This window comes from Flavobacterium sp., from assembly GCF_029945805.1.
Taxonomy (GTDB): domain Bacteria; phylum Bacteroidota; class Bacteroidia; order Flavobacteriales; family Flavobacteriaceae; genus Flavobacterium.
This window is the reverse complement of the sequence record NZ_JAQSDH010000010.1, coordinates 1-57657: the sequence shown is the minus strand read 5'-3', so window position 1 is coordinate 57657 and position 57657 is coordinate 1. Positions and strand designations below refer to the sequence as shown.

Below are 57657 nucleotides of genomic sequence, written 5' to 3'. Positions count from 1 at the left end.
GCGGGGGTGTTGGTTAGTTGTTTTTCAATATTTTAAATTATAAAAACCACACGAAAGGATTCGTGCGGTAGCGGGGGGGGTTGGTTAGTTGTTTTTCAATATTTTAAATTATAAAAACCACACGAAGGGATTCGTGCGGTAGCGGGGCTTGCTCCTTCCTCAAAAGGATATAATCGCACTTTTTAGTAAGTACAGCTAAAGAGATAAAGAATACCGGTTTGGTAAAAAGAGAAACTGCTCTAGTCAAAAGCGCTAGACCACCTGCTAAAAGTATAAAACAAAAATCCCCGCCAAAAAGCAGGGAGTGCTGTTAATTCTTAACTAGAAAACGAAATAAATTACCGTACCACTTTCTTAGTTACCATAACGCCATCTACCGTTTTAATCTGAACCAATAAAACTTGATTGGTCATTCCTTCATTAAACGTAGTTTGGGTAGCATTAATATTTTTTTGTTTCAAAAGTAAACGTCCTCTAACATCAAATACGGTAACCTCATCCATGATAAAAGTCCCCGATTTGATTACAAAATTAGCCTCTTCGTTTTTATAGATAACTACCGTATTCGCATTGAATACAGGATTTGAAGTTCCTAGCGTTTCAGTGGTGTAGCGCAATACAAAGCGGTCGTCAAACGTACCACTGTTGGTAGTGAACGTATAATTTCCAACGCTTAAATCATGAATTATATTTAAATCCTTGTCTTCCAAATAGATTTTTTGATCCGTAAACAAGCCATCGAAATCAAATAAAGAAATAGTATAGTCGCTGTTAATCGTTGATTTATATCCCAACGGAATAGTATCTGAAACATCAAACGGCACAGGTCTTCCTTGTATGCTCAACTTAATCGCATCTACCAATGTGTACAACGTGATCGCATTGCCAACATCTACCATTTCGCCGTCAAACAAACGATCTAAACCTAAAGTTCCTTGTTCTACATAACCAATTAAAGCTTGTTTGAAAGCACCTTGAGTATTTTCAATGTTCAACCAATAGCGGTGTTTTTCAAGTTCAGAAGTGGTGGTGTTAGTAAGTGCGGGAGTGGTCATTCGGAAGAATTGATCGTTATTGCCTCCTATACGCATAGTGTTTTTAAACGTAGCAGTACCATTTGACAAGCCTTTAATAAAGAACCCTTGACCTGAGGCAATTTTACCATTCGGCACAGAATTGTTCAATCCTGGGTTAGAGCTAGCGCCCGTTGGAACACCACCTACTACCCCACCTAAATAATTATAGATCGCATAATCGCTTCCAGTATATTGCAACGCGGCATTAATAGGCGTATTGTGCGTCCATAAGTAAATTGTTCCACCTAAGGTAGCAGCATTAGCAGAATCTAATAAAAACGCATCTGCAGAAAGTGCACTTGGATACGGATTTCCTAATAAATTAAACTGACTTGCGCCACCAATAATAGGTAGAGTTATAGGGCCATTATTAGGAACGCCAATAAAGTTTGCCGTGTGTCCTAAGGGAGTTGCAGGAGCGCCCGTAGGAAAACTAATAGGAGCTCTACAAATATAGCCTCTACCTGAAACCATAGTGGTAGCGGATGGATTAACATACGCCCAGTTGTTGATAGCGGGATTATACCAGAAAAATAATCCGAATGGTGCTGTTGGCGAAATTCCTTGTAAGTTTTGCGGACTGACCGGTGACGACCAATAGGTATAATCAAATCTGAACATTGGAGTCGTGGTTCGTTTATAGGTAATGTTTCCTGTATTTGCAAAGGCAATTCCGTTATTGTCTAAGTGATTCACCTGAACCAAACTCGATTTATCTTCAAATACAAGTGAACCGCCTGTAACCTTTACGTCATTCTGAACGGTCAAAGTATGATTGGTATTAAAAGTCACTAACCCCGATACCACCTGAACCGAACACGCTTGTAAGTCGGCTGTGGATGAATAATTACCGGCAAAAATAGCTCTTGCCGTGGCGTTAGGCGCTCCATTACTCCACGCTGATCCATCCCAAGTCGTAACATAAAAACTAATTAAAACACTATTGGAATAGGCAATGGGACAGCTGCCACTCTGAAGCACCACTCTATAGTAGCGACCACCTGTGAACGTCCCAATTGCTGCCGTTGTTAAAGTAGAAGTTGTATTGACAATTGTAGTAAGTCCCGAAGTAAAAGTAGCATTTGCAGCATACTCCCATCGAACAATGGTGCCTGTAGCTCCGGTTAATACTAAATTATTAGGAGCAAAACCCCCACAAATACTTTGATTACTAGACAAGGTGCCAGGAACAACATTTGGCACTACTGTTATAACGGTAGTACTGCTAGTAGAACACCCGTTAGAACCTAAAGCGGTTCCTGTATACGTTCTTGTTACTGATGGCTTAGTATAGACCGCTGCGGTTGGAGTTCCTGCAATGTAAGGTACAGTCGCAGCTGCATCAAAAAACAGCTCCGTTGCCGGCGACCAAATTACTTCCAAAGCTAGAGTTCCTGTGATTGTGACATTATCAACCGCCCAACCGTAATCGTAAGTGGCATCATAGTAAAATCGCAATTTCACATTTGGATTTCCCAATAGAGGGGCTAAATCGACTGTAGTATTGACAAAGCTACTAGACGTACCTTGAGCAGTAAACTGTGTAAGCATAGTAAACCATGTAGTTCCACCATCAGTTGAAGCTTCGACACGCGCTCGATTACCTCCAATATATCTTAAAAATTGCCAAAAACTAAAAGTGGCACTAGAATATCCCGCCAAATTAATTGTGGGTGAAATTAAATACGTCCTTGTTATATTACTCGACGGACCGCCTTGTGCATAGGAATCTGTAAAGTAAAATTGTGAGTTGTCGTTACTGCTGATTGGAAAAGGCCAAACTGCCCCAGGAGGTGAATACGGACCGTTTCTTAGCGTCCAAGCCGACTCAACAGAAGCGCCACCAGCAGAATTATTTACGGTAGTCCAATTGTTGGTTGGACCGTTAAAATTTTCACTGAAAATAGTTGAGGCTACTGCTGTGGATAAGCTTGCATTTAAAGGAAGTATAGCCCCTTGACAAATAGTGCTGATTGCCGGAACGATGCCAATTGCGGGCGGCTCTGGATTCACCGTTACGGTAAAGGTTAGCAGAGACGCGCATAAACTTCCGGATGTTTGCGAAGCGATTAATGAATACGTGGTAGTTGCTACCGGATTAAAAGTAAAACCCGCCGCTATTGAACCTGAAACTCCTGTGGTGGGCGACCAAACAAAATTAGTGTATGCCGCTGCACCGGATACCGTGACAACCCCTGTAGTCTCCCCAGAACATAGTGTTGCTGCAGTAGAACTAAAAGAGATGGGCGGCGCAGGAGAAATGTTTGCGGTTACCGGAGTTACTAATGATTTACATACATTGGAAAACTTCCAATTGTAGGCATACATATAAAAAGAACCATCATAATCATTACTAGTAATACTGGCAATGGATGATGAATAAGGATAGGTGGCGTTAGTACTATTGACAACCAAACCGGAAGCAGGCATAAATTCAAAATAAATAAAATAATTCCCCGGAGTCAAATTGAATCCTAACGGAATTGTTTGTGGTGTAGTTCCTCCTGAAACACTAGTCACAAAATTATAAAGTGCCACTGCAACATTCGAGGAATTGCGCAACGATAGTGTACCATTTTCTCCCGAAACCAAAGGATAAATATCTAATGATTGGAATGTAGTAGTGTTGGTTACAGTAAAGCTAAGGTATACTGGGATGGTCTGCGATCCCAAAGAACCTCCCTGTGTTAAAGGCGACAAGGCACCCACAGTAACCAAACCTCCGGTAGCGGTTGATTGTGCGTAATAGGTCCTAGTGGCAAAAAGTGTAGGTGTAACAAAACTGCTGCCTGTTCCAACTAAAGTAGTTGCTGCAGCATTTGAAAACCATCGAACAGTAGCACCCGATGTTGCTGTTGCCGTAAGTGTTGTTGAACCTCCACCACACAATGAACCATTGACCGAAGCCAATAATGCTGGAACAGCACAATCTGTACTAAAGGTTTGTGTAAGACTCCACTCACTCTTATCCGATGCACTGCAGTTACCGCGAACCCACACGTAGTATAATGTAGCGGCCGTTAATCCTGAAATAGTAGCGGTGGTTATTCCCGCTCCCACTGCACCGGTTGGAATTACAGCACCACTAGGCTGAACATTTGATGTACTGACATAGTATTGGTATCCGTTTGCTGGTGGTGGTGCACTGGCATTCCAGACCATAGTGGCTGTTGTAACGGAAACCGTAGAAATAACAATATTTGTTGGCTCAAAACAAGTTGGCGATACAATAACACTAATGTCATCAATCAAAATCTTGCTTTGATTCGCAAAACTGGAACCTTGAAAGCCTAAATAATAGGAATCCGTTATCGCAGGGGTGAAATCTACTATGGCAGTTTGATAAACCGTATTGCTTAGGTTTGCCAAATTTAATAAAGTACCGGTCATATTAACGGCAGTGGGACTTGATCCCAACCGTACTCTTAAGTTTTCAGCAAGTGAGCCCGTGACCGTTGTATTGTATTTGAATTTTAATCTATAAGTAACGCCTCCAGTTAGGCTTAATCCCGGAAGGAAAAACCAATCATTAGAAGCAGCAGCACTATTAGTTCGAAGATGATAAGCATTTGGAGCAGAAGCCGCCAACGTATTTTGAACTTGCCAGCTAATAGTGTCCGAGTTATCATCTGCTACCGTAAAACAACTCGGCAAAGTCGCAATTGCTGTGGTATCAAAGTTTTGATAATACGGAATGGGAAACGAGCCGCATAAAGTCGATACCAGTAATGAAGCACTGTTTAAACCACAACCCAAACCTGTGGCACGCACCCTAAAATAGTAATTCGTCAACGGAATTAAACCCGTGATGGATAAACTTGTCGCTCCGCCAGTAGATAAATTGGTATATGCGGGTAAAAGTGTAGCAAAGGTGCTTGAAGTAGAAACATCGATTTGATAATCGGTCGCTCCTGCAACAGTCGTCCACGATGCTATAAATGAATTTCCATCAACATTTGCGGTTGCTAATCCTGTTGGAGCGGCAATACAAGTTGAAATTGTTGCCGTTTCTATGCTATTCATTTTATAAAAAGGGCCACCAGAACAACCCGCATTATAAGGAATTATCCAGTAGTAATATCTTGTGTTTGGTGTTAAACCCGTTTGGGCAAATGACGTTGCATTAGAAATACTTACAACCGTAAAGATCCCCGAAATAATATCATCTACTGCCCAATAAACCCGATTGGGAATTTCAATATTAGTTGGTGTTGTATTTACGGTGCTTCTTAAAATTAAGTAATTTGTAGGAGCAGGAGAAGCTGCTGTAAAACTATTTCCGTTACTACTCGTTGCATCAACACTAAGTGTACCAAGAGAAAAAGCTGTAGGGCTGGCTGTGGGAATCGTACACGGACTTGCAGGGGTATAAGCATAGAGCAATCCGTTGTCTGGATATTCTATTGCACTAGTGCGCACCGTACTTGAATTAGCTGTTCCTAGTGCAGTTCTGCCTGACCAAGCAAAACCAGCATTGCCTCCACTCTGCACTCTATTGTTTACATCTCCCTGTAAAAAAATAGTTGTTACTCCACGAAGACCAACTTGTGCATTGTAGGCAGTGGCTCCGGTTGGAGCACAAATTCCGTATAAAATTTCAATGCCATTTGAAGTTTCATTTAATCTGATTTGAAAGTTAAAATTACCCGTAGCGACCTTTCTTCTAGCATTAGTCCACTGAACAACAAATATTCTGTTAGGCGCCGTCCCAATAGTACTGAAAACGATATCATCTGTAGCAGTTGCTGAAATTAAATCCATCCCCAGCGCACTGATAGTTCCGCCTCCTGTGAACGGAGTGGCTACGCTCAAAGGAAGATATCCCGCAGCGGCAGGCTGAATCCCAAAAGATAAATAGCCATTCGGACTTATATAACATTGTGTCTGATTTATTCCGTCGTAATTAAAAGTGAATCCAAGTGGCGCCGCAAATGCAGCACCGTTAACGTGATCATCCCAAGGTGCTGCGTAAGCAACGGATGGCGCAGTAAGAGGTGTATAAGAGGAAATTGATTCAGCATAAGTGTAGACACTAACTTGAGCGAAGCCCAACTGACCAAAAAAAGAAAAAATTAATAACGCAATAAAAACAAAGAACTGTTTTTTTTGTAAAGAAAATAGTTTCAGGGTAATGTAGTTCTTCATTTTGTTTTTTTTAAATAAAGCTTTATTGGGTTTTGACAGACACTTAAAATAGTGTTTATAAATTGATTACCAATGTTAATCCAATTCACAAATAACGGGAATTTATATTAAATGTTAAAAAAATAATCTTAACAATTTACTATTTTACGATAAAATCGGTAAAACGTGAAACAAATCCGCTGTCTCACAAAATTCTTTTCTGATAATTCTTATAGTTGATGCATACAATGGCTGAATTTTCTTATACTTTATTAATGCTACTTTTTATGTAACAGCGAAAATAATTACTAAAGCCAAAAAGAAATTGAACTGTTTTTTTATCTTTGAAAAAAAACAACATAATGAGCCAGAATCGTATTCTAAATCATCAGGAGATCGAGCATAAAATCAAACGAATTGCTTATCAAATTTATGAGACTTTTGCAGAAGAAGAGCTGATAATTTTGGCGGGGATTTCGAAGAACGGTTATATTTTAGCTCAAAAAATAAGTACTGTATTAGAAACTATATCCGATTTAAAAGTGACGCTTTGCGAAGTCAAAATAGACAAACACCATCCGTTTAAAGAGATCACCACATCCATTCCTAAAGAAAGCTATACCAACAAAGGAATTGTATTAGTAGATGATGTTTTAAACTCAGGAACAACCTTAATTTATGGCGTAAAACACTTTTTGGATGTTCCGGTAAAGAAGTTCAAAACGGCTGTTTTAGTAGACAGAAACCACAAAAAATTTCCAGTGAAAGCCGATTTCAAAGGAATCTCATTATCCACCTCATCAAAAGAACATGTCCACGTTGTTTTTGAAGAGAATAACAATCATGCCTATTTAGTTTAATAACGCAATGAGTTCCTCCACAATTGCTTGAGGTGTTTTAGTATCTACTGCAATTGTATATGTTGCCTGATTGTAAAAATAACTTCTTTCAAAGAGATGTTTTGCAATAAACTCTTTCAATTCCGCTTCCGATTGATTTTCCACAAGAGGTCGGTGTTGTTTTTCGGATTTCAGCCTTTCAAAAACAGTCTCAATAGACGCTTTCAAATAAACAGATATTGTGTTTTCGCCTTTCAGCAACAGATGGTTATTGGCATAACAAGGAGTTCCTCCGCCAGTACTGATGATTGTATCCGTAGTACTCTTAAGACATTCTTTAAAGAGTTCGTGTTCTACTTTTCTAAAATAGACTTCGCCTTTTTGCTTAAAGATTTCACTGACACTTAATCGCAGCTCTTTTTCTATTAATTTATCTAAATCGATCCATTCTATTTCTATTTTTTTGGATAACAATTGTGCAATTGTGGTCTTTCCAACAGCCATATAACCCACCAAAATAATTTTCTTCATAGCAATAAAACCTTATAAATTAAGTCGTTAACACCCCGTATCAAAAAAAGGCAAATTTATACTAAAATTGCTTTGAAATATTAATAATAAGGCCTTATATTTGCACCCGCATTCAAGAAAAGAAAAAGACTCGATAGCTCAGTTGGTAGAGCACATCACTTTTAATGATGGGGTCCTGGGTTCGAGCCCCAGTCGGGTCACATTTTTTTTTCTTTTATGTAGTTTAGACTCGATAGCTCAGTTGGTAGAGCACATCACTTTTAATGATGGGGTCCTGGGTTCGAGCCCCAGTCGGGTCACAAAAAGTCGAACAATTATTGTTTGACTTTTTTTGTTTTAGGCCACGTGGAGAAACGGTAGACTTGCCAGCTTGAGGGGCTGGTGCTCGCAAGGGCGTGTGGGTTCAAATCCCATCGTGGTCACGAATAAATAAAAGGGTAGTAAAAAAACAGCAAGCTCGCTTGAACTGTTTTTTTTACTACCCTTTTATTTTCAAAGCGGCCCTTTGTGGGAAGGGCGAAGCCAATTTTATCCGTTTATTTTAAATCCTAGATTACAAAACATAAGCCCGATGAACTATTTTTAAATAGCAACTCTAGAAAATTCCTAAGTTTTCGAAGCGTTTTTTTTGGATCTGTAAATCTAATCCCAACCTCTTACACTCATTGAATGAGTTACAAATTAATCATAATCAGCCTATTATACAAAAAATGCGCTACTAGATCATAAATCGCACTGAGCTTAATTTTAAAAATTCACATTGAATTATTTAATATTCAAATAATGTCAAATAAATTACTTAATTTTGTTTAACAAATTTAGAGAAAAGATGAACAACATTAAAAGTGTCTTTAGCATAAAAGATTTAGAAAATATTTCTGGTATCAAAGCACATACTATTAGAATATGGGAAAAACGGTATAGTGTTTTAGAGCCAATGCGTACTCAAACCAATATACGAACGTATGATTTGGAAAATCTTCAAAAACTACTAAACATCACTTTGTTGCACAATCATGGTTACAAAATATCACAAATATCTAAATTAACCGAACAACGAATTCCGGAGCTTGTAAACGAAATTATAACGGATAAAAGCTTCAAGCACCATGCGATAAGTTCGTTTAAAATGGCTATGATGAATTTTGATCAAACGCTATTTATCAATACTTATAACGCATTACTTGCTGAAAAATCGTTTCGTGAAATATTCTTTGACATCTTTCTTCCGTTCATTGGTGAAATTGGCTATTTATGGCAAACTAATACAATCTCGATAGCGCACGAACATTTTATAAGTTATTTGATCAAACAAAAAATTCTATTAGAAACGGAAGCGTTGCAAGCTAAGAACCCAACCAACGACGAAAAAGTTTTTGTTTTATATTTGCCAGAGAACGAAATTCACGAACTCGGCTTAATGTACTTAAATTACGAAATACAGCTCAATGGCTACAAGACGATTTTTTTAGGAGAAAGTGTTCCGATTAGTAGCGTCAAGGATATGAAAAAATATTTTGACAACCTCGTTTTTATTTGCTACATGACCGTTGAACCAAATGTGAATGAATTAAATAACTACGTACGAGAAGTAATCAAAGAACTTCTAGATGAAAATTCTGAATTATGGGCTATTGGAAGAATGGTTGAAAACATAGACTCCAAACTTATTAACAATAATATTAAAACCTTTACCTCTATCAATGATCTTGTTGAAAAATTATAATTTACTTAAAAAGGAACCTATTTGTTTAACTTTTTTAACGTTTGTTAAACAGTTATGAAAAAAGAAATAAAAATCATCGGCTCTGGTTTTTCCTCACTTGCAGCTGCTTGCTATCTTGCCAAACAAGGAAATGCCGTTACAGTTTTTGAAAAAAACGCGACTATTGGTGGCAGAGCCCGCCAATTAATAAAAGAAGGCTTTACATTTGATATCGGTCCAACTTGGTATTGGATGCCCGATGTTTTTGAACGGTTCTTTGCTGACTTTGGTAAAAAACCTTCAGATTACTATGAACTGATCAAACTTTCTCCGGCGTATCAAGTCTATTTTGGAGTCAAAGATTTTGTTACTATTGCCGACAATCTTCCAGAAATTATCACAACTTTTGAATCTATAGAAAAAGGAAGTGGTAAAAAGTTGGAAAATTTTATGGCTGAAGCACAAAGCAACTACGAAATCGCTATAAAGGATTTAGTTTATCGTCCGGGAGTTTCTCCATTGGAATTAATTACGTTGGAAACGGCAAAAAAAGTCGATCAGTTTTTTGGAAATATCTCGAAAGACATCCGCAAAAAATTTAAGAATACTAAACTTGTTCAGATACTTGAATTTCCCGTACTTTTCTTAGGAGCAAAACCATCGGACACACCCTCGTTTTATAGCTTTATGAATTTTGCAGATTTTGGCTTAGGAACTTGGCATCCAAAAAACGGAATGTATAGCGTTATTCTCGCAATGGAAAAATTAGCGATAGAGCTTGGCGTTACGATACATACCAATTCGAATATTGAAAAAATTATTGTAGAGAATGACACAGCAACAGCATTAGTTGTTAATGGTGAAACAATAAAAGGCGACATTATTTTAAGCGGTGCAGATTATCATCACAGTGAAACCTTATTAGATAAAAAATACCGCGCCTATTCTGAAAAATATTGGGAAAGTAGAACATTTGCCCCTTCTTCACTCCTATTCTATGTTGGCTTTGACAAGAAAATTGAAAATGTAGAACATCATACTTTATTTTTTGATGTCGATTTTGATGTGCATGCTTCTGCAATATATGACAATCCTAAATGGCCCGAAAATCCATTGTTTTATGCTAGTTTTCCCTCTAAAACCGATGCTAATTCTGCGCCAGAAGGAAAAGAAGCTGGTATCTTTTTAATACCACTTGCGCCTGGCTTAGAAGATACTCCTGAACTTAGGAAAATCTACTTTAACAAAATTATTACTCGTTTTGAAGAACTAACACAGCAACATGTGAAAGGTTTTATTATCTTTAAAGAATCATTTTGTGTAAACGACTTTATAAAAGATTATAATTCGTATAAAGGAAATGCCTATGGCTTAGCAAATACGCTATTACAAACTGCATTTTTAAGACCCAAATTGAAAAGTAAAAAAGTAAAAAATCTCTTTTTTACCGGACAATTAACTGTTCCCGGACCGGGTGTTCCACCGGCATTAATATCCGGAAAACTGGTAGCAGAATTGATTGAAAAAAATCTATAATTAAAAGTACTTTATGAAATCACTTTTTGACAAAATATCCTACGATTGTAGCAAGAACGTAACCAAGTCTTATAGCACATCCTTTTCGGCTGCTGTAAAGATGTTGGCTCCGGCAATTCGTCAAGATATTTATAACATTTATGGCTTTGTGCGCTTCGCGGATGAAATTGTAGATACGTTTCACGATTACGATAAAGAAGCACTTTTTGAAATGTTTCAGAAAGATTTAGAAAGCGCTTTGGATAAAAAAATAAGCTTGAATCCGATACTGAATTCTTTTCAACATACAGTTCATAAATATTCAATTCCGAATACTATGATTGATTCATTTATGAAAAGTATGAAATTGGATTTACAAAAAACAGAATACAAATCGTTTGAGGAATACAATGAATACATTTACGGTTCGGCAGACGTAGTGGGTCTAATGTGCCTAAAAGTTTTTGTTAATGGTGACGTTCAGCAATTTACTGAATTAGAACATTCCGCTATGCGATTAGGATCAGCGTTCCAAAAAGTGAATTTCTTGCGCGATTTGAAAGCGGATTATGAAGATTTGAATCGCACTTATTTCCCGAATACCGATTTATCCCGTTTGGACGAACATTCGAAAGACGCGATTATTAAAGAAATAGAAGCCGATTTTGAAGCAGGCTACCAAGGAATTTTAAAATTGCCTTTAGAAGCAAAATTTGGGGTATATACAGCCTATGTTTATTATAAGAAGCTGCTATCCAAATTAAAAAAAACGCCCTCAATGGAAATCAAGAACACTAGAATTCGGGTTCCCGATTACCAAAAATTTGGTCTCTTAGCCAAATGTTACGTTAATTATCGTTTGAATTTATTATAAAAATTATGTTACTCAATATCTTTGTTTTTATCGTTACTTTTTCCATAATGGAATTCATGGCATGGTTTAGCCACAAGTATATAATGCACGGTTTCCTGTGGAATTTACATGCGGACCATCACAAAAAAGACCACGATTCGTGGTTTGAAAGAAATGATGCTTTCTTTATTTTTTATGCGGTTGTGAGCGTTGGGTTCTTCTTATTATGGCAATATGAATATCTTGCCGTTGGATTGGCTATTGGTTTAGGAATTTTTTCCTATGGATTAGCCTATTTTACAGTGCATGATATTTTTATTCACCAACGTTTTAAAATGTTTAGAAATGCAAACAATCGGTATGCAAAAGCCGTTAGACGCGCGCACAAAATGCATCACAAACACATAGGAAAAGGAGATGGTGAATGTTTCGGAATGTTAGTGGTTCCTTTCAAATACTTCAAAAAATAAAAAAATCCCGTATCGTTTTTATATCGTTACGGGACTTTTCATTTAAAATAACTAACCTCTAAATTATTTCATTATCGCTTGTAAGGGTTTCAATTGCTCCATATCAATATTGGAACTTTTCAAAATAGAAAGGATGTTCATAATATTATTTGGATTCATATCTTTTCCCAAAATTCGAACTACTGCAAATCCGTTATCTTCTTTTTTACCATACAGTATAAATTCACTGATGTTATTTTCATCGCCAACAAAACTGATGGATGCAGCATCTTTTCCTGAACCATATTTCATCAATTCTTGGTATTCTTTTCCTTTCAGAATTTCTTTTACCTTATTGCTTTCTGTTTCAAATTGAGCCTTATTGGTTTTATCCAATTTAAAAGCCAAAACATTCATCTTGTCAAAAGAAGCTAAGGCCGTTTTTTGTTCGGCACTCAGTTTCGTCTTATCGATGTTGATGATACTTGGAGCAACATCTAGTACAATAAAATCTTTCTTATCTGAATTTTCTACAAAATAACTCTGAATCGTAGGTTTACTGTTACAACCCGTAAGAAATAACGAAACCAGTAGTGCTGTATATAATGCGACTTTATTCATAACGTTAAAATTATTTTTTCTGAGTTCGTGACCCGAGCCTAAAAAGCGAACGGTTGCCATAATCTTAGATTTCATGACCGATTATTTAGACTTTGCTTTTGACGCTTTTTTCAATTCAGCACCACCGGGCAAGTTCATCTTATCGGTCAAAATAGAAAGTTCATTCAAATCGAAATCTCCCGTTAACGACATTAGGACCGATTCATCTTTAGGACCGCCTTCTACAAACATCATTAACTCTCTAATTTGCGATTCAGTAGAACCTGATTTTACAAATATCTTCACACTTTTACCTTTTTCAGTTACGCGCATCAACTCTTCTAGTGAAGCCGTTTTAATATATTTTTCAGATACGGCTTTCATCTCGTCTGCTTTTTTGTCGCTGCTGGTTACAAACACTTTTAGATTGTCTAACTTTTTGATCAAATTCACATATTGCTGTGTCTCCTTGTCTTTTACTTCCATTTTGCTTAGCAGCGAAAACATCTTTTTGTTGACGATAACGGTTGCGATATCATCTTGACCGTCAAATTTGTCAAAGACGCTTTGTGCAAAAAAGGTGCTTGTGCTTAAAACCAACACCAAACTTAAAATTACTTTTCTCATGATTTCTGATTGTTTACTTTTTAAAAATTCTATTTTTTGATTGTTCATAATCTTTTAAATAACGCATGCCCCCTATTCCTTTATTCACACTGGTTGATATCATATTCAGTGCTTTCTGGGTTTCTCTAAATGCCACTTCGGGGTCGTCAATGGTTCCTAAATCTTGTGCTTCGGTCTTGTTATAACTTTCGAATGTAAATAAACCTACTCCCAAGAAAACTACTGCAGAAGCAGCAATTGATAACCAAACTATGCGATTGCTTTTCTTGTTTTGAGGTTTTAATAACGGAATCGTTGCAGTAAATTGCTCGTTTTTCGCTTGGACGGCATAACCAAACAACGGTTTATACTGTTCCAAATTTGGAGCCACTGCTGCGGAAGTAAAATAGTCTTTCAACTCTTTTTCCTCTTGGATGGTGGTTTGTGCCTCAAAGTATTTTTCTAGTAAATTTTCTATTCTATCCAATGCCATAATGATGTGTTTTAACCATTTTTTCTCGTATCGTTTTCCGTGCTCGTGACAAGGCGGTGCGGATTGCCTGTTCATTCATTTCTAAAATGGTGCTGATTTCTTCAAACTCCATTTCTTCAATATCTCTCATCTGAACGATTAATTTTTGCTGTTCGGGCAAGTCGTTCATTATTTTTTCAACCCAATTCCACGTGTCTCGGTCTTCTACTTTTTGTTGTACACTAGCTTCTCTATCGGTGAAATTGGTGTGGACAATTTTCATGTTGCTGGCCCTTTTTGATTTCAATTGATCCAAGCAAAAATTCTTGGTCATGGTCATGGCTAGGGCTTCAACGCTGTTGTATTGATCCAAACTTTCATTTCTATTCCACAATTTTACTAAAACTTCCTGAGTTGCATCTTCTGCTTCTTCGGTGCTCACGAGTAACCGTTTCGCTACCCGAAAGAGCTTATCCTTAAACGGATTCACAAGTTGCATAAACTCAATTTGGTTCATTAAAACAGTTTTGGTTTTTGGTTATATAGGCAAGACGACGCACTATTTTATTTGTTACAAACAAAATACATTTTTCAATCTAAACTTAGTAAATTTACGTTTATAAATAAAACGTTCAGGAGGATACCTTTCTGAAATAAATTCAGCATAAATGAAAAAAGCAATTGCCTCCTTACTTCTTCTTCTGGCACTTATCCCGTTTGGTTGTACCGATATGGATGATAATGCGGTTCCTTCTACCTTAAAGATCAATGATTTTATTTGGAAAGGAATGAACTTATATTATTTATGGCAAGCCGATGTGCCCGATTTGGCGGACAATCGCTTTGCGAATCAAACCGAGTTGAACACTTTCACAGCCAGTTATTCCAGTCCCGAAACCTTGTTTAATCACCTTCGCGTTCCGGCACCCATGGATAGATTCAGTGTGATTTATAGCGATTATAGGGTGCTAGAAGGTGTATTGTCTGGTACTACCTTAAACAATGGCGTTGATTATGCGTTACGCTATACCGATGCTTCTCAAACTACCATTTACGGCTGGGTTCGGTACATTATTCCGAATTCCGATGCCTCGAATAAAAACATTCAGCGTGGCGCTATTTTTTATGCTATTGATGGCGAAACATTGAATGCCACTAATTACCGAAGCCTCTTGGCACGCGATTCCTATACGCTAAATTTAGCCGATTATAACGGAGGAAGCATTACGCCCAACGGTCAATCGGTCAATTTAACCAAAACGAATTTGGCCGAAAATCCGATACTGATTAACACCGTGATTACCCAAGGAACGCACCGCATTGGTTACTTACTCTACAACGGATTTTACCCTAGTTATGACAACCAATTGAACACCGTGTTTGGTTCGTTTTTGTCGCAAAATGTTACCGACTTGGTATTGGATTTACGGTATAATTCGGGTGGCTCAGTAAGTACAGCAACCAAATTAGCGAGTATGATTACCGGACAATTCACGGGACAACTCTTTGCAAAAGAACAATGGAATGCCAAAGCCCAAGCCTATTTTTTAAGCACGAATCCGGGGAATTTAGAAAACAAATTCGTCTCTGGCTTGAATGGTTTACAGCTCAACAAGGTGTACATTTTGACTACAAAAGCTTCGGCTTCGGCAAGTGAATTGGTGGTCAATTGTTTGAAACCGTACATTAATGTGGTTCAAATTGGCGATGTTACTACGGGTAAAAATGTGGGTTCGATTACCTTATACGATTCGCCAAATTATTCGAAAACCAATGTGAATACGACTCATAAATATGCCCTGCAACCTATCGTATTGAAAATTGTAGATAAAAACGGATTTGGAGACTACACAGCCGGCATTACCCCTACCACTCTTTTACCTGAAAACATGAATACGTTGGACGTATTAGGATCTGTAAACGAACCTTTATTGAGTGCGGCTATCAACCAAATTGTAGGTGGCGGCAAAATGCTTCCGCCGGTTCCGGCAGTTATAGCACGTGATTTTGTAGATGCCAAATCAATACATCCGCTGGGAAGCGAAATGTATGTAGATAGGAAATAATGCCATGAGTAAGGGTTATATGCTTCATCAGTACTGAGTAATTTATCAAGGCCAAAACCGTACCTTATTCTACACTTGTTCGGTGCTTGTTCGACAAAGGGTGCCTAAAGGGTACTACAACCCCGAACAAGCACCGAACAAGTACCGAACAAGTAACCGCATACGATTAAGTGCACAGAATCAAAAAATAAACACCTAATTATGGCTAAAATCACAGACTATAGCGGAGATATACCTAAGCGTATTGGCAACCTCGTTATTTACAAGCTGCATGATAATCTAATTGTGAGAACGCAGAGTGGATTTACTAGCGAGGCACTACTTAACGACGCTAAATATGCTAAAATACGCAACAATGCCACTGAATTTGGCAATGTTTCCTCTTTGAGTAAGGCAGTCAGAATGGCTTTAGCACTCCTTTTGCCCAAAACCAACACTCTGGCTGTAGTGAATAGTTTTACCAAAAAGATGCGGGAGCTAATGAATTATGATTTGGTTTCTGTTTCAGGCAAAAGGAATCTGGCGGATGCTTTGAAAAATCCTGCCGGAAGAGCCGTACTTAAGGATTATGATTTTAATCCGAATTCCAGGCTGGATTTAGGCTACACCCTGAATCAAAACGCTATAACCTTGGAAACCGGTAGCATTGTATTTGCCAAACAGCGTAGCCGCATTGGTTTTAGAACTCATGTTTTATCTTTTGATTTTACAAGTCGTGAACACCAGCTTGAATCTACAGCATGGCATTCTTACGCTAAATCAGAACTGCCACAGCGTATTGAGCTTCCCTTAGCCGGTATTGCAGAAACCGAAAGAATTAAGTTCACACTTTTAGAAACCTATTTTTATACTGCTGCTGAACAAAATGTAGAGGGTAATGATGGATTGAAAAGCTTGAAAATAATCGACATCACTCCGTAAAACCTCAGGCGTTCGCGTACTGCCTCTTTTTACAGTCATAAATATACAGGCGACGTGCGTGACAAGCTTGATTAGCTGATGGAATAAAAGAGTAAATTTGGGAGGCTATTGGTCGCATAGTAGCACCAATTGGAAGGTTGGCAGTACTGTCAGCAAAAATCCTTAAAATAGAACCTATGAAGAAAATTTTGCTTTTAGTTATTATCAATTTAATAATGACTTCTTGCGCATCTCAAACCGAATTGCCTGGTTACAGTTTTAGTAATTTTAAAAACACAAAAATATGGGACTTAGCAAAAGCTGTAGAAAACAATGATGCCGAAAAAGTCAGAGAAATTTTAACTGCCAAAAAAGTAAATGTAGATTTTAAAGATCCAGAATTTAAAGAAACTCTGCTTTCATTGGCTATCGTAAATCAAAAACAAAATGCTATTATAGAACTTTTAAAAGCAGGTGCAAACCCAAACGAATTATTGGGAGATTTGAAAGATGAAACTCCATTTATAAATGCAATTAATTACAATGAAAATTGTGATTTATTTTATATTAAAACTCTATTAAAATATGGAGCTAATCCGAATTTAGAAATTATAAATCCAGAAGAAGGGCATTATTTTGAAAACAGCTTTCCTTTGTTAGTAGCTATCGGAAAAACGGGCAATAATGGCGATGAGTGTTTAAGTGTTGTTAAATTATTAGTAGAAAATGGAGCAAATATAAATTGTTGCTATCAAAACTCAATGACTCAAATGTGTGAAGGTGTTATAAATCAATGTTTAATAACAAAAAGTATGGAAACTCTAAAATACTTTGTGATAGAAAAAAAAATAAACATTCCTGAAAAAGTATATATTACTGGTGGCATTAATAAATCAACGCAGAAAATTTATAGTCTGTCAGAAATTCTAAACACTAACGATTATAAATTTGAAGACTTTACAATTAATGGCGAAAAATTTGAAAGGTCTAAAATAAGACAAGAGAAAAGTGAAATTTTAGCATATTTGAAAGACCGAAAAAGATAAAAACTACTGCCAACAGCTTTTTCTCGCAATTACTTCGTCCGTTCGTGCTAACGCCCTCGGGTGCGAATTTTATGGTAAATTTACGTTTGCGTTTCGCACGAAATAGTATCTTAGTGGAAAATAATTCGTTCCGAAGTTCGCAACTGACGAGAAACAGCGGAACGTTGGGCAAAATCCCCGAAAGGATTTCTCCCAACAAGCGGGCACTTCGCCCAACTCGACGTTACGCGCTAGCGCAAACGCCAGCGCATAGCGCCCGCTTGTTACCAGTAATTATTTTGGCGCCCGCATAAAAGAGAACTTTTTTTGCCTAAATTTGCTCAATGGGAATAGTTGACAGAAATATAGACGATTTGAAAAAGCTTTGTACATTGTACAATGTGGAAAAGATGTATCTATTTGGTTCAGCTCTGAATTCTAACTTCAACAAAGAAAGTGATATTGATCTTCTTGTGAAATTTAAATCTATCGAGTTGTCCATGTATTTTGACAATTTCATGGATTTCAAAGAAAGACTGGAGAAATTATTTGGACGCGAAGTTGACTTAGTTGAAGAACAAACTCTAAGAAACCCAATCTTAATCAACTCAATCAATAAATCTAAAGAGCTAATTTATGGATGAAAGAATTCTTAAATGGCTTTATGATATTAAACTTTGTATTGAAGAAATTGATAGCTTTTTCCAAGAAGAAGAAAAAGATTTTTTCAAGTACAGAAATAACTTAATGCTTAAAAGAGCTATTGAAAGAAATCTTGAGATTATTGGCGAAGCCATAAACAGAATAATTACTCGTGACAATTCGTTTACTGAGAAAATCAGTAATGCAAAAGCAATTATTGGTTTGAGAAATCAAGTAATTCATGCTTACGACAATATTTCCGACGAGAATATTTGGTCAATACTTACAAACCATCTTCCGAAATTAAAAGGCGAAGTTGATGCGTTAATCAAAGAGAACGAAAAATAACTACTGGTAACAGCTGTTTCTCGCAATTACTTCGTCTGTTCGTGCTAACGCCCTCGGGTGCGAATTTTGTGGTAAATTCACGTTTGCGTTTCGCAAGAAATAGTATCTTAGTGAAAAATAATTCGTTCCGAAGTTCGCAACTGACTAGAAGCAGCGGAACGTTAGCAAAAATATTTGACCCCAATCGGAAAAAATCATATCTTTGAATAAAACAAAACGCAAATGACTTTTACTGACAAAAATATAATAGAAAATTACTTCGGATTATTCGAGAGTTTAAACTCAATGAGCAAACTCGAACTAATTGAAAAGTTGACCAAATCATTAAAAGCAGAAACAAAAAGTAAAGAAAATAACTTTTATAAATCTTTTGGTGCATTCTCAACTGAAAAAACTTCTGACGAAATAAATACAGAGATAAAATCTAGCAGAAAATTTAGAACGAAAGAAATTAAATTCTAATGAAATATTTACTTGATACTAATATCTGTGTACATTTTCTACGCGGAAAATTTGAAGTTGACAAAACACTTAAATTAAAAGGTTTAGAAAACTGTTAAATTTCAGAAATAACTGTTTTAGAATTAAGATTCGGTGCAGAAAATAGTGTTGATAAAGTAAAGTCACACAAAGCTGTTGACATTTTCTTAAAAGGAATTGTAATAATCCCAATTTACGGTTCGATAAAAAAATACGCTGAAGAAAAAGTTCGTCTTAATAAACTTGGTAAGCCTCAAAACGACGAATTCGATTTGTTAATTGGAGTTACTGCAATCGAAAATAAATTAATATTAGTAACTGAAAATACTAAAGATTTCGAAAGATTAAATGGAATTGAAATCGAGAATTGGATTGTGCGTAAATAATACTTCTGCTAACAGCTGTTATCGCAATTACTTCGTCTGTTCGTGCTAACGCCCTCGGGTGCGAATTTTGTTGTAAGTTCACGTTTCGCAATAATTTTTTTCTTTAACAGAAAATAATTCGTTCCGAAGTTCGCAACTGACGAGAAGCAGCGGAACGTTAGCAACACTAATTTTGGACGTTCGCGAAAAAAAACTACCTTTGATAATATCAAATGATAGCATCAATGAAACCACCTTACGAGATTACTCCGAAAATTTTAAAACTGATAAGCTCAATCTCAGAGAAAATTGGAGAAGTAAATGCTAATTATCTAAGCAAACAATCTCCGCAACTCCGCAAACAGAATAGAATCAAAACAATTCATTCTTCGCTACAAATCGAAGGTAATACATTGACTGAAGAACAAATCACTGCTTTGATTGAAAATAAAAGAGTAATTGGTCCTGAAAAAGATGTGTTGGAAGTTTTAAATGCCATTAAGGTTTATGAAAAACTGGAAAAATATAAATTTTCATCTGATAAAAGTTTTTTAAACGCGCATTTTCAGTTAATGAATGGATTAATTGAAAGTGCTGGAAAGTATAGAAAACAAGGTGTTGGAATAGTTAAAGGAACAAATGTCGAACACATTGCTCCGCCATATGAAAATGTTCCGCATTTAATGAAAGATTTGTTTGAATATCTGAAAGATTCTGATGAATTAACGCTAATAAAAAGTTGCGTATTTCATTACGAAATGGAATTCATTCATCCTTTCCTTGATGGTAACGGAAGAATGGGAAGATTATGGCAAACTCTGATTCTAATAGATGAATATCCAGTTTTTGAGTTTTTACCATTCGAAACATTAATCAGCAAAACTCAAGATGAATATTATAAATCATTAGCTTTATGTGATAAATCCGGGAAGTCAACTATCTTCATTGAATATATGCTTGGAATTATTGAAAAATCATTGGGAACTCTACTCAACTACAACAATAGAGTTCTAAAAGATATTGATCGTTTAGAGTATTTTTTAAAACTCGGAATAAAAGAGTTTAACAGAAAGGATTATATGAACATATTTAAAGATTTATCATCTGCCACAGCAAGCAGAGATTTGAAAAAAGGAATGGAAATGCATATGTTTAAAAGTGTTGGCAATCTCAATAAAACGAGATATATAGTGAAATAATTACTGTTGCAAACAGCGGTTTATCGAAATTACTTCGTCTGTTCGTGCTAACGCTCTCGGGTGCGAATTTTGTGGTAAATTCACGTTTGCGTTTCGCAGGAAATAGTATCTTAGTGGAAAATAATTCGTTCCGAACTTCGCAACTGACGAGAAGCAGCGGAACGTTAGCAGACATATTTGAACAAAACCGTGCAAAAAATCATGGAAGAAAACCTAGTCCAAAATTGGATTGATTCAGACAAAGCTCTTTACAATCTAATCACAGAAATTGAAGCAACTAATAAGTCGTTTCCCGAACAAGCAGAACTTGCTTTTGAAAAATTATCAGAGTTATATAATATTCCAAGAATGCCTTCTGATATAAATGACGAAGAATTGGATGAAGATGAAGAATTTGAAGATGATATTTCGAGGTCACTTTTTGAAGAGCATGCTTTATTAAAATATTTAGCTGGAAAATTTGAAGATCCACGAAGCATTGTTTTGTCAGCTGCATTTCATTTATTAAACGATTATCGAGTTGAATTACTTCAGGTAGCAATAAAAGAATTTGGAAAAAATATTCCTGAAAACTGTAAAATTGGAATTAGAGGTGACGGTTTTCATGGAGAAGTCGTTTTTCCACAAAAAGAAACGGAAAGTTGGTATGATTTGGGCTGTATAGTAATGACGCAAATAAACTAAATACGTCTGCTAACAGCCGCTTCTCGCAATTACTTCGTCTGTTCGTGGTAACGCCCTTGGGTGCGAATTTTGTTGTAAGTTCACGTTTGCGTTTCGCAAGAAATAGTATCTTAGTGGAAAATAATCAGTTCCGAAGCTCGGAACAGACGCAAAGCGTGGGAACGTTGTGTGATATTTTGGAAAAAAACCGCAAAAAATGATATAAATAATGAAAAAAACAATAATAGTTTTTATTTTAATACTTCAAAATAGTTTTGCTCAAAATGGCATACTAGATAGCAGTTTTGGAAGTGGAGGATTAAAAACTTTTTCTTTAGGAAACAGGAATGCTAGAGGTAATCATTTAATTACATTTTCAGATAATTCATTTATTGTTGCTGGAAATAGCGACGGAGTAACTTATGCTCCAAATACAGAACGAGGTTTTTTTATTACAAAATATTTATCAAGCGGAGATTTAGACACGAGCTTTGGAACAAATGGCGTAATTTCAATTGAAGGAACATTAACAGGACAAACTTTTCTAACATCTGCAATTAAATGCAACGATGGTAAAGTTTTATTGGTATGTAAAATTAATGGTACATCAAAATTTATTAAAATTAATCCCATTATTGGTTATGATAGTCAGTTTGGCAATAATGGTTTTGTTGATTTACCAGTTAATACTTTACCAGGAATATTGAGTGAGTTTAATAATGGTAAATTCATTTCAATTAATGGAACATATAATGGAAACTCAAATACTTATTTTTTTAATAGATACAATGCGGATGGAAGTATTGATTTATCATTTGGAAATAATGGCGGTTTAATTAGTGATATTACCAGTTTCTCTTATGATTATTGCCAAGCAATAAAAATCCTACCAAATAATAAATTTTTTACCGTTGGTTCTTCATCTAATAGTGTGGGCAACTATTTTACTGGACATATTTGCAAATTTAATGAAGACGGAACTCTTGATACAACTTTTGGAAATAATGGTGTTGTTTTAACTCAAATTGGAGTTTCACCCGGATATGCTCAATATCGGAATCTTGACCTACTAAATAATGGGAAAATTGTAGTTTGTGGTAGTTCTGAATATTCAGGTGGAACTGGAGGTTTTGGTGGGAGTAAACCACTAATTGTAAAATACAACAGCGATGGCACATTAGATAATACTTTCGGAACGAATGGAATTGTAGTTTTGGATGTTATGTTCAATGGCAATGATAATTTCTATTCTGTTAAAGTTCAATCAGATAATAAATTCCTTGGTATCGGGTCTTCAGCTTATCCATACCCATTCATGAAAACTTTTTTAAATATTTCACGACTATTAGAAAATGGCACATTAGATAATACATTTGGAAATAATGGTGTTTTTTTAACAGACAATAATACTTCACAACTAAATAATGGATGGAAAATAGAAATTCAAAATGACACGAAAATTATTGCACTAGGCTCGACTACAACTGGAGAGTCAACAATCAAAAACACTTTAATTTGCAGATTTGATTTTGAAAATAGCTTAAACATTAATCAAAATAGTTCAGAAAACGATTTAATTATTTATCCAAATCCTACCGTAAATAAAGTTTACTTGAAAGGAGTTGCCTCAATAAATAATTTAGAAATTTACAATATTTTAGGACAAAGTTTTAATGTTTTAAAAAAGGAAATTAGTAACAATGAATTAGAGATTGACATAAGTAAACTAAGTCAAGGGACATATATATTCAAAATTGAAACAGATTCAAAAATAGCTATAAAAAAAGTTATAATCGAATAAAAAACATCACACAACAGCGGTTTCTCGCAATTACTTCGTCTGTTCGTGCTAACGCCCTCGGCTGCGAATTTTGTGGTAACTTCTCGTTCACGTTTCGCAAGAATTTTTATCTTTAACAGAAAATAATTTGTTCCGAAGTAGCAACTGATGCGAAGTGGCGGAATGTTGGCAGTAATTTTTTGTCCGTGCAAAAAAAGAACTTTTTTATTGTATTAGTACCAAATTTTGGTAACTTTACTAAAATAATAAAATTATGGGACGTAATACATCAGTTTCTTTAGGAAATTATTTCGAAAGCTTTGTAGACAATACAGTTTCGGAAGGCAGATTTAAAAACGCAAGCGAAGTTATTCGAGCAGGTTTGAGATTGTTAGAAGAAGAAGAGAATAAAATAATTGCTCTCAGAAAAGCAATCAACGAAGGTATTGAAAGTGGTTTTGCCGAAAATTTTAACCCCGAAAAACATCTTGAATCACTAAAAGCCAAGAAGAGAAATGGCTAAATATGTGCTTACCAACAACGCAGTTGATGACTTATCAAAAATTTGGGATTATACATATGAAGTTTGGTCTGAAAAACAAGCTGACAAATATTATTTTGAGTTATTAAATGACTGTCAAGAGTTGGCAGAAAATCAGACTTTTGGTAAAAATTATAATGAAATTCAGAAAGATCTATTTGGCTATCAATCTGGTCGACACCTCATATTTTACAGAATTTTGAATGTAGCCAAAATAGAAATTATTAGAATTTTGCACTCAAGAATGGATTTGAAAAACAGAATTCAAGAATAAAACTACTGCCAACAGCTATTTCTCGCAATTACTGCGTCTGTTCGTGCTAACGCCCTCGGGCGCGAATTTTGTGGTAAGTTCACGTTCGCGTTTCGCAAGAATTTTTTTCTTTAACAGAAATAATTCGTTCCGAAGTTCGCAACTCGCGGGAAGTGGCGGAATGTTGAAGGCAACCCTATCGCGCGACAACAAAAAAGCCGATTAGAAACAAACAAATTACACTATAAATCTAACAATTTATCGCTATTTTTTGTGCATCCATCGCTAAATTAATTTAAACAAGTTAAATTGTTTTATTATTGCAAAAAACAAAATTATGTTCGAAAGAAACAAAATTGTTCTTAACAGTGTAATATTAATAATTTTCATAGTTATACCATTTTTACTTACACCACCACATAAACCCGAATTTGGTGTAAAAATTGGAGACTATCTTCTAGTTAGAAAACTCACTACTAATTTTGTATTATTATTGTTTTTCTACATTAATTATTATTTGATAATCCCAAAATTATACTTTACAAAAAGTTACGTATACTTTTCAATAAGCTTAATCACGATGTTTATTTTGTGTTTAATGCCAGATATTATTTTAAATAATTTCACAACATCAAAGCACAACTTTACCTTTTTTATAAACTCTCAAATAACTTTGTTTTTATTTATATCCGTCTATTTTATAACCTATTCAATGACTGTAAATAATCGATTAAAAGAAAGTCAAATAGAAATAAAAAACGCTCAACTTTCATTTCTTAAAGGACAAATAAATCCGCATTTTTTATTTAATACGCTTAATAGTATCTATGCACTTTCTGTAAAAAAATCTGATGACACGCCAAATGCAATAGTAAAATTATCAGGAATGATGCGGTATAGTTTGACAGAAATTGAAAGAGAATTTGTTTTATTAGATAAAGAAATTCAATTTATTACCAATTATATTGCATTACAAAAAATACGTTTAGGTATCACCTGTTCTATCATTTTTGAATTTAAAAACGACTATCCTGCTGACAAGATAATTCCTTTTGTTTTTATAGCATTTGTAGAAAATGCATTCAAATTTGGTATCGCTTCTGATGAAAATGCTGAAATTACAATTAACATCAATAACAATGATGGCTATTTATATTTTAACATTAATAACAAAAAATTAAATAAAAATCCTCAAGAAAATTCAACCGCAATTGGCATTACAAACACCAAAAAAAGACTTGATTTGTTGTATCCTAACAAACATCAAATAGAAATTAATGAAATGAAAGATGCTTTTTCTGTAATTCTAAAAATAAATTTAAGATGATAAGAGCTATTGCACTTGATGACGAACCACTTTCATTAGACTTGATAGAAAATTTCTGTTTAAAAACAGATGAAGTTGAATTAGTTAAGAAATTTACTAATCCGAATGAAGCTTTAAAATACCTTCGTAAATTTCCTGTAGACTTGATTTTTTTAGATATCAATATGCCAAATGTATCAGGAATAGAAGTTTTAAAACAAATAAAACAAAATACCGAAACTATTTTTATTACAGCGCATAGCGAATATGCTGTTGAAAGCTATAATCTCAATGCGCTTGATTATTTACTAAAACCATTTGAATATGATCGCTTTCTTTTGGCTATAAAAAAAGTTAAATCTAAAATTTCAATAGAAAATTCAGAGGAGAAAGCAATTTTTATTAGATCGGATTATAGACTAATAAAAATTTACTTATCCGAAATTCAGCACATTGAAAGTCAGGCTGATTACTTGACAATAGTTCATAAAAATCAAAATAAAACTATAACTCGAATGACTATGATTGAAATACTTGAACTACTAAAAACAAGTAATTTTATTAGAGTACATCGTTCCTTTATAGTTCCTTTATCAGAAATAAAAGTGATAAGAGACAAAAAAATTATTCTAGATAGTATTGAAATTCCGATTGGAATAAGTTACGAGAAAGAAATAAATCAAATTTTCTTGAAGTAATTAAACTATTCATCGCTGAAAATCATTTATTTATCGCAAAAGTTTTAAATCAATTTATATAGATTGTTTTTTTGCACTTATTAAATAATTTATCGTTTTATGAAAATATCTTTTTACATTCTATTGCCTTTTAGTATTATTGGTTTACTTGTTTTTGGTGTTAAAAACTATCCATCAAACGAATTACAAACAACAGCCTTTAGCGCAAGCAAATCTCAACTTAATACAAACATAACAACACAAGAAATTGTTGATTTAGCAAATGCTTTCAAAGCTACACTATCTGCAAGTCAAATTACTACTTTAGAATCGACTTATACACTTACAAAAGCTAGAACTTGGTCTAATTTACCAGCTTCAATGTCGGCTAGATTAGGAATTAAAATGGGAACACTAACAAGTGGACAACTAACAGCTGCAAGAGCTTTAGTACAAGCAATGACTGGAACTCCTACAGGTGAAGGTTACAATGAAGTACAAGGATTATGGGCTGCCGATGATTATTTATCAGTAAATGGTGGTGGAACTTCTTATGGAAATGGTAATTTTTATATTGCTTTTTTTGGCACACCTGCTATGATTGGAACATTTGAAATTCAAATGACTGGTCATCATAGAACCGTTGCAAACACATACATTAACGGACTTTTAGTAGGCGCAACTCCATCGTTTGTTGCAACTGAACCTTATGCTTCTTTTACAAGTGGAGGAAACACCTATCAACCTATGATAGAAGAAAAAACAGCTTTAGTAAATATGCTTGCTGGTTTAACGGCTACTCAATTAACATCAGCACATTTAACAACTACTTTTACCGATATTATTTTAGGGCCACAAGACGATTGGATTTTCCCAACTACTAAAATAGGATTACAAGCCAACGCATTAACGGCGACACAAAAACAATTAATAGTAAATGCAATTGCAACTTATGTAAATGATGTTGACGATACGAGTGCTGCTTTATTTATGACACAATATACTGCTGAAATTGATAATACTTATATTGCCTATTCTGGAACAGCAACCTTAAACAATCAAAATGATTATGTGCGTATAGATGGTCCAGGAGTTTGGATAGAATATTCTACACAAAACGGAATTATTTTATCTCCAAAACATCCACATTCCATTTGGAGAGATCACGCTAAAGATTACGGTGGAACTGGCGCACCATTGAGTAATCAGGATTTTAGTTTGGCTTCAAAAATTGTTAATTTTCCTAATCCTGTAATAGAAAACACAACATTCAATTTTAATTTAAAGGAAAATGCAGTTGTTAAAATAAATATTTATGATTTACAAGGAAAATTAATTACAAACGCCTATAAAAATATGTTAGATATCGGAAACAATTCTATTACAGTTAATTTAAGTGATTTATCTTCTGGCAACTATATTTACAACATTGAAACGAATGGTGTAAAAAGCATTTCTAACAAATTAATAAAAAAATAATTTAATGATTTATAGTTTTAACCTTGTCTTTTAAACAGAGACAAGGTTTTTTTAATTTATATCAAAATGCAATTCCAAAAGATATTTTTCTATTTAAATTTACTTTTTTCAAGCTTACTTTTTTCACATCCATTACCAAATACGGTTGTGAATTTAAATGTACAATCTAAAAATATTATAATGACTATTCAAATTCCGTTAGAGGATTTTGAAATTGCGTATAAGTCAAAAGTTACTGAAAATCAAAATTTACTCCTTGCAAATTATTTTTCGAAACACATTAAAATTGAAGGTGCAAATCATCAATTCTGGAAAATGAAATTTATTAATTATCAAATAAAAAAAGCTAATGCTGCCTTTGTTGGCGACTATAAAGAAATACAATTTGAGCTACAATTTAGCACAAGCAAAAATGCTAATTACAGAGATTTTACGATTCATTATGATGCCATAATGCACGAAATAACCAACCATCAAGCGCTAGTTTTTGTAAACGCTGACTGGGAAAATGGCATTCACGAACAAGCGCAACAAATAGGAATTATTGAACTTGATGTTCCTACAAACACCATTTATCCATTGCATATTTCATTAGAAAAAGGAAGCACTTGGAAAGGATTTAAAAGTATGATTACTTTAGGAATGAAACACATTTCAGAAGGCACTGATCATTTGCTTTTTTTATTGGTTTTACTTCTATCTGCTCCATTGATTTCGATAAATAAAAAATGGGTTTATAATGGAAAAATTAAATATACAATTGTAAAAATTCTAAAAATTATTACAGCATTTACAATTGGACATTCCATTACTTTGATAATTGGAACTTTGACAACATTTAATCCAAATTCAAAACCAGTAGAAATACTTATTGCATTTTCGATATTAATTACAGCAATACACGCATTAAAACCAATTTTTCCAAATAAAGAAATTTACGTTGCTTGTGGTTTTGGATTAATTCACGGGATGGCATTTGCAACTATTTTAAAAGAATTACATTTAACCACAAGCAAGCTGACTTTGAGTTTATTTGGTTTTAATTTAGGAATAGAAATTATGCAACTCATTACAATTATTTTGGTAATGCCTTGGCTAATAATAGTAAGCAAATTTAAAATTTATAAATGGGTTAGAATTACAGGAGCTTTGTTTGCCATTATAGCATCGATTGCTTGGTTAGTAGAACGATATACCGAAAAACCAAATTTTATTTCCGTTCCTATACAAAATAGTGCAAACTATTCTATTTGGGTAGTTTTGGGATTGGCTTGTTTTATATTTACTTTTTTAATTATAAATAAAATAATAAAGATAGGAGTTGTGATTAAAAAAGAGGAAAAGTAGATCTTGAAACAACAATTTTTAAAATGGCTACCGATATATAATAGGTTTGCTCCGCAAACCTATTTATGTGATTGTGTTTTTATTTTTTTAAAACACCGAATAAATTTATAATAGCCACAGAAAATAAACAGATCGGAAAAAAAAGAAATTTTGTAGTGGAAAAAAGGGCAGCCACCAACAGCGGTTTCAAGAAATGGCAAGAAATGTGGTAAATTCACGTTTCTCTTTCGCAAGAATTTTTATCTTTAACAGAAAATAATTCGTTCCGAAGTTCGCAACTCACGGGAAGTGGCGGAATGTTGGCAGACAGTTTGGGGAGAATTCAAGAATCTAATGCAATTCAAATGAAAAAAATAGTAGTTGTTCTCTGTTTATTTTTTTTGTGCAACAATCTAAATGCACAATCAATTTCAGCCCACGGATTTTTTTCCTTATTTCGTTGTAATAACGGAACAGTTCAAGCGACAGGTATAAATAATTATGGTCAACTCGGAGATGGAACTTTTACCGACAGAACTAGCCCAAATCAGGTCAGCGGATTAACTGGTATTGTTATAGCTGTTGCTGGCGGTACTCATTCACACTTTCTTAAAAATGACGGAAGTGTTTGGGCAGTCGGTGGCAATACTATTGGACAACTTGGAGATGGAACAAATATTGCGAAAAATATTCCTGTGCAACTAAGCGGACTTACTGGAACAATTAATCTGGCAAGTGGAGATTTCAATACTTTTTTTGTGAAGAGTGATGGAAGAGTTTGGGCAACTGGATATAACTATTTTGGGCAACTTGGTGATGGCACTAATATCAATCGAAATACTCCAGTATTGATAAATTCGCTTACAGGGATTACTAGCTGTGGTGCGAGTCAAATGCATTCTCTCTTTCTAAAAAATAACGGAACTGTTTGGTCATCAGGCAACAACCAGCAAGGTCAACTTGGTGATGGAACTAATATCCAAAGATTTACTCCTGTGCAGGTAATTGGACTTTCTGGTATTACTTCAGTTGCTTGTGGTGTGGTACACTCTCTTTTCTTAAAAAACGATGGCACCGTTTGGTCCGTAGGCGCAAATCAGAACGGTCAACTGGGCGACGGAACTATAACGGATAAGAATTCTGCTATTCAAGTTCCCGGACTTACAGGAATAATAGCTATTTCAGCTGGCTACTATCATTCTCTTTTTTTGAAGAATAACGGAACTGTCTGGGTTGTAGGTGGAAATACCTATGGACAGCTTGGAGATGGAACAACATTAGATAAAAATATTCCTATTCAGTTGAGTAGCTTAACAGGAGTTATTGCTATATCAGCAGGTTCTGAACATTCATTATTCTTAAAGAATGACGGAACAGTTTGGTCAGTTGGGATTAATGAATTTGGTCAACTTGGAGATGGGACAAATAGTAACAGAAATATTCCTTTACAAATTCCTCAACTGTGTAGTGTAACTTTAGAAACATCGGAAAATGATATTGAAAAAGCCATTTCTATATATCCAAATCCCTGCAACCAACAATTATTTATAGACTATTCAGAGTACGCCAATACGACTGTAGAAATATTTACTATTCAAGGTCAATTAGTAAAACGTATTTTGTTGACATCGTTTCAAACCCTATTACAAATTAGTGATTTAACAAGTGGAGCTTATTTAGTACATATAAAAAACTCAAATGTGAAAACAGTAAAAAAAATACTTAAAAATTAATATTGTTGTAAGACAAAACCACGCCATAACAGCGGTTTCTCACACCTGAGGGTGAAAGCCGAACAGAGCGAAGCTAATTGCGACTTTTGTTCAAAATTCACGTTTGCGTTTCGCAGGAAATAGTATCTTAGTGGAAAATAATTCGTTCCGAAGTTCGCAACTGCGTGAAGCGGCAACGTTGGGCAAAATCCCCGAAGGGATTTCTCCCAACAAGCGGGCACTACGCCCAGCTCGACGTTACGCGCTAGCGCACAGCACCCGCTTCTTGTGCGCCCTATTAGAAAAACCCGAAATGGACAAAAAACTAAAATTGATATACCTAGTACTCCTATTGACCTTAAACTTATCTTGCGTTGAAAAGAAATCAACAGAAAAAGAAACGCATAAGCCTGAATTGATTGTGAATTCCAAAACTGACACCTTAAAATTCACTTCGGGAATACGTGCTATCTTTCAAGACAGCAAAGGGAATTATTGGGTTGGAAGCCATAATGAAGGCGTATGTTATTACGATGGAAAATCATTTGAATACTTTACAACAAGCGAAGGCTTATCCAACAATCAAATTCGTTCAATTCAAGAAGACCAAAATGGAAAAATTTGGATCGGAACTGCAAAAGGCGTAAGTGTTTATGACAAAGGTATGTTTACTAATTATTCGACAATAACCAACGACCCAAAATATGATTGGAATAAAACCAGTGGTGATTTATGGTTTTATGCAGGCGAAGAAGACGGAATAAATCGTTTTGATGGAATGAATATGAACTATCTAATTTTTCCAAAACCTAAAAATGAACACCCGAATAAATCTTATGGTGTGACTGGTATCTCAAAAGATACAGACGGTACTGTTTGGATTGCAACTTATTCAGCATTGTTCAATTACAATGGCAAAATGACAACTATTTTTGATACAAAAAAGCTGAAGCTTAAAGACAGTGAAGTTTTACACATAAGAAGTGTTTTAGCAGATTCAAAAGGTCGAATTTGGATAGGAAATAATGGAATTGGTGTACTACTTAAAAAAGGAGATTCGATAACTCATTTCTCAAAAGAACAAGGAAAGCTACTTTCAATGAATGAGTTTGAAGCGAACACTAAAACGCAACAATTTGCTAAAAACACAGGATTACAATCCGTTTTTGCTATTGAAGAAGATACAGAAGGAAACATTTGGTTTGGGGATAGAGATTCAGGAGCTTGGAAATATAACGGAACCACTTTGACAAACTATACCATTGATAGCGAATTATCTAAAGTAATGGTTTGGACTATCTATAAAGACAATGGTACTAATTTACTTTTTGGAATGGCGAATGGTAGAGTTTATAAATTTAATGGAAAAACATTTGATAAAACGTTTTGAAAAGAAAGACGAACGCACAACAAGCGTTTCTCATACCCGAGGCTGAAAGCCAAACAGAGCGAAGCTGATTGCTAATTTTGTGGTAAGTTCCCGTTACCGTTTCGCAATAATCTTTATCTTTAACAGAAAATAATTCGTTCTGAAGTAGCAACTGATGCGAAGCGCGGGAACAATAGCATTAAGCTCCGAAAACGCAAACAAATTTAAAGAGACGATATGAAAAAAATAGTTTATTTTATTATTTTTTTGGGATTAACTACTACTGCTTTTGCGCAACAAAGCAAGCAAGTCTTTGTGTCTGCTGACATAGACAATTTTTGGGCTACCTATGACAAAATTATTGTCGTAAAAGATAGTCTTCAACAATACAGACTGTTAAGAGAATTTTACCTTGATAAAGGAACTGAAGGATTGAAATCTTTGATTCAAGTACGTAATTATTCAGAAAAGGAATTTATTGATTGGATAACACAAAACCCGAAATTTTGGAACTCGATAAGACCTAATACATTTAAAGTAAAAGAGCTTTATCCTAAAATCAACAAAAATATTAGAAAACTCCAAAAAGTTTACCCTGATTTAAAACCCGCTACAATTTATTTTACTATTGGCGCTTTTAGAACAGGAGGAACAATACAAGGAAACAAAGTATTAATTGGTAGTGAATTGTCATTGGCAGACAAGACTACTATAGTAGATGAGTTACCAAGCTGGCGACAATCTTTTTATAAAATACAAAATCCATTAAAAGAGTTACCTCTTTTGTGCACACACGAGTACGTACACACACAACAAAAAGAATTAGTAGAGAATTTACTTTCTATGTGTTTGTATGAAGGAGTTGCAGAATTTATTTCTTGTAAAGTTACAAATACAAAATCTGCTGCACCAGCAATTGAATTTGGAAAAGCTAACCTAAAGATAGTAGTTGATAAGTTTGTAACTGACCTTTTTGTAATGACAAATAATTACAATTGGTTGTATGGTGAAAATAGAAATGAGTTAAAAGTCAGAGATTTGGGCTATTATATTGGTTACGAAATTTGTGAACGCTATTACAATCTTTCAAAAGACAAGACAAAAGCAATAAAAGAGCTTATTGAACTTGATTATACCAACGAAAAAGAAGTTGAACGAATTGTCAATTCAACAAAACTATTACCCGAAACATTAGAGGAGCTTTACAACCACTACGAAAAACAACGACCAAAGGTCATTTCAATCGTACCATTTGAAAATGGAGATCAAAAAGTCAAAGCTGGAATTATTCAAATTTCAATTAACTTTTCAGAAGAGATGGACACAAACTACAGAGGATTTGATTACGGCCCACTTGGCGAAAGCTATATTTACAATTTTAAACACCTTATAGGTTGGAGCAATAACAATAAAACTATAACAATAGAAGTTGAGATTGAGCCAAATAAGCACTATCAATCATTGATAACAAACAGATTTATAAGTAAAAAAGGTTTTGCTCTTACACCTTATATAATTGACTTTAAGACTGATAAATAAAAGCACTACTGCTCACACACGCTTGGCGCAATTGCGAATTTTTGCGGTAAATTCACATCCACGTTTTGCAAGAAATAGTATATTATTGGAAATTATGCGGTTACTAAGTTTGCAACAGACGCAAAGTGAGGCAACGGTATGGGCAGCTTGCGAGCGACAGCTACGCTGATAATAAACAGAAAAAAAGATCAAAAAAATGACAAACGAACAAACGGCAATTAAAGCAACCTATTTTAGCATTATAGGCAATACTAGTCTAGCAATCATAAAAGGAATTGCTGGTGTTTTTGGTAATTCTTATGCTCTAGTTGCTGACGCAATTGAATCGACTACTGATATTTTTTCATCGTTTCTAGTATTGTTTGGAATAAAATACTCAAATAAACCCCCAGATAAAAATCATCCATACGGTCACGGAAGAGCGGAACCTTTAATTACATTTCTTGTTGTAGGTTTTTTAATAACGTCAGCGACCATTATTGCCTATGAAAGCATACAAAATATTGGAACAGCACACGCTTTACCAAAATCTTGGACCTTGATTATATTAGGATTAATAATTTTTTGGAAAGAATACTCTTTTAAAACTGTAATGAAAAAAAGCATACTCACAAATAGTTCTTCATTAAAAGCAGATGCTTGGCACCACAGAAGCGATGCAATTACATCAGTTGCTGCTTTCATCGGAATATCTATTGCCTTATTTTTTGGAAAAGGTTATGAATCTGCTGACGATTGGGCTGCGCTTTTTGCTTCATTTTTTATTTTATATAACAGTTATTTAATTTTTAGACCAGCACTTGGAGAAATAATGGATGAACACCGATATGATGATTTAGTTGCAAATATTAGACAAATATCACTAAAAGTAGATGGAATAATTGGAACCGAAAAATGTTTTATTAGAAAAGCCGGAATGCAATATCACGTAGATTTGCACGCGATTGTTGACGCAGAAATTTCTGTAAAAGCGGGACACGATTTAGCACACAAATTAAAAGACACATTAAGAAATGAAATAATAGAATTAGGACACGTTTTAATTCACATAGAACCAAACAAATAACAGGCGGACACACAACAGCCTTTGCTCCCACCCAGGCTGATAGCCGAACAGAGCGAAGCTAATTGCGAATTCTGTTGTAAGTTCCCGTTCCCGTTTCGCAAGAATTTTTATCTTATTGAAAAAATATACGAATATGAAATTCGAAACGCATTCAAAGCAACTAAAGAGTAGTAACACAATCATGAAACACTCGCTATTTATACTACTTCTCTTCATTTTAAACAGTAGCCTTTTTTACGGGCAGAAAAATCTTGTTCCTGAGAATTATAAAATACTAGATGAAATTAATGGTGATTTGGATACTGATGGTGTACATGAAAAAGTCATTGTTTATGATATGACTACCACAGAAATTGATAACGAAGGAATAGATAGAGAAATAGTGATTTTTAAAAAAGACAGCTTAAACAATTGGATTATTTGGCAACGATCTGTCAAAGCAACTGGGAATAGCAGAGAGGGCGGAATGATGGGAGATCCTTACGAAGGCATCGAAATAAAAAAAGGCGTATTGGTAATAAGTGAGTCTGGTGGAAGTTCTTGGAAATGGGGACACACTGATAAATATAGATTTCAAAATAATAGCTTTGAATTAATTGGTTACTCTAGCCATTATGGCAGAATTTGTGATTATTGGGGTGCATTTGATTTTACTATTTCAACACAAAAAATAGTCTTTAAAAAGGAATTTGAAAAATGTGAAGGAGATGACGACCAGACTATTTATAAAACGCAAAACGAAACTTTTAGATACAAATTAACAGAAAAGATACTTTTGCAAAACAGAAAAGAAATAGAAGTTAAAATCACTACTCCTAAATATAAAGAAGAAATCTATTTATAAAATGTAACCGTTTGGGCTTTGAAAGAAGTTTTAAAAAGTTCCAAAGGCGTGCCTCTAATCCAAAGTTTAAAATTAGAATTGAATAAATTATATCTTATGAAAAAAACAATACTCTTATTCCTAACTATCCTACTAGTAGCTTGCAGTAGCGATAGTACGACTGCGCCTGATCCAATTATAGGAAAATGGATAATCTATAGGGCAGTATATGAAAATGCGGTGTATGAGTTTGAAATAAATGGCACATGTGGCCAACAATCATTAGAAATGCCTCCCGGGAATTACCCTTTCGTAACAGAAACCTATTATGCAAATGATGATTGCAGTGGATTTACCGCAAACACGCATTGGGAATGGAAAAGCGAAGGAAATGACAGCTACAGTATTTATGTTTTAGGTCAAACAATTCCAGAACGAACGGTACTATTAACGAATGATGAAATAAAGGTCACCGAACCAGGAAGTATTACGGTCATAAAGTATTACAGACGGGTAATGTAAATTGCAGATTTATTTCTTAGTCAAGTGATTGCTATTTAGTATTACTAATAACCGTTTAGCAGGAAGCTCTATTAGTAAGAAAATTAAACCCTTCAGAAGTTCTCACCACTTAAAACATAAAAAAGCACTCTTTCAAGTGCTTTTTTGTTATATCTAATCTCTAATTAAAGGCAGTGTAGAACAGCGCAGTAATCCCTCTTGTTTGGCTATTTCAGCATACGGAATTTCTTCAACCGTAAATCCGTTAGCGCGAAGCCAAGTGTTTAATCGGGTGAAATTTTGTTCCGATACCACTACGTTCTCATCTATAGAAAACACATTGGAATTCATATGGTACATTTCGTCACGCGTAATATGAAATAGGTTTTCTTTTCCAAAAAGATTGACCAAGAAAACATAATCTGCTTCTTCACGGAAACCGCTTTTGTAGATGATGCCTTTGTTTTTTCCGACAGGCTGAAAGCAGCAATCTAGGTGCAAAGCATTATCATGCGCTTCTAGTTTTGACTTAACCAAATCAAATTCTTTTACAATTTTATTTGGAAATAACTCTTTGATATAGTTCACGCCCTGCATGTTAGTTCGTGCTGTGATGTACTCTTTATAATCTGAACCTTTATACGTTCCGATAAAAATATACTCGTTCCAAAGCATTACGTCGCCACCTTCGATATGTACTTCATCGGGCGGACGTACTACTTTTACAGGATTGATTTGGTCAATAATGTATTGAATGGCATCCAATTCGCGTTCTCTATCCGGAAGAATATTGGCTTTGATGAAAGTATCTTCGATCACAAAGCCTATGTCGCGGGTAAAAATCTGATTGTAGTTTTCAATCATTTTCGGACGAAAAACTTGCACATCGTATTTTTGAAAAACCTGATTGAACGCTTCCATTTCTTTGACCATATCGGCTTCTACAGGATACGTTCCGGCAAGAATGTGTTCTAATGATTTTGGGTCGTACGCTTCTTCTTTTGTTGGCGTTGGACCATTATTTACTGCTGAACCTAGCACCACTGCTCGTAGTCGTGAGGTTTCGTTGTTGAGATGTATTGGTAACATAAAGGTGCTTTAGGCTTTTAGCAAATATAAAAAAGCTGTGCAAATTGGAAAGCTTTTCACTATTTTTATTAGATCGAAATTATTTTAAAAAAAATCTTTATTTACGTTAAAGTAAAAAAACAGGAATCTTTTAGCTTTTAGATGGACGTATTTTTTAAAACCTGCTTTTTCAATACCGCGAATTGAGGCAAAATTATCTGGATTTACATTGATAAAAACTTCATTTATTCCTTCCTTTAATTCTGAATTAGCAATATGATTAATTACATAGGGATAAATCGACTTTCCTTTAAATGCCTCAGCTGTTTTACAATCCCCAATCGTTGGCCCTTTCTTTTTTATCAGCTTTTGAAGATAGACTTTCTTAAAAAGAAAACTTTGATGAATTTCTTGCTCATTTACAAGAATGTAATATTTCACTTTATTGGAATCAATCTCTTTTTTAATTATTTTAAACTCATTTAAATCTATGGAAATAGTAGAAGGTTTATCCTTGTAGTAAATTAATACATCTATAGTAACTATTTTAAATAATTTCTTTATTTTTTTTATCATCTCTTAGCTTTTGATAATACTTTAGAAATATTTTTTTTATGTTTTTTTATAAACTTTTCTAGAAAGACGAACATTTTAAATTGAGTGGGTTTTAGAATCCAATAGTATTTTGAATTTTCAAAATAAATTTGTTCATCAGCGTAACTATTCTTTAAATTAACAACCCCAATTGAACCACCAAGCGAAATATTATAACCATCAAATTTCTCTTGCCAAGCTAATTTACAAGCAGAATAATGAAGAAAATGTCCTGCAAGAAAATCAGGTTTCTCTTTAACAGTTCCTCCTAAAATATAGGTGTAATAATTACCCGATTTTACTATAAAAGCACTCCCTTTTATGGTTCCTTGGTAATTTGCTATTAGAAATTTAGCGGTATCGTTTTTAACAAGAGCACTAATTGTTTTCCCAAAAGAATCCCAATCTCTTAAAGCATAACCATTTTCTTTGGCATTTTTAAGACACAATTCATACCCCTTCTTTATTTGTTCTTCATTAACAGCAAATTGCAATTCCATTCCTTTTCGGATGGAACTTCTAATGTATCTTCTAACAGAAGCTTTAAAGCTACTAATCAACATTTCCTCATTTTCGAAATTATCAATCCGTTTCCAATTTAATCCGTTTGAAGAATAAACGTAGTTGAATCTGTGTCCTTCTTTTGCAGTACTGAATAGCGCTGATTTTTCAATTTCAGAAATAACATGAGCGTTTATTACTTTTGAACTTGGTAAAGTAATATGACAATAACAGCAATTCAAAAAATTAGCTCTTGATTTTACTTTAGAAATCAATTGATTAAAATTTTCAGTATTATAGTGAGAAAGTATGGGTCCAAATGGAATGATATAAAATTTCAAAAAAAGCGCTTTAGCAATCACCGCCGAAAAGCCACCAATAATTTTATTATCTTCTAATGCAATACATATCTCAAAATCAAAACCATAATTTTGAAACGATTTGTTCCAATCTGACAATAATAAATGGCTTGCTTTATTTTCGTTTAAAACATAGTCATCCCATCTTTTTAACCAGTCGCTATCTTTAGTAAATAATAGTTCCATTTAATTAATATCTCTATACGGCAAATCGAAATTAGTACTACAAATTATATTTCCTGATTCGTTTACATCGAGTTTTATGTCTTCAAATTTACTTAAAAATTGCACTAATTCGCTAATCGTTGGATTCCAAATTTGATTGCTTTTGATTTTGGAACTCAAATAAGAAAAATTATCGGCAACTTCCTGGTCGACTATATTTTCACTTTTAAATAATTTCCCAAAATGATATTTCATTGGAACTGAAAAATAAGTATGTGCAATAAAAAGTCCTTTTTCTTCCGCAAGTTTGTCAATATTTTTAAATGAAAGTGACTTTTTAAAATCTACTATTTCAATAGTTTGAAAAATAGTAAATTTAAAATTTTGAATTTTATGTTTAAAAACTACAGGTGCGTATTTTGCGAATTTAAAAGGCTTATTTTTAATTGAATTCCAATAAAAAAACACTTTTACTATCGGTATTGAAATGGAAATTAAAGTTTGAACAAAATGGAACAATTGTCTTATTTTTTTTTGTTCGACACATTTTTTAAAACTTGATGAAACATTTTTATATTTTGTTATAGTTTCTTGATCGGCATAATAATGAAAAAGAATGATTTTAATTTTAAGTGCAAACTTGTCTTTAAAAGACAAGTTTTTTATTCCTTTAAAATAACTTTTTAGAGTAAAATCATTTGAATTTAATTGATTAAGTACTCCCAAGGTTGATGTGCCTGAATCGATATAATTCCAAAGAATTTCAATTTTATTTTTATTCAAAACCTTAACAAATTCACTTTCTTCAAATCCAAGATTTTCATATAATGAAAAATTATAGGGTTGATAACCATGATCGATCCATGTGGGAATGGAGTTGATAGGATTTTCAAAAGACACAAAGTCTTCAAAACTTTCTTTATCGTTCTTTAGAGATTGTGAAAGCGAATGATAACATAATTCGTGTCCGTCATTTTTCCATTTTAATAATTCGTCAAAATTATTTTCAAACGAAGCATTGTCTTCTCTCTTTGAATAATGATTCAAAAAAAAACCTTTTGTGATTTTAATTTCGTTCTCTTTAAAAAACGCTCTTTGTGATTTTAGATTGTCTAAAGTATCAAAATCACAATGATCTGTAAAACAAGCTATCGCTGAAAAAGGAATTGGTGATCGACTGAATTCGATAGCATTTTTATTTGAAAATACTAGCGCTATTTCATTGTTAAAATCAAAAGGGTAAAATACAGACTCAACTTTTTTTTCGTTTTTTGGTCCAGAATACTTTGTAATGGTAGCCGAAAATTCGGGATTGATGCGCCAAAGGATTTTATTTTTATACTTTGGATTAAATTCCCAAATTCCTACTTGAATAGTAGGTTGAATATAAAAACCATTTTTTAGTTTTACTATTTTTGGTGTGTATTCCGAAGCTACTAATTCTTTATCGGATTTTGCCCATTGATAGTCGTGCGTTCTAAAAAATTCAATATCATCAATGAACGTAATTTCAATATCAAATGAGTTATTATTTATTGAATGATATTTTGCAAGAGATGTGACAATTTTTTTATCAAAAACTTTTAATTCTAAATTTTTACTTTGATTTGATAAAATCAGATTTATTGTTGTTATCATTTATACTAATTGAAATTTTACAAATGTATTAGAAAACATACTAATAAATACAAGGCTCTGCGATTAAACGCAGAGCCTTGCCCAATAAACCTATTAAATTATTTTAATTTTTAATTAATTTCTTTGTATATATTCTTCCATCATCGGACGTAACGTTGATGATATATATTCCATTGGCGTAGCGGCTAACATCGATTTGGGTTTTGTAAGTCTCTTCCAAATTTCTTTCATCTACAATCTTACCATCAATAGTTGCAATGCTAACTTTTCTGAACTTCGAGTCTTTCATTATAATTTCGATAGTGGTGCTGGATGGGTTTGGCACGATAGCAAAATCACGAACTATTCGAATCAGCTTGACCGTTTCTTCCATCTTCGTTGGTTCTATAACTGCTGTGGATGGAGTATCGTTTCTGAAACTATAACTTGCCGAACACCCTTCAGGATACGCTACAAATTGAGCTCCAAGAAGTGCTTCAAATCCGGGGTTTAATTCAACAAAGTTTTCCGCATGATAAACAACGCCGTTAAGTAAAACATTATCTCCAACCGCTACAATATTTGTTGCCTTGATCCAATTCGATCTTTCTTTTAATTTTACCGTTACCGCGGCTAAATTGGTGACATCGTCTGCAGGAGAAGTCAGTGTTAATATTGGTTGACAACAATCGTTAAAACTCACATCGGGTCCCACATTGGCAGAATTATCCGAAATGGTATAGATAAAAGTACCAGCAGGACAGACGACATTGAAATTGGCATTGATTAGAAACTCAAAATTTCCTGAAGGATCAGCTCCAAACAAACTTGGAGCAACAGTAAAGCAAAATGTGCTTGACGAAAGTAGTGTTGGTGCATTCATAGTACCGACAACAGTTCCGTTTTGGGTTATATTTAATGTAATCGAATTGAGTGTAGCATTTGCTGGTGGTTGATAGGTTCCGCAAACTTGAATAGGCGTACTTGCTGTTAAATCGGGACAATTAATATTGGTCGGATTAGTATTCAAAGCACCTAATTTTGGACTAGCGCAAACCGTTCCGCAGATATTATCAATGTAAACCGTTCCAAAATGCGCTGAGGGTTGACAATCGCTAACTGTAAACTCAATTGTTCCAGGTTGGTTTAGGATTTCGCCCACATTCAATCGGGCACAAATCCAGTCGGTGTAAAGTACTCTCCGATTGCTACTCACATAGATTACATTAAACAAACAATTATCAGGATTGGCGATGATACAAACTTCGTCTACAATATTATTGAATTGATCTTTAACTCTAATTCGGAAAAAGGGTTGTATTGGTTGCCCGTGTGCCGGTTTATTATCCATTATCAATGAAAAATTAAAATCGATAGTAGACTGATTTATATTCGGGAAATAGCGTGAAACCGTAGTTTGATCCGAAGAACCCATTCCTTGTTCGTTGTTCAACTTGATACACTTATTACCGCCACCACTAGTAAACAAGGTTGGAATGTTTACACCCAATCCTGCAAGTGTTGGATCATACTGCTGATAACCTGGACTTGTACTGTCAATCAATGTAACCGTTGCATTCATATTATTGACTGCAGGCGTAACCATATTTGTAGCAGATAGTTCAGTTGGTGTTGCACACGATAAAAAGAAGGCATCTCCCGTAGCCGGTTGTGGATGTGCATCTGACCAAAAAGTGTAGCCAGCAGTTCCGTCTTCAAAGTCACCATTAATACAATCTTGTTGTATTTCGACTGGAAGTGGTTTAGCAAAAAAACTGTCTTTTTTATCCGGATTTTGAATGAAAAACAATTTTCTTAATTCAACTACTTTTGCATTTTCAATAGCTATTTTCAGTTCGGCATCCGTAAATTCTTCTTCACTTCTTAGGTGTTGAATTAAATCATCGGTGATTTCTTGAGATAAAATATAATTGTTAAAATTATCTTTTACAAAATCATTTATTTCCAACTCTATACTGTTTGCCTCTGAGATTCTGGCTTTTTCAGAATTCAAATAGTCGTTAACTTGTGCTGAAATGATACTTGAATTGAAACAAATAGCACAAACTAATAGTGTTTTTACTATGGTTTTCATATCAATCCTGATTAGCAGTTAGTACTTGAACTTGTTTTTGTAATTCTTCAATAGCTTTAGTATTTCGTTCGATAGCTTTATTTTGCTCGATAATGTAAAGGGTTAACTCTTCAATTTTAGCCATGTGCTTTGCTTGCATTTCTGCAATGTCAAGTCCGTTAGTAGCCAACTCTGCTGCAGAATCAATTCCAGGTAAGTGTTTGTTAGCCGTAATATAGTTCTCAACTTCATTTAACGGCATTAGATTGTAATCTTTTTCGAAAACGTAATCTGCCCAATTTGCCGTGCTTCTTAATGCCACTTTTACTTTTTCGGTCAAAATTCCGCCTTCAACAAAGAGCTTGTAGTTTCCAGTTGTTGTTGGATAAGTAGCGGTTGAACCGATATAGATTTTACCATTTGCATCGGTGCTTGCGCTATTAAACCAAATGTTTCTGTTATTCATATTTACAACTCGATTGCCACTTATAGTTGTTGCCTGATCTATGGTTCCGTTATCTGCAAAAATACTTTTATCAGTAGCGTTGATTAAGAAAGGCGTTGCCGCTGACCCGTTTCCGGTAACAGCAACATTTGTTCCTGCTACAACACTCGTTGTTGGCATTGTAAATGATCCGCCACCGTTTGAAAGTGAAATGGTATTTCCCGATTGAGAAATCACTTGAGGTACTTGTGTGAATGTTGGTAAAATAAAAGAACCTCCACCATTAGAAAGTGAAATAGTATTTCCAGACTGTGAAATGGTTTGCGGTACATCTACATAAGTGGGAAGCGTTACGCTGTTCCCATTAGATATTGATAAGGTATTACCTGCTAGTGCCAATGATTGCGCATCAGTATCTGTAAATGTTGGAAATGTAAATGATCCGCCACCGTTAGAAAGTGAAATGGTATTTCCCGATTGAGAAATCACTTGAGGTACTTGTGTGAATGTTGGTAAAATAAAAGAACCTCCGCCATTAGAAAGTGTAATTGTGTTTTCAGATTGAGATATTGTTTGAAGTTCATTTGTTACACTACCGTCAATTTCTTCCATATTCGGAACAGGTAAATTTACGGGAGCACTAGAAACTCCGTTTACCGTTGTAATCAATTGATTACTCTCGTTAATAGAATTAGCTATAGAATTAACAATTTTGGTAGATGAACTAATACCGTTTACATTACTGGTCATTAAATTACCCGCTGATGAAAGAATATTGCTTTGCACAACATTTGACATTTTTTGTAAAACAACATCTCCTGTAGCATTCACGCTTAAAAAATGATTCGAAGATTGCACTGATGTTGGCACAAAACTACTGGTTAAGTTGGTAAACCGTAGTCCCGAATTTCCGTTGGTTCCTTGAGTGATTTCTACTTTATTATTTGGAGCTAATGTCCCGATTCCTAGTCTACCTTCTACCGCTAAGCCATTTATTGGAGCAGATGCAATTGGGGCAATTCCATTTGGCGTGAAATTTTTTCCTATAGCAACTCCACCTTTTATGTCCAATTTGTTTACGGGAATAACATTATTCCCCAAACCGATTCCGGTATTACCATTTTTATTAATAAAAATTCTTTGTACTCCAGCACCATCAGAAATTATAACTGATTTATTGGTATCTGATCCCGCTAATAGAGGTGTTGATGGAGCTCTATTTAACGTTATTCTATTTCCTAACATAACATTGTAACTACCATTAAACAAATTAATTGCTGTTTCTGAACCTAAGAAAACATTACTATCTCCACTTATTAAGTTTCTAGGTGTTGTAAATCCAACTGCTACATTACTGTTACCATTATTCGTAGTTAAGGATGCATAACCAACAGAGGTATTATTACTTCCACTACTATTTGCTTCCATTGTTCTGTGTCCAATTGCAATATTTTTTGAACCTGTAGTATTATTCAATAAGCTTCTGGTACCGAATGCTGCGTTTAAATTTCCAGTTGTAGTTAAAGATAATGCTTCATTACCAAAAGCACAGTTAAATCCTCCTGAAGCAGCAATCAATGTCCCAAAGCCAAACGCATTGTTACTATGACTTGTATTGTTTTTAAGTGAATTTATTCCAAATCCGGTATTAAAATTTCCCGTATTATTAGCTCCAGCATTTTCGCCGGAGAACGTATTTAGAGATTGCGCTTTTGAAGAACAAACAACTCCAAGAAGAGTTAAAATTGTAAAAAAGTAGGTAGTTTTCATTTTCATAACAATACATTTAAAAATTAAAAAATAAATTAAAATCTTAACTAATTTTTTGATTTAAGTTCTGCTATCTTGACAAATCAAATATAGACTGTTTTTAAAAATAAATCCACAAAATACCTTTATAATCGATAAACTACATATTTTATTAAATACTAAAAGATATTATCTTACATTTTATAATTAGCATTCTATTTTGATACTGTTTAGATGTCAGTTACTATAAAAATAAAATGGAACTAATAAAAAAAGCCCCTTGTTTTCACAAGGAGCTTCATTATTTGAATCAGTAGCTATCTTTTGTCTACTTCTTTAAAGTCTCTTAAAGGATGACCCGTATAGATTTGTCTTGGTCTTCCTATTGGTTCTTTGTTGATGCGCATTTCTTTCCATTGTGCAATCCAACCCGGAAGACGTCCAATTGCGAACATAACGGTAAACATATCTGTTGGAATACCTAAGGCACGATATATAATACCCGAATAGAAATCAACATTTGGATATAATTTTCTGGATACGAAATACTCGTCAACTAATGCTGCTGCTTCTAATTGTTTCGCAATGTTTAAAATTGGATCATCAACGCCTAATGTTTTTAAAACCTCATCAGCAGCTTTCTTAATGATTCTTGCTCTTGGATCAAAGTTTTTATATACTCTGTGACCGAATCCCATTAAACGAAACGGATCATCTTTATCTTTTGCTTTTGCCATATATTTTGCGGCATCGCCACCGTCTTTTTGAATGGCTTCAAGCATTTCTAAAACCGCTTGGTTTGCTCCACCGTGAAGTGGTCCCCAAAGTGCCGAAACACCAGCAGAGATTGAAGCAAATAAACCTGCATGTGAAGACCCAACAATTCGCACCGTAGAGGTTGAACAATTTTGCTCGTGGTCAGCATGAAGTATAAATAATTTATCTAAAGCATCTACTACAATCGGATTTGCTGCGTATGGCCCGGTAGGTAATTTAAACATCAATTGCATAAAATTATCTACATATCCAATAGTATTGTCATAGTAATTTAACGGATAACCCATCATTTTTCTGTACGTCCAAGTCGCAATAACGAGGAATTTCGCCATTGTTTTACAAACTGCATCATACATTTCCTTTTCATTTTCAACATTTACAACTTTTGGATTGAAAGCTGTTAATGCACTTGTAAGCGAAGCTAAAACGCCCATTGGATGTGCCGTTTTTGGAAAACCATCTATGATGCTTTTCATTTCTTCGTTTACCAAAGTGTGTTTTCTGATGTCCATTTCAAACTGAGCTAACTCAGTTTTAGTTGGTAATTCTCCGAAGATTACTAAGAAAGCTACTTCAAGAAAATCAGCTTTTTCAGCTAAATCTTCAATAGCATAGCCTCTGTACCGAAGAATTCCTTCTTCACCATCTAAAAAAGTGATTTCACTTTTGCACGAACCAGAGTTTTTATAACCTGGATCAAGTGTGATTGCACCTGTTAAAGCACGTAATTTTTCAATATCGATGCCTGCTTCATTTTCGCTTCCTATAATTACAGGAAACTCATATTTAGTGCCATCAAATTCTAATATTGCTGTTTTGGACATAGTATAAATAAAGGAATTAAATCTGTTTGTTTAACAATTCAACAAATTTAGGGAATTCAAAATGAAATAAAAAAGAATTATAGCAAGGTTTTCGTTAATTATTTGATAAAAAATGCAATCAGACTGCATCCGTCTTTAAAATGCAAATAAATTATTAGTTATTATCCTTTTAAATTTTAGTTTAAGTATACAAACGAAGCAACAAAACAATTTAGATAGTAAATAGTTTAGATTTTAAATCTCCCGAATTCATGTTTTAGCAGGGAAAACAAATTTTGCAATAAAATTCACTTTACGCTGAATCCATTTTATATGATACAATCCGGCCGCACTCATTAAGTATAATCCAACTCGTGATGGAAACATGTATCGTGGTTCCATATAAATTAATCCGTGGAAAATTAATAGCGAAAGAATTATTCCCCAAAACAGCCAATAATTAATCAGGTTTTTTTCTTTGAATAAAAATAAAAATGCTCCGAGAATAAGTAAAACATTAATTGAATTAATAATCAAAATAACAAACCAATAAGCTATTGCGCCATGTATTGGTCCAAGATGAAAATCACTTGGTTTAACACTATTGATGAAGTAAGCATGCCCAAAAAAGCATTTTACAATAAACTGCCTTGTGAATAAAAATGGATGCTCGAATGCATCAGTAATCAAAAATTCACGATAAACATCATTATAAGTTCGGTGTTGTTTTTCCATTATTATACCTAACTCTTCGCCACTTTTTCCCCAATTTTGATAATCTTTACTATCTGGTCGGATATCATTTTCCCAAAAACGAAAATCGGTAGGTTCTTCTCTAAACTGAAACCTTCCTTGATGTGCAACATAATAAAACAATCCTTCTTGACTTTCATTTGACTTGGTTCCAGTGACCGCTTTAGCAATTTGCAAAACACCAAAACTCAACAATCCAACAGAGCAAAAAGTCAATGCTAAATTTTTTCCATATATTTTAAAAAACTCTTTTCTCCTAAAGAAAGCATATATTAAGATCAGTAGTCCTAAACCAAGTATAAGCATTGCATTTGGTCTGTTCAGAATAAGAAACCACAAACCTAAAACCAGTATAATCCAACCATTTATTTTATTGGGATTCAGGAATACAATTGACCATCCATAAAGCGCTAATGTTAAAGAAAAAAAAGCTGGAATTTCGGCTGAAATCCCGAAACAATAATAAAAATGTATCGGAAATAAAAAAAATAACACTACGGCTAAAAGTCCAACTTCTTTGGAAAAAAAATTAGAACCAATCCTAAAAACCAACAATAAACTTATCGTAGAGATAATAAATGTGGCTATAATTGCATTTACCCAAAGTTGATCATCTGTTGGATCTGATGGTGCTAAAAGATAGGCAGGTGTATAAAATAGTACTGGTCCAACGGCTTTAGTGAGTGTTACTTTTTCATAGCCTCCATCCCCTTTTATATACGCAGCCAACGCTTTTGATTGAGCATGAAAAGAAAAATCATCTCCAAATGCTTTGGCTTTAAATGGTAGATTGAGCACAATAGCCATCATTATTAGTGAAATCAGAACAATAAGTATGTCAATTCTTTTTGAAGAAAAAGTAGATGGATCCATTTAGTAGTACTAGAAATAGTGGCGAAAAATAATAAAAAATCCCGAGCTTTCACTCAGGATTTATATTCAATAAAAAAATTAAATTTTTATGACAAAGCCGCTTTCACTTGATCCGCTGCTTCTTGAAACTGAACTGCCGATAAAATTGGCATTCCCGAATTATCAATTAACTCTTTTGCAATCTCAGCATTTGTACCTTGAAGACGCACAATGATTGGCACTTTTATAGCATCACCCATATTTTTATAGGCATCAACAACACCTTGCGCCACTCGGTCACAACGAACAATTCCTCCAAAAATATTGATTAGGATTGCTTTTACGTTTGGATCTTTCAAAATAATTCTGAATGCAGTTTCAACACGTTTTGCATCAGCAGTTCCACCAACATCAAGGAAGTTTGCTGGTTCAAAACCTGCATACTTAATTAAATCCATTGTTGCCATTGCTAATCCAGCACCGTTAACCATACAACCAACAGTTCCGTCAAGGTCAACATAGTTTAAACCCACTTCTTTAGCTTCAACTTCAATTGGATTTTCCTCGCGAATGTCACGCATGTCAGCATATTTTGGCTGGCGGTATAAAGCGTTATCGTCAATATTTACTTTGGCATCCACTGCCATAATTTTGTTGTCAGATGTTTTCAAAACCGGATTAATTTCAAACATGGAAGCATCACAACCAATGTACGCGTTGTATAAAGAATCTACAAACTTCACCATTTCTTTGAAAGCATTTCCAGAAAGTCCTAAGTTGAAAGCAATTCTTCTCGCTTGGAATCCTTGTAATCCAACTGCTGGATCAATTTCTTCAGTAAAAATTAAATGCGGAGTATGCTCAGCAACTTCTTCAATATCCATTCCACCTTCAGTAGAATACATAATCATATTTCTTGCAGTTGCTCTATTTAAAAGGACCGACACATAAAATTCAGACGTTTCACTTTCTCCAGGATAATACACATCTTCAGCAACTAGAATCTTATGAACTCTTTTTCCTTCTGCCGATGTTTGTGGCGTCTTTAACATCATCCCAATAATTTGTTCTGATAGTTCTTCTACCTGCTGTAAATTTTTAGCCAATTTTACTCCACCACCTTTTCCTCTTCCACCAGCGTGAATTTGGGCTTTGATAACATACCATCCCGTTCCGGTTTCAGCAGTTAATTGTTTTGCAGCAGCAACAGCTTCTACAGGACTATTAGCAACAACACCACGCTGAACGCGAACGCCATAACTTGCTAAAATTTCTTTTCCTTGATATTCGTGTATGTTCATAAATAAAAGAGTTTGTTAATTAGATTCTGAAACAAATTCAGAACAAAGTGCCACAAAAGTAATTAATTTACCAACAAACCAAAAGGAAAAGTTTCGCAATTTAGTGTTTTATTGATTTCCGTTATTTGTATGCTGAATCGGAACGATTTATAAATGCTTTTTAGTACCATCCTTCAACTCGATCTCAATACAGCAACTTTACTTTTTTAACTTCAAAACATTCAAAACTGTCATCTTCTAGCAGAAGTTCGAGTTTTCCATCTCGTGTCACTCCTTGAATAATTCCCATAAAACGCTGCCCCTCGCTATCTTCAAATGCGGACGGATAGTTAATTCTAAAAATGTTTTGATGGTATTCCTCCCAAAGTGCGTCAGCATTATTTCTTAGTCTTTGAAGATGTACTTCTAATGAATTTCTTAATTGATTGGCAATTTCTTCCAAATCATAGATTTTTCCGGTAACCTTTTTCAACGAGGTAGCTTGTGGAAGAAGATCAAAATTAGTCTGATTCAAATTAAGTCCGATACCGACAACTGCAATAAAGCTTCCGGTAGACTTGAACGAATTCTCAATTAAAATCCCTGCCACTTTTTTGGAATCTGCCATAATGTCGTTGGGCCATTTTATAGAAACATTCGACACATTACTATTTTTTAAAACACGGATTACCGAGAGCGCTGTGGCAATATTCAAATCAAAGATATTTTTGGTGTTTATCGGAAAATCAGTAACCAATACACTCATGGTTAGATTTTTACCTTTTTCAGAAATCCATTTTGAACCCATTTGTCCTTTCCCTTTTGTTTGTTCATTAGCCATGACAACGGTATAATTTTCCAAGTCAGATTCTTTGGATAATTGCTTTAGGTAGTCGTTGGTAGAATCTATGGCATCGAGTTTGATTAATGGCATGGTAAGAAGGTAAATATTAACGAATTTTAAACTTTTGTTAAGCAAAAATAAACACAAAAAAGTAATACCTTTGCAAAACATACATAAATAATACATGGCGAAGAAAGAGGTTAACACGGATGTTCTCTTGGCGAACATCATAAAAGGCATTGAAGAAGTAAAAGGTAATGACATCGATATCCTCGACTTGAGAGCAATAGACACAGCAGTTTGCGACTATTTCATCATCTGTAATGGTAGTTCCAATACACAAGTTAACGCAATTGTTAATTCCATTCAAAAGACAGTTTCAAAAGAATTAAAAGATAAACCTTGGCACGTTGAAGGAACCGACAATGCCGAATGGGTTCTAATGGACTATGTCAACATTGTAGTTCATGTATTCCAAAAACAAATACGTGAATACTATAATATTGAAGGACTTTGGGGCGATGCCAAAATTACGACTATTGAAAATAAATACTAAAAAACATACTTAGATAATGTCCGAAAATAAAAAACCAAATGGTTTAAAATTCAGTCCGTGGTGGATATATGCTGCAATAATTTCAGGCCTTATAGCACTTAACTACTTTGGTGGCTCAAGTTTACAAGATGCAACTAAAATATCTTCTTCAAAATTTAATGATTACTTAAACAAAGGACAAATTGAGAAAGTAATTATCTACAATAAAACAGAAGGAGAAGCATACTTGACAGAAGCTGCTCTTAAAGACAAAGCGAATGCTAAGGTTGCGAAAGATATGATGGGCAATAAAAATAAAGGCCCACACTACTCTTTTGATATTGGAAATGACCAAAGTTTCCAAAACAAAATCGAAAAAGCAGCACAAGAAGGCAAAATAAAAGATTTTGATTTTAAAGCGAAAAGCAACTGGTCCGACATTTTAATTGGAATATTGCCTTTCATAATTATTATTGGCCTTTGGGTCTTAATTATGAGAAGAATGTCTGGTGGTGTTGGCGGAGGTGGCGGTGGCCAACTATTTAATATTGGAAAATCAAGAGCGAAACTTTTTGACGAAAAAGCAGAAGTCAAAACCACATTCAAAGATGTTGCTGGATTAGAAGGTGCAAAAGAGGAAATTCAGGAAATTGTAGAATTCCTTAAGACTCCTGAAAAATATACCGTTCTTGGCGGTAAAATTCCAAAAGGAGCATTATTAGTTGGGCCTCCGGGAACTGGAAAAACATTATTAGCCAAAGCCGTTGCTGGCGAAGCTAAAGTACCATTTTTCTCCTTATCTGGTTCAGATTTTGTTGAGATGTTTGTTGGTGTTGGAGCTTCTCGTGTAAGAGACTTATTCAAACAAGCCAAAGACAAAGCGCCTTCTATAATCTTTATCGATGAGATTGATGCAGTGGGAAGAGCAAGAGGAAAAAACAATATGTCAGGCGGAAATGACGAACGTGAAAACACCTTAAACCAATTATTGACAGAAATGGATGGTTTTGGTACAAATACTCACGTTATTGTAATTGCTGCAACCAATAGAGCTGATGTTTTAGACAAAGCCCTATTAAGAGCTGGACGATTTGACAGACAGATTTATGTGGACTTACCAGATATTCGTGAAAGAAAAGAAATCTTTGAAGTGCATTTAGCGCCACTTAAAAAAGTGGAAGGATTGGATACCGATTTCTTAGCAAAACAAACTCCAGGTTTTTCTGGTGCTGACATTGCCAACGTTTGTAATGAAGCTGCTTTAATTGCGGCCAGACACAACAAAACTGCAGTGGATAAGCAAGATTTCTTAGATGCTGTTGACCGAATTGTTGGTGGTTTAGAAAAGAAAAATAAAATCATCACCACTGAAGAAAAACGCGTCATTGCGGTTCACGAAGCGGGTCATGCAACTGTAAGTTGGATGCTTGAACACGCAGCGCCATTAGTAAAAGTGACGATCGTTCCAAGAGGCCAAAGTTTAGGAGCAGCCTGGTATTTACCTGAAGAACGACAAATTGTTCGAACAGATCAAATGCTTGATGAAATGTGTGCCACTATGGGTGGTAGAGCTGCTGAGAAAGTTATTTTTAATAAAATTTCTACAGGAGCATTAAGTGACTTGGAAAAAGTGACGAAACAAGCTCGTGCCATGATCACAGTTTATGGTTTGAATGATAAAATTGGTAATATCACTTATTATGATTCAACAGGTCAAAGTGAATACAATTTCTCAAAACCCTACTCAGAAGAAACGGCTTTAGTCATTGATAAAGAAATTTCAACATTGATTGAAACTGAATACCAAAGAGCGATAAAAATTCTGGAAGACAACAAAGACAAACTAGAACAATTGGCTAATATTCTGATTGAAAAAGAAGTTATTTTCAAAGATGATTTGGAAATGCTTTTCGGAAAAAGACCTTTCGAAATTGCGACTGAAGAAACGGATATTGTATAACTAATTACGTTTCTCGACATTTTTTTAAAATCTTAATTCAAAAGTAACTTTTGAATTAAGATTTTTTTATCTTTGGAGGATTTCAATTTTCAACCTAGATTATACCAACACAAGCATGAGTCTTTTCAGAAAATTTTTTGGCACTGGAAATGATGCCTCTGACGAAGAAAGTCAAAGCGAATTTAACAATATTCCTTCAAGCTTTTCGCTACTTCCAGTAGATGAAAAGTTTACCTATAATTTCAAAAAAAATGGCGGTAAGTTTTTATACTGCGAAAACTTAAATGAAGTAAAAGATCAATTTCTGAATATATTAGAAGAAAATGATTGGTTTGAAGGTGAAGCGTTATGCTACGAACCAAAACTTTTTAGCATGCTGGAAGAAAACAAGCTAACTTTTGACAAGCCAGCCAATCCCATGTTTTTATTTGCAAGTTGTGAAAATCTTATTGCTGATGAAGGTTCTGTACTTTTTTCTTCTAACCAAATTAAGCAAAACAAACCAAATGATTTGCCTAACAACATCATTATCTTAGCAACAACAAGCCAGATTTTAGAAGCAAAAAGTGATGGACTTCGCGTCATCAAAAAGAAATACGATAAAGATTATCCAACAAACATTACAACCATAAAATATTTCGAAAAAGCAAAAGACGAAGACTTTCTTCAATATGGAAGCACTGCAAAAAACTTGTATCTTTTGCTTCTAGAAGATTTATAAAATGAACGAATCAGTACAGAGATTAGTGTCCGGTGTAGTTTATGTTGCACTACTTTTAATTGCTACTTCCTATTCAGTTATTAGTTTTTATATCCTGTTTGGGATCTTTATGGTAATTGCGATTTATGAGTTTTGTGCATTGGTTCATATAAATAAAATACTTCCCATAGTAATTGGCGGTTTATCTTTTTATACAGCAATTCAATTCAACACCAATAAGACTAACGACATTTTAATTTTAATTGCGACCTTATTTGTTTCAACAAAATGCCTATTGTTGCTTTTTAATTCCAAAAGAGAAAAATTAGATTCGGTATCAAAATACGTCTATCTTATTGGATATGTAATTCTTCCGTTCATAATCATTTCTAAAATTCCCTTCGCATACAATATATACAAGCCAAAAATAATAATTAGCATTTTCATCCTTATTTGGACCAATGATACGTTTGCGTATATTGTTGGAAAGTCTATTGGAAAACACAAACTTTTAGAAAAAATATCACCTAAAAAAACTGTAGAAGGATTTATTGGTGGTATGGTATTTTCTGTGATTGCAGGAATTTTGATTTCTAAATTCTATTTTCAACCAAAACCACATTATCTTTATACTTCACTATTTATTTGGTCTATAAGTGCCGTAATAATTAGTATATTTAGCACTTTAGGCGATTTAATTGAATCTAAATTTAAAAGAATTGCAGGTGTAAAAGATAGCGGAACTATTATGCCTGGACACGGTGGTGTTTTAGATCGTTTAGATAGTATTATATTTGTGGCTCCATTTGTTTATTTTTTTTATCAAATTTTATATTATGTTTCATAAAGAAGGCGGAAAAATTATCTTAATAGCAACAACAGTTACCGTTGCCATAACATTATTAACACCAGAATTGATTAAACTTTTCTGGTTGCAAAAGACTATACAAATTGCTACTTTGCTTTTCCTGATATTAATTCTACAATTTTTCAGAAATCCAAACAGAAAAATAACGCCAAATGACAAAGTTATACTTGCTCCTGTTGATGGAAAAGTAGTTGTTATCGAAGAAGTTTTTGAGGGAGAATATTTTAAAGACAAACGTTTACAGGTTTCTATTTTCATGTCACCAATAAATGTGCACGTTACTCGTTATGCCGTTAGCGGACTAATAAAGTACAGCAAATACCATCCAGGGAAATATTTGGTTGCTTGGCATCCGAAAGCTAGTACTGAAAACGAAAGAACTACTGTAGTTATAGAAAGCAAAGAATTTGGAGAAATACTGTATCGTCAGATTGCTGGAGCATTAGCACGCCGAATTGTAAACTACGCCCAAGAAGGTATGCAGGTAAAGCAAGGAGATGATGCTGGGTTTATCAAATTTGGTTCCAGAGTGGACATATTTTTCCCATTGGGAACCAAAATAGAAGTAAAACTTCAGCAAAATGCTGTCGGAAATGAAACGGTTGTTGCCCTAAAACAATAATAAAATGTCTGAAAAAGAATTAGATATTCGATTTCAAGAGGCAGTAGAAATTGCTTCAACAATGTCACAATCAGAACTTCCTCAAGATGTTCAATTGCGATTATACGCCTATTATAAACAAGCAACTTTTGGTACCATTAATTACAATTACTCCGCCGATTTTGATTTAAGAAATGCTTTTAAAACGAATGCTTGGATGCAAATCAGTCACTTATCCATAGACGAAGCCAAAGAATTATATATAGAGGCCATCAACGCGATTGCAAAAGATAAAAAATAGAATATGAAAAAGATAGTGCCGCTAGTTTTATGTTTATCTTTTCTGTTCTCTTTACCCTCTTGTAAAAGAAAGAAACTTACCGAAGTGGTGGAAGTCCCGTTGCCCTCTGCCGAAGAAAAAATTACTATTGGTCAACCTGATGATGTAGTTGCTGACGAAGGACAATTTGAATTAACAAAATTACCTTACGCTTATAATGAACTTGAGCCAAGTATTGATATTCTTACAATGGAAGTACATTATTCCAAACATTATTTAACGTATACTAATAATTTAAATAAATTAGTCGCTGCAGATGCAACACTAACGGATCTTTCTATTGAAGATATCTTAAAAAAATCGGATGCAAACAATCCAGATCTGCGCAATAATGCTGGCGGATATTACAATCATGGTTTTTTCTGGGAAGGAATGAAACCGAAAGGCGGCGGTGAACCTAAAGACACATTAGCAACAATAATAGCAAGAGATTTTGGAAGTTTTGAAAACTTTAAATTGCAATTTTCTGACGCTGCCGAAAAGCAATTTGGTTCTGGATGGGCATGGCTCGTTGCTGACAAAACCGGAAAATTATCTGTTGCTGGAACGCCAAATCAAGACAACCCTTTGATGCCAAAACAAATCGTTTCAGGAACTCCTCTGTTAAACCTTGATGTTTGGGAGCACGCTTACTATTTGGATTACCAATACAAGCGTAAAAGATATATTGATAATTTCTTTAAAGTTATTAATTGGAAGAAGGTTACCGAGCGTTACGAAGAAGCACTAGCTAAGAAATATTAAAAAAAATCCCATCGGTTGATGGGATTTTTTAATACTAACTCATTACCAAATAACAACTCTGTCTTTCTCTGGCAAATACATTTTATTACCTTCTTTTACATTGAATGCTTTGTAAAATTCGGGGATATTCATCAATGGACCAATGATTCTAAACTGTGCAGGCGAATGTACATCAGACATAATTTGTCTTGCTATAGATTCATCTTTAGCTTGAACTTTCCACGCATAACCATAGGCTAAAAAGTATCTTTGATCTGGTGTTAAACCACTAATTTTTTCTTGCCTTTTATATTGTTTTGTTTTCTTAAAAGCTTCATACCCCATTACTATGCCACCTAAATCGGCAATATTCTCACCTTGGGTTGCATCACCGTTAACAAACTTACCTTTCAGCGGTTCAAACTTGTTGAATTGTGCCACAATCGCTCTTGTTTTTTGGTTGAATTTTACTTTGTCTTCCGCAGTCCACCAATCTTTCAAATTTCCTTTGTCATCATATTGGCTTCCTTGATCATCAAATCCGTGGGTAATTTCGTGACCAAATGTTGATCCTCCAATTATTCCGTATAAAATAGCATCATCTGGCATTCTACCTTCAAATCCTGGCACTAATATGTTACAAGCAGGCACACAAATCTCATTGTTACTTGGATTGTAATAGGCGTTATACGTTTGTGGAAACATTCCCCATTCCGTTCTATCAACAGGCTTCCCATATTTTTTAATCATATCCTCATACGCCCATTTATTTACCGCCATTACATTAGCACAAAAATCATTTCTAGTGATAGAAATACTGCTCAAATCTTTCCATTTATCTGGATAACCCACTTTCATTACAATTTTACTCAATTTAAAAAGTGCTTTTTTCTTAGTTTCTTCGCTCATCCAATCCAATTTCTTGATACGATCAGCGTAAACCTCTCGAATATTATTTCCGATTTCCAGTAGTTTTTCTTTTGACCCTTTTGGCAAATACTCTTTAATATAAACCTGTCCGATTAATTCTCCCAACGAACCGTCGGTTTGCTCCACTATTCGCTTCCATCTTGGCTTTTGTTCTTTTACGCCGTTCATTACGGTGGAATAGAAATAAAAGTTTTGCTTTTCGATAGCCGAATTTAAATAAGAAGCATAACTATTTACAACATCCCATTTTAAATACGTTTTCCAATCTTCAATAGAATAAGTCGCAACAACTTTATCCAATCCTGTATAGAATTCTGGCTGACCGACAATTAATGTATCCGCATTTTTAATTCCTAATTGCGGCAAAACAAGATCCCATGCAATGGATGGTGTGGACGCTTTAAACTGAGCTAAACTCATTTTGTTGTAATTCTTATTCGGGTCGCGAAGTGCCTCTAACTTTCTACTGTTTTTAGCTAATTCTGTTTCCAATTTCATTACAGTTGCAGCAGCAGCTTTTGCTTTAACAGCATCATCGCCTATCAATTCCATCATTGTCTGAATGTGTTTCACATATTCGGTTCTGATTTTTACCGTCTCGGCGTCTGTATTAAAATAATAATCTCTCTGACCTAAACCCAAACCGCCTTGTCCGAAGAATAACGCATTTTTAGAACTTATTTTATCATCTTGCCCAACATAAAAAGAAAATGCTGGACCAGCGCCAGTAGTATGAAGATAACCAATAGTGTTCAACAACTCGGGAACATTTTTAATCGCATCAATTTTTGAAAATGTAGCAACTAAGGGTTTCAAACCATTTTTTTCAATGGATACCGTATCCATTCCCGAAGCATAAAAATCGCCAATCTTCTGTTCGTTACTTCCATTTACAGCATTTATATTGGCTGCCGATTTTTCACAAATACTTTTTATTTGTGCATTGATGGTATCCCCAATAGTTCTAAAAATTCCATTACTACTTTCACTAGTCGGAATTGGATTTTTCTTAAACCATCCGCCATTAGCGTAATGAAAAAAATCATCTCCGGGAACTATGGTCGTATCTCTATTAGTTAGTAACGGATCTTCGTGGTGAATCTCTTTTTTGTTGCAGCTGATTACGAATAAAGCCGATAATACACTTGCTGCTAATTTGGTTTTTAATTGCATAAAATTATAATTTTGAAAGAATTGATTTTAAAAATCATTGTTGTCCGATAAAAAAGAAGCCAAAAGATGGCTTCTTTAAATGAATCGTAAATTTGTGTTGCGAAATACAAAAAACG

52 protein-coding genes and 3 tRNA genes are annotated in these 57657 nt (G+C 34.4%); 38 read left to right on the top strand and 17 right to left on the bottom strand.

The window, feature by feature from the left end:
* Positions 1-338 precede the first annotated feature (338 nt).
* Positions 339-6221 (bottom strand): choice-of-anchor J domain-containing protein, encoded by a 5883-nt coding sequence (locus tag PSU83_RS02500; protein ID WP_300586340.1) that lies wholly within the window; start codon positions 6219-6221, stop codon positions 339-341.
* Positions 6222-6562: 341 nt separating this feature from the next.
* Here PSU83_RS02500 and PSU83_RS02495 point away from each other — a divergent pair, with 341 nt between their 5' ends.
* The gene (locus PSU83_RS02495) at positions 6563-7060 is read left to right on the top strand and encodes a phosphoribosyltransferase family protein (protein WP_300586338.1); all 498 of its coding nucleotides are present in this window, start codon (positions 6563-6565) and stop codon (positions 7058-7060) included.
* Here the strand turns inward: PSU83_RS02495 and PSU83_RS02490 are convergent.
* On the bottom strand, positions 7052-7570 hold the full coding sequence (locus PSU83_RS02490; protein ID WP_300586336.1) for a shikimate kinase: 519 nt from the start codon (positions 7568-7570) through the stop codon (positions 7052-7054). The two genes, PSU83_RS02495 and PSU83_RS02490, sit on opposite strands and share 9 nt — an antisense overlap.
* 127 nt (positions 7571-7697) lie before the next feature.
* Between PSU83_RS02490 and PSU83_RS02485 the strand changes: the two genes are divergently transcribed.
* The 7 genes from PSU83_RS02485 to PSU83_RS02455 all read left to right on the top strand — a co-directional run bounded on the left by PSU83_RS02485 (position 7698) and on the right by PSU83_RS02455 (position 12113).
* Positions 7698-7770: transfer RNA gene (locus PSU83_RS02485), tRNA-Lys, on the top strand.
* Positions 7771-7796: 26 nt separating this feature from the next.
* Positions 7797-7869, top strand: a tRNA-Lys gene (locus PSU83_RS02480).
* Positions 7870-7909: 40 nt separating this feature from the next.
* Positions 7910-7992: transfer RNA gene (locus PSU83_RS02475), tRNA-Leu, on the top strand.
* Between the two features lie 407 nt (positions 7993-8399).
* A complete protein-coding gene (locus PSU83_RS02470; protein ID WP_300586334.1) occupies positions 8400-9296 on the top strand; it encodes a MerR family transcriptional regulator in 897 nt (298 codons plus the stop codon).
* 54 nt (positions 9297-9350) lie between these two features.
* A complete protein-coding gene (gene crtI / locus PSU83_RS02465; RefSeq protein ID WP_300586332.1) occupies positions 9351-10811 on the top strand; it encodes a phytoene desaturase family protein in 1461 nt (486 codons plus the stop codon).
* A 13-nt stretch (positions 10812-10824) separates the two neighbouring features.
* Positions 10825-11664, top strand: coding sequence for a phytoene/squalene synthase family protein (locus PSU83_RS02460; protein WP_300586330.1), 840 nt, complete (start codon positions 10825-10827; stop codon positions 11662-11664).
* A gap of 5 nt (positions 11665-11669) precedes the next feature.
* Positions 11670-12113 (top strand): sterol desaturase family protein, encoded by a 444-nt coding sequence (locus tag PSU83_RS02455; protein ID WP_300586329.1) that lies wholly within the window; start codon positions 11670-11672, stop codon positions 12111-12113.
* Positions 12114-12176: 63 nt separating this feature from the next.
* Here the strand turns inward: PSU83_RS02455 and PSU83_RS02450 are convergent, their stop codons facing one another.
* The 4 genes from PSU83_RS02450 to PSU83_RS02435 are packed head-to-tail and all read right to left on the bottom strand — an operon-like array spanning position 12177 to position 14287.
* The gene (locus tag PSU83_RS02450) at positions 12177-12788 is read right to left on the bottom strand and encodes a DUF4252 domain-containing protein (RefSeq protein ID WP_363319847.1); all 612 of its coding nucleotides are present in this window, start codon (positions 12786-12788) and stop codon (positions 12177-12179) included.
* Positions 12789-12794: 6 nt separating this feature from the next.
* Positions 12795-13319, bottom strand: coding sequence for a DUF4252 domain-containing protein (locus PSU83_RS02445; RefSeq protein WP_300586327.1), 525 nt, complete (start codon positions 13317-13319; stop codon positions 12795-12797).
* A 13-nt stretch (positions 13320-13332) separates the two neighbouring features.
* Positions 13333-13791 carry a hypothetical protein gene (locus PSU83_RS02440; protein WP_300586324.1) on the bottom strand — a complete coding sequence of 153 codons (459 nt, stop codon included), beginning with the start codon at positions 13789-13791 and terminating at the stop codon, positions 13333-13335.
* The gene (locus PSU83_RS02435) at positions 13778-14287 is read right to left on the bottom strand and encodes a sigma-70 family RNA polymerase sigma factor (protein ID WP_300586322.1); all 510 of its coding nucleotides are present in this window, start codon (positions 14285-14287) and stop codon (positions 13778-13780) included. Before PSU83_RS02435 ends, PSU83_RS02440 begins: the two co-directional genes overlap by 14 nt.
* Positions 14288-14438: 151 nt before the next feature.
* On the opposite strand from PSU83_RS02435, the gene PSU83_RS02430 reads away from it, so the two are divergent.
* The 23 genes from PSU83_RS02430 to PSU83_RS02320 all read left to right on the top strand — a co-directional run bounded on the left by PSU83_RS02430 (position 14439) and on the right by PSU83_RS02320 (position 35851).
* Positions 14439-15836: a S41 family peptidase gene (locus PSU83_RS02430; RefSeq protein ID WP_300586320.1), complete on the top strand. Its 1398-nt coding sequence runs from the start codon at positions 14439-14441 to the stop codon at positions 15834-15836.
* 201 nt (positions 15837-16037) lie between these two features.
* Positions 16038-16757 carry a hypothetical protein gene (locus PSU83_RS02425; RefSeq protein ID WP_300586318.1) on the top strand — a complete coding sequence of 240 codons (720 nt, stop codon included), beginning with the start codon at positions 16038-16040 and terminating at the stop codon, positions 16755-16757.
* 176 nt (positions 16758-16933) lie between these two features.
* The gene (locus PSU83_RS02420; protein WP_300586316.1) at positions 16934-17782 is read left to right on the top strand and encodes an ankyrin repeat domain-containing protein; all 849 of its coding nucleotides are present in this window, start codon (positions 16934-16936) and stop codon (positions 17780-17782) included.
* Positions 17783-17853: 71 nt separating this feature from the next.
* A complete protein-coding gene (locus PSU83_RS02415; protein ID WP_300586314.1) occupies positions 17854-18075 on the top strand; it encodes a hypothetical protein in 222 nt (73 codons plus the stop codon).
* A gap of 30 nt (positions 18076-18105) precedes the next feature.
* Positions 18106-18405: a nucleotidyltransferase domain-containing protein gene (locus tag PSU83_RS02410; RefSeq protein WP_300586312.1), complete on the top strand. Its 300-nt coding sequence runs from the start codon at positions 18106-18108 to the stop codon at positions 18403-18405.
* Entirely contained in the window at positions 18398-18751 is a 354-nt protein-coding gene (locus tag PSU83_RS02405) for a HepT-like ribonuclease domain-containing protein (protein WP_300586310.1), read from the top strand. The genes PSU83_RS02410 and PSU83_RS02405 overlap by 8 nt, the downstream gene beginning before the upstream one ends.
* Positions 18752-18973: 222 nt before the next feature.
* Positions 18974-19213, top strand: a complete 240-nt coding sequence (locus PSU83_RS02400; RefSeq protein WP_210646949.1) for a hypothetical protein — start codon at positions 18974-18976, stop codon at positions 19211-19213.
* Positions 19214-19311: 98 nt separating this feature from the next.
* On the top strand, positions 19312-19617 hold the full coding sequence (locus tag PSU83_RS02395; protein WP_363319848.1) for a PIN domain-containing protein: 306 nt from the start codon (positions 19312-19314) through the stop codon (positions 19615-19617).
* Positions 19618-19841: 224 nt separating this feature from the next.
* A complete protein-coding gene (locus PSU83_RS02390) occupies positions 19842-20795 on the top strand; it encodes a Fic family protein (protein ID WP_300586304.1) in 954 nt (317 codons plus the stop codon).
* 201 nt (positions 20796-20996) lie between these two features.
* Entirely contained in the window at positions 20997-21479 is a 483-nt protein-coding gene (locus PSU83_RS02385; protein WP_300586302.1) for a hypothetical protein, read from the top strand.
* A 208-nt stretch (positions 21480-21687) separates the two neighbouring features.
* Positions 21688-23259, top strand: a complete 1572-nt coding sequence (locus PSU83_RS02380; RefSeq protein ID WP_300586300.1) for a T9SS type A sorting domain-containing protein — start codon at positions 21688-21690, stop codon at positions 23257-23259.
* Positions 23260-23512: 253 nt separating this feature from the next.
* A complete protein-coding gene (locus PSU83_RS02375; protein WP_300586298.1) occupies positions 23513-23761 on the top strand; it encodes a type II toxin-antitoxin system ParD family antitoxin in 249 nt (82 codons plus the stop codon).
* Positions 23754-24053: a type II toxin-antitoxin system RelE/ParE family toxin gene (locus tag PSU83_RS02370; protein WP_300586296.1), complete on the top strand. Its 300-nt coding sequence runs from the start codon at positions 23754-23756 to the stop codon at positions 24051-24053. Before PSU83_RS02375 ends, PSU83_RS02370 begins: the two co-directional genes overlap by 8 nt.
* A 691-nt stretch (positions 24054-24744) precedes the next feature.
* On the top strand, positions 24745-25359 hold the full coding sequence (locus PSU83_RS02365; RefSeq protein ID WP_300586294.1) for a sensor histidine kinase: 615 nt from the start codon (positions 24745-24747) through the stop codon (positions 25357-25359).
* Positions 25356-26036, top strand: coding sequence for a LytTR family DNA-binding domain-containing protein (locus tag PSU83_RS02360; RefSeq protein ID WP_300586292.1), 681 nt, complete (start codon positions 25356-25358; stop codon positions 26034-26036). Before PSU83_RS02365 ends, PSU83_RS02360 begins: the two co-directional genes overlap by 4 nt.
* Positions 26037-26135: 99 nt before the next feature.
* Positions 26136-27494 (top strand): DUF3500 domain-containing protein, encoded by a 1359-nt coding sequence (locus PSU83_RS02355; RefSeq protein WP_300586290.1) that lies wholly within the window; start codon positions 26136-26138, stop codon positions 27492-27494.
* A 180-nt stretch (positions 27495-27674) separates the two neighbouring features.
* Positions 27675-28841 (top strand): HupE/UreJ family protein, encoded by a 1167-nt coding sequence (locus tag PSU83_RS02350; protein WP_300586289.1) that lies wholly within the window; start codon positions 27675-27677, stop codon positions 28839-28841.
* A 344-nt stretch (positions 28842-29185) separates the two neighbouring features.
* Complete coding sequence (locus PSU83_RS02345) at positions 29186-30553, top strand: T9SS type A sorting domain-containing protein (RefSeq protein WP_300586287.1); 1368 nt, start codon at positions 29186-29188, stop codon at positions 30551-30553.
* 103 nt (positions 30554-30656) lie between these two features.
* The gene (locus tag PSU83_RS02340) at positions 30657-31922 is read left to right on the top strand and encodes a two-component regulator propeller domain-containing protein (RefSeq protein WP_300586285.1); all 1266 of its coding nucleotides are present in this window, start codon (positions 30657-30659) and stop codon (positions 31920-31922) included.
* Positions 31923-32138: 216 nt separating this feature from the next.
* Entirely contained in the window at positions 32139-33440 is a 1302-nt protein-coding gene (locus tag PSU83_RS02335; RefSeq protein WP_300586283.1) for a DUF2268 domain-containing putative Zn-dependent protease, read from the top strand.
* Between the two features lie 196 nt (positions 33441-33636).
* Complete coding sequence (locus PSU83_RS02330) at positions 33637-34506, top strand: cation diffusion facilitator family transporter (protein WP_300586281.1); 870 nt, start codon at positions 33637-33639, stop codon at positions 34504-34506.
* A 181-nt stretch (positions 34507-34687) separates the two neighbouring features.
* Positions 34688-35350: a hypothetical protein gene (locus PSU83_RS02325; protein WP_300586279.1), complete on the top strand. Its 663-nt coding sequence runs from the start codon at positions 34688-34690 to the stop codon at positions 35348-35350.
* A 96-nt stretch (positions 35351-35446) separates the two neighbouring features.
* Positions 35447-35851 carry a hypothetical protein gene (locus PSU83_RS02320; RefSeq protein WP_300586277.1) on the top strand — a complete coding sequence of 135 codons (405 nt, stop codon included), beginning with the start codon at positions 35447-35449 and terminating at the stop codon, positions 35849-35851.
* A gap of 153 nt (positions 35852-36004) precedes the next feature.
* Here the strand turns inward: PSU83_RS02320 and PSU83_RS02315 are convergent, their stop codons facing one another.
* The 10 genes from PSU83_RS02315 to PSU83_RS02270 all read right to left on the bottom strand — a co-directional run bounded on the left by PSU83_RS02315 (position 36005) and on the right by PSU83_RS02270 (position 49801).
* The gene (locus tag PSU83_RS02315) at positions 36005-36919 is read right to left on the bottom strand and encodes an arginine deiminase family protein (protein WP_300586276.1); all 915 of its coding nucleotides are present in this window, start codon (positions 36917-36919) and stop codon (positions 36005-36007) included.
* A gap of 84 nt (positions 36920-37003) precedes the next feature.
* Positions 37004-37474, bottom strand: a complete 471-nt coding sequence (locus PSU83_RS02310) for a hypothetical protein (RefSeq protein ID WP_300586274.1) — start codon at positions 37472-37474, stop codon at positions 37004-37006.
* Positions 37471-38538 (bottom strand): peptidoglycan bridge formation glycyltransferase FemA/FemB family protein, encoded by a 1068-nt coding sequence (locus PSU83_RS02305; protein WP_300586272.1) that lies wholly within the window; start codon positions 38536-38538, stop codon positions 37471-37473. Before PSU83_RS02305 ends, PSU83_RS02310 begins: the two co-directional genes overlap by 4 nt.
* Complete coding sequence (locus PSU83_RS02300) at positions 38539-40155, bottom strand: hypothetical protein (RefSeq protein WP_300586270.1); 1617 nt, start codon at positions 40153-40155, stop codon at positions 38539-38541.
* Positions 40156-40258: 103 nt separating this feature from the next.
* Positions 40259-42229: a T9SS type A sorting domain-containing protein gene (locus PSU83_RS02295; RefSeq protein WP_300586268.1), complete on the bottom strand. Its 1971-nt coding sequence runs from the start codon at positions 42227-42229 to the stop codon at positions 40259-40261.
* 1 nt (position 42230) lies between these two features.
* Positions 42231-44429 carry a hypothetical protein gene (locus PSU83_RS02290; protein ID WP_300586267.1) on the bottom strand — a complete coding sequence of 733 codons (2199 nt, stop codon included), beginning with the start codon at positions 44427-44429 and terminating at the stop codon, positions 42231-42233.
* Positions 44430-44719: 290 nt separating this feature from the next.
* Positions 44720-46003, bottom strand: a complete 1284-nt coding sequence (locus PSU83_RS02285) for a citrate synthase (protein ID WP_300586265.1) — start codon at positions 46001-46003, stop codon at positions 44720-44722.
* Between the two features lie 249 nt (positions 46004-46252).
* Positions 46253-47608, bottom strand: a complete 1356-nt coding sequence (locus tag PSU83_RS02280) for a glycosyltransferase family 39 protein (protein WP_300586262.1) — start codon at positions 47606-47608, stop codon at positions 46253-46255.
* 86 nt (positions 47609-47694) lie between these two features.
* The gene (sucC, locus tag PSU83_RS02275) at positions 47695-48888 is read right to left on the bottom strand and encodes an ADP-forming succinate--CoA ligase subunit beta (protein WP_300586260.1); all 1194 of its coding nucleotides are present in this window, start codon (positions 48886-48888) and stop codon (positions 47695-47697) included.
* 184 nt (positions 48889-49072) lie between these two features.
* A complete protein-coding gene (locus tag PSU83_RS02270) occupies positions 49073-49801 on the bottom strand; it encodes a biotin--[acetyl-CoA-carboxylase] ligase (protein WP_300586258.1) in 729 nt (242 codons plus the stop codon).
* Between the two features lie 94 nt (positions 49802-49895).
* Here PSU83_RS02270 and rsfS point away from each other — a divergent pair, with 94 nt between their 5' ends.
* The 7 genes from rsfS (at position 49896) to PSU83_RS02235 (ending at position 55459) form a co-directional block, all read left to right on the top strand.
* Positions 49896-50267 (top strand): ribosome silencing factor, encoded by a 372-nt coding sequence (gene rsfS / locus PSU83_RS02265; RefSeq protein WP_300586256.1) that lies wholly within the window; start codon positions 49896-49898, stop codon positions 50265-50267.
* A gap of 16 nt (positions 50268-50283) precedes the next feature.
* Positions 50284-52206 carry an ATP-dependent zinc metalloprotease FtsH gene (ftsH, locus tag PSU83_RS02260; RefSeq protein WP_300586253.1) on the top strand — a complete coding sequence of 641 codons (1923 nt, stop codon included), beginning with the start codon at positions 50284-50286 and terminating at the stop codon, positions 52204-52206.
* A gap of 115 nt (positions 52207-52321) precedes the next feature.
* Entirely contained in the window at positions 52322-52927 is a 606-nt protein-coding gene (locus tag PSU83_RS02255; RefSeq protein WP_300586252.1) for a lactate utilization protein B/C, read from the top strand.
* A gap of 1 nt (position 52928) precedes the next feature.
* Positions 52929-53753: a phosphatidate cytidylyltransferase gene (locus tag PSU83_RS02250; RefSeq protein ID WP_300586250.1), complete on the top strand. Its 825-nt coding sequence runs from the start codon at positions 52929-52931 to the stop codon at positions 53751-53753.
* Entirely contained in the window at positions 53743-54396 is a 654-nt protein-coding gene (locus tag PSU83_RS02245; RefSeq protein WP_300586248.1) for a phosphatidylserine decarboxylase family protein, read from the top strand. Before PSU83_RS02250 ends, PSU83_RS02245 begins: the two co-directional genes overlap by 11 nt.
* 4 nt (positions 54397-54400) lie before the next feature.
* Entirely contained in the window at positions 54401-54676 is a 276-nt protein-coding gene (locus tag PSU83_RS02240) for an acyl-CoA-binding protein (protein ID WP_300586246.1), read from the top strand.
* A gap of 3 nt (positions 54677-54679) precedes the next feature.
* The gene (locus tag PSU83_RS02235) at positions 54680-55459 is read left to right on the top strand and encodes a superoxide dismutase (protein WP_300586244.1); all 780 of its coding nucleotides are present in this window, start codon (positions 54680-54682) and stop codon (positions 55457-55459) included.
* Positions 55460-55501: 42 nt separating this feature from the next.
* On the opposite strand, the gene PSU83_RS02230 is transcribed toward PSU83_RS02235, so the two are convergent.
* On the bottom strand, positions 55502-57541 hold the full coding sequence (locus tag PSU83_RS02230) for a M13 family metallopeptidase (protein WP_300586242.1): 2040 nt from the start codon (positions 57539-57541) through the stop codon (positions 55502-55504).
* Positions 57542-57657: the final 116 nt, after the last annotated feature.

What these genes read in the sequence shown, in the direction of transcription:
- PSU83_RS02500 (WP_300586340.1), bottom strand. Translation starts at nt 6,221, where the DNA reads ATGAAGAACTACATTACCCTGAAACTATTTTCTTTACAAAAAAAACAG.
- PSU83_RS02495 (WP_300586338.1), top strand. Translation starts at nt 6,563, where the DNA reads ATGAGCCAGAATCGTATTCTAAATCATCAGGAGATCGAGCATAAAATC.
- PSU83_RS02490 (WP_300586336.1), bottom strand. Translation starts at nt 7,570, where the DNA reads ATGAAGAAAATTATTTTGGTGGGTTATATGGCTGTTGGAAAGACCACA.
- PSU83_RS02470 (WP_300586334.1), top strand. Translation starts at nt 8,400, where the DNA reads ATGAACAACATTAAAAGTGTCTTTAGCATAAAAGATTTAGAAAATATT.
- crtI (WP_300586332.1), top strand. Translation starts at nt 9,351, where the DNA reads ATGAAAAAAGAAATAAAAATCATCGGCTCTGGTTTTTCCTCACTTGCA.
- PSU83_RS02460 (WP_300586330.1), top strand. Translation starts at nt 10,825, where the DNA reads ATGAAATCACTTTTTGACAAAATATCCTACGATTGTAGCAAGAACGTA.
- PSU83_RS02455 (WP_300586329.1), top strand. Translation starts at nt 11,670, where the DNA reads ATGTTACTCAATATCTTTGTTTTTATCGTTACTTTTTCCATAATGGAA.
- PSU83_RS02450 (WP_363319847.1), bottom strand. Translation starts at nt 12,788, where the DNA reads ATGAAATCTAAGATTATGGCAACCGTTCGCTTTTTAGGCTCGGGTCAC.
- PSU83_RS02445 (WP_300586327.1), bottom strand. Translation starts at nt 13,319, where the DNA reads ATGAGAAAAGTAATTTTAAGTTTGGTGTTGGTTTTAAGCACAAGCACC.
- PSU83_RS02440 (WP_300586324.1), bottom strand. Translation starts at nt 13,791, where the DNA reads ATGGCATTGGATAGAATAGAAAATTTACTAGAAAAATACTTTGAGGCA.
- PSU83_RS02435 (WP_300586322.1), bottom strand. Translation starts at nt 14,287, where the DNA reads ATGAACCAAATTGAGTTTATGCAACTTGTGAATCCGTTTAAGGATAAG.
- PSU83_RS02430 (WP_300586320.1), top strand. Translation starts at nt 14,439, where the DNA reads ATGAAAAAAGCAATTGCCTCCTTACTTCTTCTTCTGGCACTTATCCCG.
- PSU83_RS02425 (WP_300586318.1), top strand. Translation starts at nt 16,038, where the DNA reads ATGGCTAAAATCACAGACTATAGCGGAGATATACCTAAGCGTATTGGC.
- PSU83_RS02420 (WP_300586316.1), top strand. Translation starts at nt 16,934, where the DNA reads ATGAAGAAAATTTTGCTTTTAGTTATTATCAATTTAATAATGACTTCT.
- PSU83_RS02415 (WP_300586314.1), top strand. Translation starts at nt 17,854, where the DNA reads ATGGTAAATTTACGTTTGCGTTTCGCACGAAATAGTATCTTAGTGGAA.
- PSU83_RS02410 (WP_300586312.1), top strand. Translation starts at nt 18,106, where the DNA reads ATGGGAATAGTTGACAGAAATATAGACGATTTGAAAAAGCTTTGTACA.
- PSU83_RS02405 (WP_300586310.1), top strand. Translation starts at nt 18,398, where the DNA reads ATGGATGAAAGAATTCTTAAATGGCTTTATGATATTAAACTTTGTATT.
- PSU83_RS02400 (WP_210646949.1), top strand. Translation starts at nt 18,974, where the DNA reads ATGACTTTTACTGACAAAAATATAATAGAAAATTACTTCGGATTATTC.
- PSU83_RS02390 (WP_300586304.1), top strand. Translation starts at nt 19,842, where the DNA reads ATGAAACCACCTTACGAGATTACTCCGAAAATTTTAAAACTGATAAGC.
- PSU83_RS02385 (WP_300586302.1), top strand. Translation starts at nt 20,997, where the DNA reads ATGGAAGAAAACCTAGTCCAAAATTGGATTGATTCAGACAAAGCTCTT.
- PSU83_RS02380 (WP_300586300.1), top strand. Translation starts at nt 21,688, where the DNA reads ATGAAAAAAACAATAATAGTTTTTATTTTAATACTTCAAAATAGTTTT.
- PSU83_RS02375 (WP_300586298.1), top strand. Translation starts at nt 23,513, where the DNA reads ATGGGACGTAATACATCAGTTTCTTTAGGAAATTATTTCGAAAGCTTT.
- PSU83_RS02370 (WP_300586296.1), top strand. Translation starts at nt 23,754, where the DNA reads ATGGCTAAATATGTGCTTACCAACAACGCAGTTGATGACTTATCAAAA.
- PSU83_RS02365 (WP_300586294.1), top strand. Translation starts at nt 24,745, where the DNA reads ATGACTGTAAATAATCGATTAAAAGAAAGTCAAATAGAAATAAAAAAC.
- PSU83_RS02360 (WP_300586292.1), top strand. Translation starts at nt 25,356, where the DNA reads ATGATAAGAGCTATTGCACTTGATGACGAACCACTTTCATTAGACTTG.
- PSU83_RS02355 (WP_300586290.1), top strand. Translation starts at nt 26,136, where the DNA reads ATGAAAATATCTTTTTACATTCTATTGCCTTTTAGTATTATTGGTTTA.
- PSU83_RS02350 (WP_300586289.1), top strand. Translation starts at nt 27,675, where the DNA reads ATGACTATTCAAATTCCGTTAGAGGATTTTGAAATTGCGTATAAGTCA.
- PSU83_RS02345 (WP_300586287.1), top strand. Translation starts at nt 29,186, where the DNA reads ATGAAAAAAATAGTAGTTGTTCTCTGTTTATTTTTTTTGTGCAACAAT.
- PSU83_RS02335 (WP_300586283.1), top strand. Translation starts at nt 32,139, where the DNA reads ATGAAAAAAATAGTTTATTTTATTATTTTTTTGGGATTAACTACTACT.
- PSU83_RS02330 (WP_300586281.1), top strand. Translation starts at nt 33,637, where the DNA reads ATGACAAACGAACAAACGGCAATTAAAGCAACCTATTTTAGCATTATA.
- PSU83_RS02325 (WP_300586279.1), top strand. Translation starts at nt 34,688, where the DNA reads ATGAAACACTCGCTATTTATACTACTTCTCTTCATTTTAAACAGTAGC.
- PSU83_RS02320 (WP_300586277.1), top strand. Translation starts at nt 35,447, where the DNA reads ATGAAAAAAACAATACTCTTATTCCTAACTATCCTACTAGTAGCTTGC.
- PSU83_RS02315 (WP_300586276.1), bottom strand. Translation starts at nt 36,919, where the DNA reads ATGTTACCAATACATCTCAACAACGAAACCTCACGACTACGAGCAGTG.
- PSU83_RS02310 (WP_300586274.1), bottom strand. Translation starts at nt 37,474, where the DNA reads ATGATAAAAAAAATAAAGAAATTATTTAAAATAGTTACTATAGATGTA.
- PSU83_RS02305 (WP_300586272.1), bottom strand. Translation starts at nt 38,538, where the DNA reads ATGGAACTATTATTTACTAAAGATAGCGACTGGTTAAAAAGATGGGAT.
- PSU83_RS02300 (WP_300586270.1), bottom strand. Translation starts at nt 40,155, where the DNA reads ATGATAACAACAATAAATCTGATTTTATCAAATCAAAGTAAAAATTTA.
- PSU83_RS02295 (WP_300586268.1), bottom strand. Translation starts at nt 42,229, where the DNA reads ATGAAAACCATAGTAAAAACACTATTAGTTTGTGCTATTTGTTTCAAT.
- PSU83_RS02290 (WP_300586267.1), bottom strand. Translation starts at nt 44,429, where the DNA reads ATGAAAATGAAAACTACCTACTTTTTTACAATTTTAACTCTTCTTGGA.
- PSU83_RS02285 (WP_300586265.1), bottom strand. Translation starts at nt 46,003, where the DNA reads ATGTCCAAAACAGCAATATTAGAATTTGATGGCACTAAATATGAGTTT.
- PSU83_RS02280 (WP_300586262.1), bottom strand. Translation starts at nt 47,608, where the DNA reads ATGGATCCATCTACTTTTTCTTCAAAAAGAATTGACATACTTATTGTT.
- sucC (WP_300586260.1), bottom strand. Translation starts at nt 48,888, where the DNA reads ATGAACATACACGAATATCAAGGAAAAGAAATTTTAGCAAGTTATGGC.
- PSU83_RS02270 (WP_300586258.1), bottom strand. Translation starts at nt 49,801, where the DNA reads ATGCCATTAATCAAACTCGATGCCATAGATTCTACCAACGACTACCTA.
- rsfS (WP_300586256.1), top strand. Translation starts at nt 49,896, where the DNA reads ATGGCGAAGAAAGAGGTTAACACGGATGTTCTCTTGGCGAACATCATA.
- ftsH (WP_300586253.1), top strand. Translation starts at nt 50,284, where the DNA reads ATGTCCGAAAATAAAAAACCAAATGGTTTAAAATTCAGTCCGTGGTGG.
- PSU83_RS02255 (WP_300586252.1), top strand. Translation starts at nt 52,322, where the DNA reads ATGAGTCTTTTCAGAAAATTTTTTGGCACTGGAAATGATGCCTCTGAC.
- PSU83_RS02250 (WP_300586250.1), top strand. Translation starts at nt 52,929, where the DNA reads ATGAACGAATCAGTACAGAGATTAGTGTCCGGTGTAGTTTATGTTGCA.
- PSU83_RS02245 (WP_300586248.1), top strand. Translation starts at nt 53,743, where the DNA reads ATGTTTCATAAAGAAGGCGGAAAAATTATCTTAATAGCAACAACAGTT.
- PSU83_RS02240 (WP_300586246.1), top strand. Translation starts at nt 54,401, where the DNA reads ATGTCTGAAAAAGAATTAGATATTCGATTTCAAGAGGCAGTAGAAATT.
- PSU83_RS02235 (WP_300586244.1), top strand. Translation starts at nt 54,680, where the DNA reads ATGAAAAAGATAGTGCCGCTAGTTTTATGTTTATCTTTTCTGTTCTCT.
- PSU83_RS02230 (WP_300586242.1), bottom strand. Translation starts at nt 57,541, where the DNA reads ATGCAATTAAAAACCAAATTAGCAGCAAGTGTATTATCGGCTTTATTC.